Here is a 57273-nt window from a genome sequence, read left to right as displayed (position 1 = left end):
GTACGGCCGGAGCCGAGCCGTATAGCCGCAACGCCTCGTCCTGGACCCGGTACGCCTCCCCCGTGTCACCGAGCCAGGTGTACGCGCCGGAGAGGTATAACAACAGCCGCTTCGCTGGAAACCTGAAGGCGACGTCGGTGTCCTCATCGCCAGCCTGATCGAACAGCCGACGCGCCTGGTCGATGCCCGACCGTGCCTGCTCGGCGGCGCCGATTCGGGCCAGGGCACGCGCCCGCCCTGCGGCTGCCAAGGCACCCGGCGATGATGCGATCGACGTGACGGCCAGAGCAGCATCAGCCAGGGCCACGGCTTGGGTCGGATCCCCGAAGTAGTACGGCAGCATCGCCGCTTGGGCCCGCACCAGTACCCGAAGCTGAGCCTGCCCGCTGTCGTCCGCCGCGTGGATCGCCGTGCCGTACCACCGTCGAGCCTCGGCCACCTCCCCGAGCCTCATCAACGCATCAGCACACATCGTCGCCAGCACCGCCGCCACCCCTGACAGCCGGGCCTGGACCGCCGCCGGCTGCCGCCGCAGCGACAGCACCTGAACCTCCCGACAGTCGGCAGCCAACAACGACAGCATGACCTGGGGCGACGCCGAGGGATACACCCTCATGTGCTCGCTGGCGGACTCCTCGATCAACTCAAGTTGCCGAGGAGCGACACTCGCCGACGCCAGGGCCTCATCCATGCCCAGCCGAAGGCTCGCCAGGCTGTTGACCGCCATGCTGGCAAGCGATCGGTCCGCGCCACCCTCCGCCACCCGATGACCGGGGGCACGAGACACATCAGCGTCCTCGTCTCGACCGAGACCCATAGCCAGACGCGGAATGTTCAGACCAGCAGCGATCCGCTCCAACACCTCGTAGGCCGTGACCTGCCGAACGCCCTTGGCTATCTCAGCAGCCCGGTTGGGCGAGACACCGACCAGAGCGGCGATCCTGCCGTACGACACGCCTCGCGCGTGCAGGAAGCGGAAGACAGCAGTGACATCGCGCCGCCGCAGAACCTCACCGATCGGTCGGCCGTTCCAACGTCCCGAGCTCCACCACTCGGGATCCACCTGCGCGGCCACGATCACCCCCGATCGAACGACGACCACTGCCAGCACAGCGCACCCGCGTCGCCACATCAAGCCAATGGCGGTCTAGCGGGGCACCACCACCTCAGAGTCGGTGCATGCAGCAGCATCCGGAACACCCACGATGGGGCCTCACCATGTCTCGGCAAGGGGGGCCTTGCCCAAACGCCGCTCGCGCAACCGGGGCCGCCAGCAGCGGGCAGACGCCCCGGAGGGCTAACGTCGCACGAGTCCTGCTTCGTCGCCGCGAAGACGGATTCACGAGCACCGACATGACCCAAGTACTGAGATCCGCACCCCACACGAAGGGCAGAATGCCGTTAGCATGGCAGGGTTGGGCGGTGTCCGGCGTATGACTGCTGGCGTCGTCGCACCGGGTTCCACCTGAAGCGGAGCGGCCGCCAACTGTGGCGTTTTACGCGTTTTCGGAGCCACGCGCGACTTCTTGCGTTTGGGGCGTTTTCGTTTGCCGGCCGAGCCTAATGTAGACATGCCAGGTGGAGGAAGAATTCTTTTCACCAGGTCGGTCGATACGTTCGACCATCCCTTGCTGCGAAGGTAACGCGATATCTCCCAGGTAGCCCACAGAGGTCGGAGGGCATGAATCTGAATAACTGCTCGACGAACTTCGCCCATAGGTATGATCACCGCTTCGAGCGCAGGCACAGGCGCAGGAAGCGCTCTCTTGGGCGACTTCGGAGTACGCTTGATCCTGGGCTGGACGCGGCGTACGGCGACAGAGATTTCTTTCGGCGTCAGACGAGCCCAGCCGCCGCCCTTGCGATGAAGGATGTCCGCACGGAAGCCTGTGCCTTCGAGCGCAGAATTGCGAGAATCTCACTCTCGAGTTCGCGAACCGACGGCTTGGGTGCATTGCGGGCCACCGCCGACGTGGGGGTTGTCTTCGCCTTGCTTCCTCGTGCGGCAGAAGGCTTGGGTTTGCTGACAGAAGGCTTGGAAGGGCGGCCGGATCTGGCGGCAGCCGAGTCGAGCCACGTGTCAGGACTCCGATCCATAACATCATCATCGGTCCTGTCGTCCGCCGATGAAGAGCCACGATTGAGGTACCATTCATCGATTGTGCGACCCACCACCAATGTGCCCCCTCCGACCGCACCCATTGAATACCGATGATGCCAGTTGCAGGGCGCGACGTCGATGCGCAGGCCGTTCACGGCCATCCAGGCCAGTGCGGGAGCTGATCCGAGGTCGCTCCGCCACGCCCTCGACGGCGCGAGCGTTGGCGCGCTGCAACCGCATCAACGACGCCCTCCACCCGCTCTTGAACGCGGAGGCCATCGGCCCAGACCAGGTGCGCTACCACCGGCTCTCCCGGGACCTCGTCCGGGACATCCTCATACGCCCTCGGCCGCCCCGCCTGGCTGTCGAACTCAGCGAACGGATGAGCGTCCGGTCGGGTGGGCCGCGCTGGTAGCCGTGATCAGATCAACCGGCTCGTGTAACCGGCTGCCACCAGTCGCTCGAAAGCCGCCCGCACCTCGTCCGTCATCTCCTGTGGGATCGCGAACCCGCGCTCGGCGTACACCTCGATCCGCTGGGTGTCGCCGACCAGCATCTCCACCACCCGCCGCGAGTCGCCGATGCTGCGTACGTAATCGTCGAGATTTAGCGGGTTCGACGTGCACACCACATCGATCTCTGGCCACATCAGCTTGCAGGTGGCGTACGCACGGCGCTGCTGGTACGGCCGCGACATGATCACCGCTGACCGCACCGGGATACCCCGTTCGGCCAGGAGTTGCCGGGTGTACTCCATGTTCTGGGCGGTGTTCGTCGCCCGTGGTTCCACGAGAATCGAGTCCGCCGGCACACCCTGCTCCATCGCGTACTCGCGGTAGTGCACCGCCTCGCCACGAGGGAACCGCTCCACCGTCGTCGGCGCATTCGCACCCGTGAACACGATCCAAGGAAACAACCCCTCGTGAAACAGACGCGTCCCGATCACTGCAACACCAAGGTCATGGCTACCCAGCCCGATCCCCACGTCACACTGACGTAGCTCATGGCCCATGTCGTGGTAACGCCACAGCGTGTCCACATCGCCACGGATCTCGTCGGGAATCAAAACGCTCGACGCCGCCGCGTGCTCATTCATCAACAGGTACCAGGCAGAACGTCACCACGGCCCCTCGCCGGGTCTTCCCAACGCCGCCAGGCCCATCCTCGCCACCTTCACCGGCACGACAGCGGCGACCGGTTCATCCTTCTCGCTGAGGTAGACGACCTGCCCCTCACGACCACTCCTCAGCAGCTCAGACAGCACGGCCAAGACCGGGACATCATCCGGCGTGGCGTAGGTCCGCACCAGGTTCCCTCATGCTGCCAGCGTACGGGGTTACGCGGCGGCACGGCGGGTGCCCGCGCCCGCCCGGGTGAAACGGCGGTTCGCCCCGCAGCCGGGGGGTGGCGGAGCGCGATCCCGACGAGGGCTCCGAGCCGCTCGACGGGGAACGCCCCGTCCCTGACCTGCTCCTTCAGCAGGTCAGGGCTGGCGGGCTAGGTAGACAAGACGCGCACAGCAACGCGCCGATCAGCCGGTAGAAGGCAACGGCCAAACGCTGGTCCCATGTTGGCGTGCTTCTGCAGGGCGTCCGGCCCGACGATGGTCGGAAGCGGCAGCAGCGCCGTGGTGAACAGCACGAACAGGTCGGTCCATTACAGGCCGCGATCGATTGCTGGATGCAGTCGAACGCCGCCTTGAGGTTGAGCCATACGACGGGCACGTACGAGTAAGAGGGCAAGGTAAGCGACGTGCTCGGGCACGAGAATGCCGAAGGTTTTACGGCGGTGGGTGACGACGGCGACCATCCCACCTGCCCCGCAGCGAGTACAAGCCCTGACCTCCCTCGCAAACCAACAAACCGCAAAAGCCGCCTTGGCTGGCGAAAGGTGCGTAGCGTTCAGGTGGGGCCTGTGCCGAGGACCCCCACCCATCCGGCAGGAAGGTATGAGATGTCGCTCGACGCGTTCCGCATCCCTGGCGGCTCCTTGGATGACCTGGTGAGTCGGTTCTTCGGAGGGGATCCGTTCGCGGGACGTCCGGTGGAGCGGGTCGACCTGTCCCGGCTGCTCTCCACCGAATCGCGGCAACTCCTGCAACGGGCAGCCGAGCAGGCTACAGAGTGGGGCAGCCCGTACCTCAACGTCGAGCACCTGCTGTGGGCCGCTGCCCAGTCCGACCCCACCCGCCGGATCCTCGACGCGAGCGGCGCCGACTCCGACGACCTGGCTCGCCAGATAGAGTCGGCCGTCCCCAGGGGCAGGCCACGCGAGGACACGCCTCCGCTCGCGCCGGCGGCGAAGCGCGCCCTGCTCGACGCGCACCGCGAGTCGCGACGGTCCGGCGCGACATACATCGGCCCCGAACACCTCCTACTCGGCATCGCCGCGAACCCGGAGACGACCGCGGGCCGGGCGTTGCGGGCCCTCGGTGAGGCCGTCACCGGGCCCACGCCGCCGGCTGGCGGCGCCGGTGGGCGCGGGGCCAGCAGCACCCCCACCCTTGACCAGTACGGGCGGGACCTCACCGAGGACGCCCGGGCCGGTCGGCTCGATCCGGTCGTCGGGCGTGACGACGAGATTGACGACACGATCGAGGTGCTCTCCCGGCGTACGAAGAACAATCCGGTGCTCACCGGCGAGCCGGGCGTCGGCAAGACGGCGATCGTCGAGGGCATCGCACAGCGCATCATCAACGACGACGTGCCCGAAACCCTGGCCAACCGGCGTGTGGTCGCACTCGATTTGTCCGGGATGGTGGCGGGCACCAAGTACCGCGGTGAGTTCGAAGAGCGACTGAAGAACGTGATCCAGGAGGTGACGGCCGCCGAGGACGAGCTGATCCTCTTCATCGACGAACTGCACACAGTTGTCGGCGCGGGCGGCGGTGGCGAGGGGGCGATGGATGCCGGCAACATGCTCAAGCCCGCCCTGGCCCGCGGCGAACTGCACGTGGTCGGCGCGACGACACTGAACGAGTACCGTCGCTACATCGAGAAGGACCCGGCGCTGGAGCGCCGGTTCCAGCCGATCCTGGTGTCGGAGCCGAGCGTGGAGGACAGCGTCGCAATCCTCAAGGGCGTACGCGACCGGTACGAGGCGCACCATCAGGTGCGCTACACGGACGAAGCGCTGGACGCCGCGGCTGAACTGTCCCATCGCTACATCACCGACCGGTTCCTGCCGGACAAGGCCATCGACCTGCTCGACCAGGCGGGGGCACGGGTCCGGCTGCGTTCCCGCACCCCGGCTCCGGACAAAAAGGAGATCGAAAAGCGGCTGTCCCAGCTGCGCCGGGAGAAGGACAGCGCGGTGGCGAACGAGGACTACCAGCGCGCGGGTGCGCTGAAAGCCGAGATCGGTGCGGCCGAGCGGGACCTGGCGGCGGCGCAGGAGGGCACGCCTCCGGTGCCCGAGGTGCACATGAGCGACATCGCCGAAGTGGTCAGCCGCCGTACCGGTGTTCCCGTCACCCAGCTCACGGAGGTGGAGAAGCAGAGGTTGAGGCGCATCGAGGAGCAACTGCACGAGCGCGTGGTCGGCCAGCACGAGGCCGTACGGGCTGTGGCGGCCGCCGTACGCCGATCGCGCTCCGGGCTGAGTGACCCCCAGCGACCCGACGGGTCGTTCCTCTTCCTCGGCCCCACCGGCGTCGGCAAGACCGAGCTGGCCCGAGCCCTCGCCGCGGCGCTCTTCGGCGACGAGTCCAGCATGATCCGCTTCGACATGAGCGAGTTCCAGGAGCAGCACACAGTCAGCCGACTGGTCGGAGCGCCCCCGGGCTACGTCGGGTACGAGGAGGCCGGCCAACTCACCGAGGCGGTTCGGCGCCGGCCATACTCGGTGCTGCTCTTCGACGAGGTAGAGAAGGCGCATGCGGATGTGTTCAACGCGCTGCTGCAGGTGCTCGACGACGGTCGCCTCACCGACGCGCAGGGTCGCACCGTCGATTTCAGCAACACCATCCTGATCATGACAAGCAACATCGGCGCGGACCGCATTCTGGCCGCCCAGACGGCAGGGCGTCCGGTCAGCGACCAGCGCGAGGAACTGATGGGGCTGCTGGGGCAGCGGTTCCGGCCGGAATTCCTCAACCGGATCGACGAGATCATAATCTTTACCGGCCTAGACCGGGACCAACTCCTCGAGATCACCGGCCTACTGCTGGACCGCACCCGCCGCCGGTTGCACGCACAGGACATCAACCTTGAGGTCAGCCCGGACGCCACCCAGTGGCTGGCCAACCGGGGCTACCAGCCCGAGTACGGGGCGCGGCCACTGCGGCGCAGCATCCAGCGTGAGCTGGAAGACCGGCTATCGACCCTGCTGCTCGAGGACGGGGCGAATCCCGGCGACACCATCGAGGTCAATGTCGTCGGCGGCGAACTCGACCTCTCGGTCCGGCCCGCCGCCGCGTCGGCCGGCACATGATGCCCGTCCCACCATCGTCATCGAAAGCCTGAGGAACAGCTCACGAATGACCTGCTCCTTCGGGCGTCGTGTCCACCATCTGCAGCACCCTCTATCTAATGCCGATCCCACAGCGGTGACGCTTTGACGAGCCGCCTCGCCTCGGCGCGGAGGTCGTCCGGGTCGGCGGTCTGATCGACGTGGAGCCTGGTCTCGCCGATCACCCGCGTCTCGTGCCGGATCCAGTTCTGCAAGAAGTGCTCGGTGAACCAGGTGGTGAGCAGGTTGAGCATCCGGTCGTCCCAGGGCCGGATCAGAAACGTTGGTCAGCTTCATCTCCTCGACGCGCCCCACTGCCCGAGGGGTCCCGGCCGGGGTACGCGCGGATCCGTTCCAGCAGCGGGCGCATGCCATGCCACGTGGATCACGACTGGCCCAGGTTGGTGACCAGGTTGACGGCGACGGCCAGGATGCCAGTTCCGAAGGTGTACGAGAGCAGTGCGTGCCCGAGCGCGATCCGGCGCATGTGGTTACTCGTCGGTTCGTTCTCGCCCGGGGCGTAGGACATGCCGACCGTGAAGGCGATGTACGCGAAGTCGGCGTACGCCGGTGGATCGTTCCGCTTGAAGTCGATGCCACCGCTGTTGTCGCGGTAGTACAGCCGGGCGTACTTCAACGCGAAGACCGTGTTCACCAGCGCCCACGCCAAGACCACCCCGATGACGCTGAGGATCACCAGCGTGACAGCGACCATGTCCTGCTGGTTCGAGGCGCGCACGAGCGCCTCGCCCACGACGGCGAGACTGACAACGGACGCGATCAGGATCGCCGAGTCAGTGGAACGGGAGTGCCGCTCCGCCTCGGCAAGCTGCTCGGTACGCTTCGGGCTCGCCGACCAGCAGGCCCGCCACACCCAAACGAGGATCGTGCCCGCCGCGATCGTCCAGACCACCAGCGGCGTCAATTCCGGCGCCCCGACCAGCGCGGCGGCCGCCCCGGCGACGACACCGACGGCCAACGACCACAGCGCACGCCTGACCGACAGCAGGCGTCCCAGCGCCGGTCGTCCCGATCGCTGCTCCACCCATTCAGCGTTCCGGATCAACCGGGTCGAGCAGCGGAAACCCGGAGCCATCACCGGATCGGGCTGCGCGAAGGTGGCGAGTCGACGGCGATCCACGCTCGAAGGCGGCTCGCGGCTGGTCCCGCATACGATGCTCGATAGAGCCAGACTGTCGCCGTCCGGGGCGCCGATGAGACGGCCGGCAGCCGGACAAAGTCATCCGGCGGTTGCGCTCACGGGAGAAGTGCCGAGCAGGAGGCTGGCCGGCCAGTAACAGCCTGCGTCAGGGCAGTGGAGCCTGCGGCGAATCCCGGAATGGCCATCGGACCAGTCCGGTTTCGCGGAGAATGTGCTGGCGAACGAGTAGGCCCGGATCAAAAGCAGGGAGTCGACGTAGCGTCGGTGACGGCGGCGCTGCGTGGCGAAGATCCGATGATCCGCGACCCGCGAGCCGGATGAAAATGGGTGTTCAGCGGCACGACTGCCGGTGACAGGCCAGGACAGCACGAAGGACTCCACTTGGTACGCCCGGACGAAACGAAGGCGCCGCGCGACCGCAGCGCCAGAGGCGGAAGAGCGGCAGTGCGGTACGAGGACGACCTGCCAGCTCAACGGCGTGTTTCAGTGAGCCGGCACGGCCGTCGCTGCCAATCGGAACGGTTCCAACAGCATGGACACGTCGCATCGTCGGGCCGCAGGCTCCGGTGCGGATTGGGAGTCACGGATGTGGGCTGTCGCCGCCGGCGTTGACACACTACGCCTGATCACGGTCGTTGAGGCCGCCGCAGGCTTCGGACTGATGCCCGCAGCCATCACCTACGTTCTGTCGATCTACCCACTCACCTCACAGCTCAGTAACGCGGCCCGTAAGGTGCAGACCCAAGCCGACGAACCAGCGCTTCCCGTTCCTTTACTACTTCCGGGCGAGGGAACTGTCGGCCACACTCCACACGTTCATCCGTGGCACCGCCATGGTATGTCTGCAGGCACGGTGGTGCATCTCCACGGACGCCGCCCATATGCCCGTGTGCAGGGGCGCGAACTGCAGCTTCGTCTTCAGCACTCCATCGACCAATACGCCATCGGCTTCCTGATGCGCGACCCCCGGTGCCTGCGCCGTCCGCTGGACGCCGACGACGCGCGTCGCCGCTGGCAGAGCTTGACTGACGCAGCCGGCAACTGGGGCGTGGACCGCCCTGGGGAGGACGAGACGGATCTCGACGAGTTCGCCCGGATCGTCGGATACTGCCAGACCTTCCTGGATAACCTGGCCGAGCAACATCTTTACCCGCCCGCGCAGCCTCCAGGGTGCGGGTGGCTTAACGTTAGTAGTCGATGGGTGAGCGCCAGTCGCCGACGAAGTGCCGGCGGCATTGACCCTCGCACGCTCCGGTGACACTGACCCCGGCGGGCAGCCTGTGGGCGACGCTGGTGATGGCGTTCGTTCTGGGGGCACTTCACCTGCTCGCACCGTACATCCGCCGGAGGCTGCCGGTGCCCACCCACGCGGTGGCCTCGCTCGGTGGCGGCATCGCCGCAGCGTACGTCTTCCTATACCTGCTGCCGCGCCTCGCCGAGGGCAACCAGGCCGTGGCCCACGTGCTAGAGGAAAAGGTCGACGTCACCCCGGCGCGCGGATTCATCCTGTTCTTCGTGGCGCTGATCGGCTTTTTCACGTTCTACGTGCTGGAACGCGCCACCCATCGCTCAAGCGGCCACAAGCAGGAGCCAACCCGGGTGGTCTTCGCGTTCCAACTCGGCTTCTTCGCCCTCTACAGCGGGCTGATCACGTACACCCTGGCGACCAAGCTGCACGCCGGGCTCGGGCCGGCGGTGCTGTTCGCCGTCGCCATGGGGCTGCACGTGCTGGCCACCGACGGCGTGCTGGCCCAGCACTTTCCGGTCAGCCTCACCACCCGGTGGCGCCTCGTCCTCGTCGCCGGTGCCGGCACCGGCTGGCTGGCCGCTGTCGTCGCCCAGCCGACCGGCCTGCTGATGAACCTGCTCACCGCGTTCCTGGGCGGCGGGATCCTGCTCAACGTCTTCGTCGACGAACTAACACCCGAGCGTCACTCCAGCCTCACCTGGTTCACCGCCGGCCTGGCCGCCTACTCCGGCCTTCTCGCGATCGCAACCTTCACCGGTACGGGCGCCGCCTGAGGGCGGCGACTCACATCGCCGCACGCCCGCCCCCAGTGCCTCGACCCCACCAGCGAGGTATCGCGCCCGCCATGCCCGCACCTTCCGCCGGGCTTACACCAACCCCGGCGGCCGAGCCTGGCGATCTACCACGTGACTTTCGCCGTCAGCAGGCCGCCGGCGCCTTCGTCTGGGGCTGGTGGCCGACGCCGCGGTGCTGGTGACGGTGGCCTCGGCGTGCCTCCTCCCGAGCGGCAGCCGGAGTTCATGAAAGCGATGGAGCTGGTCCGCAGCTACCGGCAACGCCCCGGGATTGTGCGCTGGGGACTGTTCCGCGAGAGGGAGTCCCGGGAACTGACCGACGAACGCGCGGAAGAGAGGTAACAGCGGGTCAGGCCGTACCCTGGCGGTTAACCCGCCCCTCCCCGGCCGCCTTCGACCGACCATGGTCGCGCTCGGTGCCGGCCGATCCGGTTGCGGTGTGCTCGTGCCGCTGGTCCGGCGAGTGCTCCACGGTGGCCCCTTGCCGGCCCCGCGCTCCGCTGCCCGGGTGCCGGCGGCCCCGCGCCGACACGCCGCCGCTGTCATGCTTGTTGCGCTTGTGGCTACCCATGCCCGGTGGGTACCCGGCACCCGGGCCGCCCATGCTTTCGAGCGGACGGCTCCGACGAAAAATGCCGAACTTGCTCGGTTCGCCGAGCTCCTCAAGACGGACACGGACGGCGGGCCTTCCATCATCTGCACCGCTATCGGGCCCGCGGGCACCGCCGCCGGAGTCGATAAACCCTGACCCCACCCACACTCGGGCAAGCCCTCCCTGGTCCAGAATAGGGGTGAACCGCCCTGAAAGCGATACACCGAACAAACCTAACAAAGTGCTACTACGCACCACGACAGATTTCGATCAGCTCTGCTGATGTTGCCCCTGTGGCCCTACCAGCCGCGCCGTGACCTGCCTCAGCGGCGGGCTGCTGGACAATCTTCTTCATCCTTTGCCAGGCCGCTCGGGCCGGAGATCCGCCCAGACCCCACCGCCACCAGCTGCTGCCACCCGGCTCTGCGGCCGAGATGCCGACCCGCGTCCAGTCCGTCACGCTCACGGAAGACGAATCCGAAAGAGCGGCACCCGCGTTCGACAACGCCGCCGAACTCGCAGCAGCACTGCGGTGACTCACCACACGAACGCCTCCCTCATCTCGGCCAGAAGCGTGCAGTTCCCAGTGGCAGCACCGACGACCTCAACGTTTCACACACCGTTACTCAACGCGGGCAAGATCAGCACAGGTAGGGCCAGTATGGCCGTCCTCGTGGAGCCCTGTTCGTCCGTCATAGCCAGCCGAGCGGGGCTCCGGCCGCACTGCACCCCGTGAGGTCGCCCTACTGGGAGGACGCCGTACCGCCACCATGGAACTGTCGTCACCGTCACCGGTGCCCGCCAAGGCACAGGATTGGGGTCCGAGGAACTTGCCAAGATCGGACATCCGCTATTCGGCACGTCCGGACGCTGGGTGGCCTCGGGAGCAGTCACCGTCCGCGGCACGCGGTCGGCGGCAGATCGGTGCGTCTGTCACGGCCAGGGATGAGGCCGCAGAGACCGCTCGGCGGACCGAACACAACCGTGCCCGTCTATATCTTGCATGTGGGCCGCGTTCACCTTGCCCGCGTCCTGCACCCGGCCCGACAGCACCCGGCCGCAGTAATGCGAGTCGGCGATTAGCCAACGCTCGTCGTGCGGTGCCTCGGCGGGCGCGGGCTCGCCCGCGAAGTACGCCGCCAGCGCCGCGTCCCCTGCCCCGGACAGCCAGCGCTCGGCCGCGCGCAGCCCCTGGGGGAGGGCACCGCATGGTCCGGCACGCCCAAGAGCAGCTGATAGCGCTGGCATGAGGCGCCACGGCAGGTCGGCGACCGGCCATAGGGTGCCGAATCACGCATCCTGCGCCGGCTCGTAGGAAGCCTGCGGGCAGGCCGAACATTCGGCAGCCGCCGGACGTCGGTGACGGCCGTCCGGCATTCCCGATATCCGCCGCTTTGCCGCCGAATCTGATGACACCCTGAACGCGGGCACGCCTGCGGGGTACACAGGGAGTGCGGTCGCGAGCCAGGAGAGGCGGCATCAAGATCACGGTGAACGGCTTCTGATGCGTACCGCGCTGATCGTGTTGGCCGCGCTGGCGGCGGCCGTGGTCGTGGACCTGGTCTCCGCCGTGCTGATCCGTTGGGGTGCCCTTGGCCGCTACAAGTGGCTGCTGGAGCCGCTGCGGCAGGCCTGCCGCCGCCCGGCGGCCGCGGTCCTGCTGGTCGGGGCACTGCACTACGCGCTGCCGCCCGGACCGGCCGAGTGGCAGCGTTATCTGCGGCACGCCATCCTGCTGATCCTGATAGGCGTCAGTGCGTGGCTGGCGATCAGGGCAGTGAACGTTTCCGAAGCGGTCGCGTTCAGCCTGCTGCCGAGCGATTTGGCCACGAGCCGCCGGGTCCGGCGGGCCCGGACCCAGATTCGCCCGATGCGGCGGCTCACGGTGGCCGTTGTCACGGTCCTCGCAGTCGGCCTGATCCTGATCACCTTCCGGCCGATACGCCTCGTCGGCATCTCCATTCTGACCTCGGCCGGGGTGGTCGGCGCGGTGATCGGCCTCTCCGCCCGAACTGCGCTCGGCAACGCGTTCGCCGGCATCCAGGTCGCCTTCGCCGACGGGCTGCACGTCGGCGACGTGCTGGTGGTGAACGGCGAATGGGGCCGGGTCGAGGAGGTGAAGCTGACCAACGTGGTGATCCGACTCTGGGACGAACGGATGCTCATCCTGCCGACCACGTACTTCACCGAGCGGCCGTTCCAGAACTGGACCCGGAACGAGTCGCGGGTCATCGGCAAGATCCAGCTACATGTCGACCACACCGCCGACCTGGACGACCTGCGCCGAGAGGCACGCCGACTGGTCGAGTCCTCACCGCTGTGGGATCGAGACCGGTGGGTGCTCCAGATGGTCGACGCCACCCCGCAAACCGTGGTCATCCAGGTGCAGGCCTCGGCCGCGGACGGCGCCAGCGCCTGGGACCTGCGCTGCGACCTACGCGAGGGACTGATCCGCTACCTGCGCGACCAGCACCCCCAGTGGCTACCCCGCACCCGCAGCCAGTACCAGCCCTGACCGGCAGGTCGGGCGTGGTCGTCCCGGGCGCCGATGAATGAGTTGGCGCCTACCGGGGACTAGGGACCAGCCGACGGGGACGGGAGGCGGCGATGGGCGTCGACCTGAGCCACATCTTCCCCAGAACCGGGCACTCGCCGCCAGGAACCTTCTGACCGCACTGTACGTGAAGATCGATGACTGGCTCGGGCGGCCTCGAAGGACCGGTAGGCCACCGAAGCTTTCCGATGCCGAGTTGCTCACTCTGACTGTCGCGCAGGTGCTGCTCGGCGTGCATTCCGAGGCCGGGTGGCTGCGGTTCGTTCCCGGGCATCTGCCCGAGGCGTTTCCGTACCTGCCCGGACAGTCCGGCTACAACAAGCGCCACAGGCGGCGTTGCCGCTGCTCAAGAGCGCTATCCGGGCGGTCGCCGCAGACACCGACATGTGGTCGGACACGACGTGGGTGGTCGACTCCACGCCGGTGGAATGCGCTCGGTCGAGGCCGACGGTGAAACGGTCGGCTCTGGCGGGGCGGGCCGGGTGCGTGCGGCTACTGCGCTTCGCACTCGCGGTTCTCTTGGGGTCTGCGTCTGCGGCAGGTAACGCCTGCCACACGCCTTCGAGGAGATCATCAAGACATGCGGCGCGCAGACCGCAAGGTTGTCAGGGTTGAGGTTCCCCCGGTTTGCCGGAGGGTTGGTTACCTGGCGCCGGTGGGCTCAGGCTGAACGATAGCCGTCTGGTCCTGTCGTGCCTGGTGGGTGTGCCAGGCGGTTTCGTACTCGTCTGGGGATCGCCAGCCGAGGTCCTTCTGGATGCGGCGGGTGTTGTACCAGCCATCGATGTAGGTGAAGATCGCGTTCTCCGCTTCGTCGCGGGTTCGCCAGGAGTTGCGGTAGACCAGTTCGATCTTCAACGTCGACCAGAAGTTCTCCATCAGGGCGTTGATGCCCCTATGTCAAGTCACGGGTGTGGTTGATCTTCGGTGGGGTGAGGGCGCGGCGGATCTCGGTGAAGACTTGGCGGGCGATGTAGCGCTTGAGCAGGCGCAGGATCTCTTTGCGGCTGGAACCGAGCGCCGTGCGGCGTGCTGCGTACTCGCGGATGCGCGGATCATGCATGAGGCGGTTGTTGGCGATCGTCCATAGTGCGCTGTTGGCGGCGCGGTCACCACCGAGGTTGAGTCGGTGGCGTTGGGTTTTGCCGCTGGAGTGCTCGACCGGGCTGACGCCGCAGAGCGCGGCGAATGCGGCCTCGCTGCTCAGCCGGTCGGGGTTGTCGCCAGCGGTCGCGAGGAGTTGGGCTGCGGTGATCGGCCCGATGCCGGGCTGGTTTTGCAGCCGGGGAGCGGTCTGGCGGACGATCGCCTCGACCTGGGCGGTGTTCGCGCGGACCTCGGTGTCGAGGAACTGCCAGCGGCGGGCCAGCGAGGCCAGGGCGAGGCTGATGCCGTCGGCGCCGGTCAGCGTGGCGCAGGCGGCGGCGAGGTGGTCGGTGCGCCGGCGGTCCAGCTGGGCGCGCTGGTCATCGTCGAGTTCGAGGATGAGGCTGCGTAGCTGCAGTTCGGCTTGGGTGCGTGATTTGGTCGCGCTGCGCCGGGCAACCAGTAGAGCCCGCAGTTGTCCGGCTGGTCCGGTGCGAGTCTTGGGGGTGGCGGTTGCGTCGCCGGAGAGAACCGCGCGGGCGGCGTTCTCGGCGTCGACGGGGTCGGACTTGCCTCGGCGACGCCGGGCAGCGCGGTCGGGTCGGTTGACCTCGAACACGGTGATGCCGCGGCCGGTCAGGAACTGGGCAAGCCGGTAGCCGTAGCTGCCGGTGCCCTCCACGCCAGCTTGGGCGAGCTGCCCGAACCCGGCGACCCACTGCCACAGGTCAGCGTGGTGGGCGTCGTCGGTGGGAAAGCTGGCTATGCCGAGGCGCCGGCCGAGTGCGTCGAGGGTGACCGCGACGTGCAGATCCTTGTGGGTGTCGACGCCGAGGGTGATCACGGATGCTGCTGCCATGGGGGTCCTTCCACACGAGCTGACCGGGGGATTGCGACCGTCGGCCAGTCCGTGGACAGGACACTCAACATGCAGGTCAACGCCCCTATCGGGTCACAGCGGGCGTGGCCGCGATCGCGGCGAGGAACGCCGCCCCAAGGCCGACAGATCAACGCGTCGGCACCCGAAGGGCCACTCGTAACTCGGGTCAAGCCCCGAGGCGACGCCCACGACCATCATGGCCGCACGACCGATCCGGGGCCACTCGTATGACGGGTCAGGCCACCGGGACGACGTTCCTCCCCACCATGCTGGACTGAGTGTCGTAGCAGTCGGCGACCGAGCCCATCGACGCGAGGACGCCGCAGGAACGCAGGGTTCGGCCGAACTCGAACGACGTGTACTGCGTCCCGCGATCCGAATGGTGAATGAGCTGATCGCGGGCGGGCCGACGATGCTGGATGGCCATGCCGACCGCGTCGAGGATCAGCTCGGTGCGTAGATGGTCGGCCATCGCCCACCCGACGACTCTTCGGGAGTAGGCATCGACCACCACAGCGAGGTAGAGAAAGCCTTCCCAGGTGCGCAGGTAGGAGATGTCCGCGACCCACAACCGGTTCGGTGCCGCAGCGGTGAACTGCCGCTGGACCAGGTCCGGCGCGGTTGCCGTTGACGCGGCCTTGCGGCGGGGCTTACCGCGCCGCCGGCGGTGGGCGCCCTCGATCCCGGCCAGCCGCATCAGCCGGGCCACCGCCTTGCGGTTCCACCGGTGGCCGCGCTCGTGCAACTCAGCGGTGAGCCGGCGGGCGCCGTAGACGCCGCGGTGCTCTGACCACGCCTGCCGGGTGATCTCGACGCGCTGCTGGTCGTGGCGTTTCCGCTCAACAGCGCGCTGATGTCCCTGCCGAAGCCAGTCGTAGAAACCGCTGTGCCCGACGCCGAGAAGTCGGCAGAGCAGACGGACCGGGTAGATGGTCTTCTCCGCGTCGATGAACCGGTACACGTCGGTACGATTCACCGCTCCGTCTCGCGTGCGAAGAAGACCGCGGCTTTTTTCAAGATCTCTTTCTCCAGCTCCAACTGGGCGACCTGCCGCCGCAAACGCACCAGTTCGGCCCGCTCGTCAGCGGCCAGATCGCTCGGCCGGCCGCCGTCACGTTCCTGCCGCATCCGATCGACCCAGTTGCGCAGCGTCTCGTGGTTGACGCCCAACTCCCGACCCACATCCCGAATAGTCCGACCGGAGTCGAGCACCAACGCCGCAGCCTGACGGCGGAACTCCTCGGGGTACTTGCTCTGTCGAGCCACAGCGTTTCCTCCTCCTCAGCAGGATGCCAAGTCAGGAGGTGTCCAGTCTCAGGGGGTCACTTCACTCACCGCTGCGGTGTGGTCCCGAACTTCCGCTGGGTGCCCTCTTGCCTCGACCACGATGGATTGGTAGGCGAACCAGCTACGACTGGCCCCACGTGAGGGCACTGCAGAAAGGGTGTAACACCAATTGGTGTGTCGAGCGTGTCGCAGCGCAGTGTTACTCGAGCTCGCGTCAGGTGGGCGGTGAACATGGCACCCTGTCCGGTTACCCGTTCGCGAGTGCGTCGCTATGGGAAGGGCGTCTGTGGCGGAAGATGAGGGTCGACCGCCGGAACCTGCTGTCCGCTGCCCTGCGGGCGCACACCGCAACCACCATCCTCTGCGGGCGTGATCGGCACAGGCCCAGGTGCCGATGGTGCGGCGAAGGTGACCGGGGCGTCGAACGCGGCCCGGCGGGCGGCTCGGCGCAGCGCGGCCAGGACAGCCGGTCCGACCAGGACGATGGCGACGGCGGTGGTGACCGCCCGGCCGGTGTCCCAGCCGAAGGTGGAGGTGACGGCGGTGAAGACCGCGAAGCGGTGCAGGTTCTCCAGCACCGGTGCACCGGCGACGTAGGAGAGTTGAGTGTCCGCGCCGACGCTGAACGGCCAGAACCAGAGGTTCATCAGCAGCCCGTACGCGTAGGCGGCGACCGCGCCGTACCCGGCCAGCACGGCGATCTCGGCCCGCCCCCGCAGCCGGGACGGCAGCAACCCCGCGCCGAGCCCCAGCCAGGCCGCGGCCAGCATCTGGAACGGCAGCCAGGGTCCGACCCCGGCGGTGAGCAGCGCGGAGGCGAACAGCGAGATGGCACCCAGCAGGAAACCGAACCCGGGTCCGAAGACCCGGCCGGCGAGCACGAGCAGGAAGAACACCGTTTCGATGCCGGCGGTGCCGGCGCCGAGCGGGCGTAGGGCGGCGTTGACGGCGGCGAGTACGCCGAGCATCGCCAGGGCTTTGCTGTCGATGCCGCCGGAGCTGAGTTCGGCCAGAACGAGCGCGAGCAGGATCGGTAGGACGACAATGAAGACCAGCGGCGCCTCGGTGGTGCGGGCCATGCTCTCAGGTTGGGCGGGGACGAAGAACGGCCAGGTGAAGGTGGCGAGCGCGGCGACGGAGGCCAGGGTCAGGATGACGGCGGTGCGCGGGGCGACCCGCAGCACGCTCATCGCGGCACCTCGGTTCGGGTCAGCGCCGTGGTGACCTGGTCCACCGTCAGCCAGGACTGCGGGGCCAGGACCTTGGCGACCTGGGGCGCGAACGCCGGTGAGGCGAGCATGACCTCGGCGGCAGTACCGTCGGCGACGATCTCGCCCTGAGCCATCACCACGACCCGGTCGGCGAGGATGGCGACGAGTTCGACGTCATGGGTGGCGACCACGACCGCCCGACCCTGCGCGGCCAACCGGCGGACCACGGTGGCGAACTGCCGCTTGGCCCGGTAGTCCAGCCCCCGAGTCGGCTCGTCGAGCAGGACCACCGGCGGGGCGGCGGTGAGCTGGACCGCGAGCGCGAGGGCCAGCCGCTGCCCCTCCGACAGGTCCCGTGGGTGCCGGTCGGCCGGCAGCCCGGGGGTGAGGTGGTCCAGCAACTCCCGGCAGGTCCCGTCGGGCACCTCGGACTCCCGGTCGGCCTGGGCGCACTCGGCCGCCACCGTCTCCAGATAGAGCAGGTCGCCGGGGGTCTGCGGGACCAGTCCGACCCGGCGTCGGGCCTGCGCGGCGGGCAGCGCCTTCGGATCGGTGTCGCCGTCCGGGCCGGGCACGGTCACCGTGCCGCTCTGGCGTGGGCCGCTGCCCTGCACTGCCCAGAGCAGGCTCGACTTCCCGGAGCCGTTGCGGCCCATCAGCGCGACGACCTGTCCCGGGTGTAGGTCGAGGTCGACGCCGCGCACCGCCACCGTGCCCGGGTACCGCACCACGACGCCCCGCGCGGTCAGCGCCGGTACGCCGTCCGGCACCGGCGCGGCCGGTGGGGGCGACGCGTCGGCGAGCCGCTGCCGGAGGTCGCCCGCACGACGCCGGGCGTCGCGGACGGAGAGCGGCAGGGGTGTCCAGCCGGCGACGCGGCCCAACTCGATCAACGGCGGGGCCAGCTCGATGCCGGCGAGCACGGCGTCCGGTGGCCCGTCGACGACAGTGCCGTCACCGGGCAGGTAGAGCAGCCGGTCGGCGTACTGCACGACGCGTTCGAGTCGGTGCTCGGCCACCACCACGGTGACGCCGAGGTCGTGGACCAGGCGGGTGACGGCGGCCAGGACGTCCTCGGCGGCGGTCGGGTCCAGCGCCGAGGTCGGTTCGTCGAGCACCAGCACCTGCGGATGGCTGGTGAGGACCGCGCCGATGGCGACCCGCTGCTGCTGCCCGCCGGAGAGCGTCCGCAGCGGACGGTCCCGCAGCTCGGCGATGCCGAGCAGGTCGAGGGTCTCCTCGACGCGCTTGCGCATGACCGGCGCGGGCAGCGCGAGTTGTTCCATGCCGTAGGCGAGTTCCTCCTCGACGGTGTCGGTGACGAAGCCGGCGAGCGGGTCCTGACCGACCACGCCGACGACGTCGGCCAGGTCACGCGGCGGATGTGCCCGGGTGTCCCGGCCGTGCACGGTGACGGTGCCGTACAGGGTGCCGCCGGTGAAGTGCGGCACCAGGCCGTTGATGGCCCGCAGCAGCGTCGACTTGCCGGCTCCGGTGCGCCCGGCGACCAGGCACAGCTCGCCCTCCGGGATGTGCAGGCGGACGTCGCGCAGCATCGGCTCGGGGCTCTCGGCGTACCGGACGGTGACCCGGTCGAAGTCGATCATCGGTGCGCCTCCGGCTGGGCGGTGTCGCGAGGCGACGTGTGGTCGGTACGGCCGCTCGCCGCCGGTGGCACGGGCAGCGGTCGCGGGGCGGGGTTCGCCGTCGGCGCCGGTGGGGCCAGCCAGGCCGGTGCCACCGCCACCAGCACCGCGAGCACCACCAGGGGCGTCAACTCCGGCCAGGTGAGCGGGCTGACCGGCGGGTAGAGCCGCTCCGGATCCACCGTGCCGGCCATCGTCATCACCGCAGCAGTGGCCAGGCCGCACCCGGCGACGGCCAGCTCGGCCAGCCGCCACCGGTCGGGGCGGTAGCGGCTACGCCGCACCTGACGCCCGGCCAGCAGCATTCCGGCCACTGCCGTGGCCAGGCCGGCGACCAGCATCGGCAGACCGAGGTAGCCGGGCACGGTCGCGTCGAGCAGGCCGTACGTGCCGACGCAGACACCGACCAGCCCGGCGAGCACCAGGGCGCCGGTGAGTGCACGCTGACCGGCCGGTACGGCGGCGGTGCGTCCGTAACCCCGCGAGTCCATCGCCGCCGCCAGGGCGAGGGACCGGTCCAGGGCGTCGGCCAGCACCGGCAGGGCGATGCCCCGCAGGGCGCGCAGGCCGTGCCCGGCAGCACCGCGCAGTCGGCGGGCGCGGCGTACCCGCAGCACGCTCTCGACCAGTTGCGGGGCGACCGACAGGGCGACCACCACCGCCGTGCTGACCGCGTACAGGGCGCCGGGTACGGCCTTGAGTAGCCGCTTCGGGTTGGCCAGGGCGTTGGCGGCACCGAGGCAGATCAGCATCGTGGCCAGCCGCAGCCCGTCGTAGAAGCCGCCGAGGAGTTGTTCGGCGGCGACGGGACCGAACAGCCGGATACCGGCCGCCCAGGCGGGCAGCGGGATCTCCGGCAGGTGGAGCAGGACGTGGTCGCCCTGACCACCGCCGAAGACGAGGCGGAACAGCACCCGCATCGCCACGATCACCGCACCGAGCACCAGGTACATCCGGAACGCCAGCGCCCAGGGGGCGTCGCCGCGACGACGGACCACCACCAGCGCGGCCGCGGCGACGATCATCGCCAGCGGCAGCGGGTTCGTGGTGTGGCTGGCGGCGGTGGCCAGCCCCAGCGCCCAGCACCACCACGCGCCCGGGTGCAGGCTGCGCGGTAGCCGGCCGGCCCGGACGGACCGGGCCCCGGACCACGCCGACACCCGGGCGGGCGGTCCGCTGTCGACGACGGCCCGGTCAGTCATCCGGGGTACGCCGACGACGGGCCGCGAGGACACCGCCGCCGACCAGTGCCACCAGCAGGAACAGCCCGGCCAGGGTGCCCAGCGGCAGACCGTCGCCGTCCCGGGCCCCGGTCACCTCGACCGGCGGGAGCGAGCCCGTCGGGTCGGTCGACGGCACGGGGGCGGCGCCCAGGGGCGGAACGACGCTCGCCGTCGGCGGCACCTGCGGCGCAGGGCCCGACGGGTCGCCGGTCGGCGCGACCGGGACCGAGGCGGCGGGCGTACCACCTGCACCGGTCGGGGTGCCGACGCCGGGTGCCACGGGTGCGTCCGCGGTCGGTGGCGGGAGGGCGGGTGGCGGGTTGCCCGGTGCTGGTGGGGTAGGTGCGGGTGGTGGCGGGGCCGGTGCCGAGGTGCGGGGCGGCGGCGGTGCCGGTGGTGTGGTGCGCGGCGGTGCCGGCCGGTTCGGTGCCACCGCGGGTCGCGGCGCATTGTCGGCGCTGCGGTTCAGCGAGAACGACCAGCCTTCGAAGCTGCCCGCCGGGGGCTTGCGGTTGAGGACCCCCTTGTCGCTGTACGTCCAGGCACCGCCGTCCGGCGCGTGCCAGTACGACCAGTAGGCGCTGGCCGGCGGGGTGTCCACGCACTTCTCCGTCGCGGCCGAGGGTTTACCCTCGATCCGGCAGATGAAGCCCTCGCCCCAGCGCAGGGTGCCGGTGATCTGGAAGCCGGCGCTCTTCAGCGCGGCAAGGCCGGTGGCCTGGTCGCCCGGGGCGCAGCGGACCACCACCCCACCGCCGAGCTCCTTGAAGTCGACCACCACGGTCACCCCGTCGGCGTCCGGACAATGACCGGCGCGGCCGGCGGCCTGGGCCGGAGCCGCCCCGACGGCCGTGCTCGCGGCGGTCACCGCGAGCACCACTGCCGCACGGACCGCCCGGCTGCTCATGTGGCCCGCCGGCGGCCCAGCACCAGCAGCACCGCTCCCCCGCCGACGAGCAGCAGCGCGGTGAGCACGTACCCGCCGATGGCCACGCCGGTGGTCGGCAGGCGTCCCGGTCCGCCCGCGACCGGGCTGGTGCTCACGGTCGGCGTGGCGACAGGCGTGGACGGCGTGTCACTCGGCGTCGGGCCGGCGGTCGGCGTGTCGCTCGGCGACGCGCTCGGCGTCGGGCTGGCGGTCGGCGCGTCGGTCGGCGTCGGTGACGCGGACGGTGCGGGCGAGCCGGTGGGCGTGGGCGACGCGCTGGTCGACGGGGTAGGGCCGCCGGTGGGCGGCGGATCGAGACCGATCCGGCCGAGCGGCACCTGGGCCAGGCCGAGCAGCGCCTGGGCGGTAGCGCGACGCCACTGGTCCCGAAGGTTGCCGGCGATGCCCTCGTCGACCGCCTCGGTCAGCGCGCCGGTGTCGTAGGCGATGGCTCCTGCGTCAGCCGTAGCGGCACCACCGTTGGCTCCGGTGAGCTGCAGCGCTGCCAGGGCCTGGGCGGCCCGGGTGGCCTCGGTGTCGCGACCGGCCGCGGCGAGTGCCTGACCGGCGAGGCCGGTACTGTTGGAGTTCGCGCCGCTGGTCGGCCCGGACCCACCGAAGGACCCGTCGGCGCGTTGCTGTGCCACCAGCCAGTCCGCGCCGCGTCCCGCCGCGTCGTCGGCACCCGCGGCCAGCAGCGCCTGGACGGCCATCGCGGTCGAATCGACATCGAGCGTGGCGTTGCTCTCGGCGTCGCAGGACGGCGACGGTGCGCCCGCAGCATCCGGGTACAGCCGAAACCCACCGGCCGCGCACTGCTGCCGGACCAGGAAGTCGACCGTCTCCTGCGGTGCGCCGCCGCTGCGGGCCAGACCGAGGACCGCGAAGCTCTGATCGAAGGTGTTGGACGGGTCCTGGCCGGACTCGTCGGTGGTGCGGCTGGTGATCCGACCGTGCTGGTGACCGGTGTGCGCCCCGGAGACCAGCGCCAGGGTTTCCGCCCGTAGGTCCCAGCCACCGAAGTCGGTCGGATCGGCGCCGGCGGCGGAGGCCGCATAGAGCAACTTCGCGGTGGCGCCACCGTCGGTGAAGCCCTCGATGCCCCAGTCGTCGTAGCTGTTGTAGGAGCGCACGTTCGCGGCGATCTGCGCGGTCGCCGCCTGCCGGGTCGACGGGTCGACGCCGGTGGCGGCCAGGGCGAGCATGCCGTCGATGGTGAGGCCCCAGTCGGCACCACCGAACGGCCCGGGCAGGACACCGTCGGCGTACTCGCCGGCGAGCCAGGCTGCGGCGTCACGCGCGGCAGCGCTGTGGGCCGCAGAGGAGGCGGCCACCCCAGAAGGGGGTGTGGCGACGACGATGGCGAGCGCCGTGACGACGGCGACGCCGAGACCGGCGCCGACGCGCCGGAGCGGGGATGTGGGCATCAGGGGTGCCTTTCGCAGAGCGGTCGGTGAAAGCTCCGGAAGGCACCGGCAACGCCGTCGCGACGACGTGCCGAAAGTCGGCTGCCCGGACTTCACCCTGTAGACCTCGACAGTGGAAGCCGCTCGTCCGATTCGGGGCATTCCGGCTCGCGAGACAGGGCTCGCTCACGGTTGCGGGTCAGCGCCGGCTTTTACCGGCTTCCCCCCGAACGGGACGCATTCAGTTGTGTGCCCGGCACACCGGGTGTCGACACCGTACCGTGCGGTCACCCTACGGTGCCAGACGGCGTCGACACCCGGCAGGCGTCAGCGGCTCATCAGCCCGATCTGCAGGTCAGGGGGCGGTGATGCTGGGTGCCACACCGGCACCGAAGGACCATCCCTCGACCGTGCCCGGCGCCGGGTTGTAACTCGTCGCCCCCAGCGTGCTGTACGTCCAGGCGGCGCCGCTGCCCGAGGCGTGCCAGTACGACCAATACGCGCTGGCCGGCGGGGTGTTGACGCAGGGCTCAGTCGCGGCGGTCGGTTGACCGTTGATCCGACAGACGAACCCCAGGCCCCACCGCTGCGTTCCGGTCACCGTGAAGCCGGCGCCCTGCAGCGCGGCAAGCCCGGTGGCCGGGTCACCGAGAGCACACGCCACCTGGACGCCGCCACCGAGCGGACCGTAGTCGACCACCACGGTGACACCGGACGTCCCGGTGCACGCGGCGGCCTGCGCAGCCCGCGGGGACGGTTCGACAGCGATCAGTCCGAGAGCGACTACGGCGGTGGCCAGCACACCGGCGAGCCACCTACGGACGGGAATCTGGACAAAGGACATGGACACTCCTTCGAGGGGACGGGCGCTGTCTGGACCGTCAGCGGCAGCGCAGGATGGGGGCACCGGGAGACGCGGTGGCCGTGGTGAGCCGGGCATATCCGGTGCCGGTCAGGCCGAGCACGGCCTGGGCGGTGGCGCGGGTGGCGGTCGCCGGGTCGAAGACCCCACCGTCGAAATCAACCGCTCCCCGGTCGGCCACCGGCGCGGCGCAGCCGACCTGTAGTCCGGCCAGGAAGAGCCGGGCCCGCAGCCAGGCCACCGGCCGACCCCCGTCGCGCAGCGCCTGCGCCGCCAACCCGGTGCTGTTCGCATTCGCGACCCCGCCCGCGCTGGCGAAACCGCCGTCGACGCGCTGCACGGAAACCAGCCAGCGCAGCCCCGCAGCGGCGTCGGCCGACCGGCCGGCGGCACGCAACGCCTGCACCACGACGGCGGTGGCATCCACATCGGAGACACAGACCGGCTGCGCCGCCAGCAGCGGATAGCCGCCGTCGGGGCACCGCGTGCCGGCCAGCCACCCGGCGGCGGCCGCCGGCACGCCCTGCGTGGTCCGGTCCAACGCGAGGATGGCGAACGACTGGCTGAACGCGTTGCTGAAATCACCCCACGCCGACAGGTCGGTGAAACGGCCACTGGGCGACTGGAGCGAGCGCAGCCGGGCGATGAGATCCACACCGCCGACGTCAGTCGGGTCACCGCCGCGCACCGCGACCGCGAGGGCAAGCTTGGCGGTCGCACCCGCGTACGCCTCGGTGACTCCGTCGCCGATGTACCCGTCGCGAACGCCCGGTCGGGTGACCCAGGCCAGGGCCTGGGCGCCGAAGTCGTCGGCGGCACCGGCGGCAGCGAACGCGAAGACCGCGTCGAGGGTCAGCCCCTGGTCCGGGTACGCGACGCCGTCGAAGACGGTCTCGAAACGTTCCCCGTCAACGAGTTGGCGGGCCAGCCAACCAGCGGCCGCATCCGGCCGGACGGCACCCACCTGAGTGGGCGCGGCGACCGCCGGGGTGGCCAGGGTGAGAGCGGCGAGTACGCCGCAGAACAGGGCGAGCAGGCGGTGCCGGCTCAGGCGGACGACCATCGGAAGCGCCTTTCCGGCCCGGCGGTCATCAGAACCCGGCCCGCCCGGCGAGGGCGCGACTGGCCGGCCTCCGACCCGTGGGCCACGACGGGTGAGGAGCAGGACTCGCGGGCACGGCAGGTATTCGGGCTCGCCACCAGGGATACCCCTGGCGGCCCACCGTTGCGGGCCAGCGCCGGACTTCGACCGGACTTCCCCCGCACGCACACGCGGCTGTTCAATTGTCGCGCCAGTCTCGTCCACCCCACAGCCGCTGTCAATCCGCGACCAGACACGCACCGTATGTCACCGTGACGGGTGGGGACCCCCTCCAGCCGGATCAGCCATCCGACGTGACCGCCACAAGGGATTAAGAACAACCATCGATCCCCGGAGCATACCGGTCGGTGAGCAGGTCTGCGTAAAGGTCGGCCTCGTCCGGGTGCGGATGGGGAAGCTCAGTCCGGATCGGGCTCGGCTCCCGATTACCTGGGTCGCCACACTCGGTAAAGCTCCTCATTCCACCGGCTGCGCCGTGACCATCGACCGGCTTCCCTGGGCAGTGGTCAGGGCTGGGTGGCGCGGTGTCTGGCGCGGTGGGCGCGGACGTGGTGGCGGGTGGCGCACCGGTCGGAGCAGAACCGGCGGCATCGGTTGCTGCTGTCGTCGAGGAACGCGGTCGGGCACCGTGGTTCCGCGAGACGCCGAGCCGGTCGATACCCCGTTCACACAGCCACACGGCGAGTCCCCACACGGCGGCGGCGACGTACTCGACCGAGCGCGGTGTGCCAGGTGTGGCGACGTGCACGGCCAGTCGACCGCCGAGGTGCCGGAGATCATTGGCCGGAATCGGTACCGGGCCAGCAGGGCTTTGAGCTCGTCCACCGCCTCCCGCTCGCCGCCTGCCGTCACGCTCTGGAACACCTGACGCAGGCGATGTCCGACCACCTGCAGCCTGTGCAGGTCGGTGTCCACGACGGCGGACAGTGGGGGATGGTCGGCCAGCAGCGTCCGCGCGTCGGTGAGATCGTCGAGCCGTGCGTTGGCCAGTGCCATCGCCCGCAGGGCGAGTCGATAGCTGTCGGCCAGCCCGCTGCGGTTGCCCGTGCCGGCGCCGCGGGCACGGGGTGGGCGCTCTGATCCCACCGTCGTCGGGGCCGACCGTACGCCGACGGGTTGTGCCCTTATCGGGTCGCTGTCCGGCACCCCGCGCACCGTCCGTAGACGACGACACCGCCGGGCTGGGCGGGCAGATCTGGCCCGACGGCGCGTGCGGTGGCGAGGCTCGCGTCGACCGCTTCGGGCGACTGCCGCATGTCGCCGCAGGCGCCACAGACGGCGTGGTGGTGCGCGTCGTCGGCGAGACCGAGCGTGGTCGTTCGGCCGACCGGCACGGTGTGCGCGGTGCCCCACTCGACCAGTTGCCGCAGCACCGGATGCACTGTCGACAGTTCCACGGCCACACCATGGGCGAGCAGCGCGTGGTGCAACTCGGTCACGGTGAGGTGCCCGCGGCCGCCTACCGCATGGGCGAGTTGGTCGAGCACTCCTCGTCGGGCGGCGGTGTTACGTAGGCCGGCGCGACGCAGCCGCCGCACCGCGGCGTTCACGCGGTCGGTCTTCGATGTGGTCAACCGCCCTCCTCGCCGCGCCATCACCGCTTCTATTGCAAGATAGTGGCAAGAGCATCATCTTGGCAGCAACCCTGGAGGAACTCTGATGGCTGTCTACACCCTGCCCGACCTGCCCTACGACTACGGCGCGCTGGAGCCGGCGATGTCGGGACAGATCCTGGAACTGCACCACGACAAGCACCACGCCGCGTACGTCAAGGGCGCCAACGACGGTCTGGAGCAGCTCGCCGAAGCCCGCGCCAAGGGCGACTTCGGCACGCTGGTCGGCCTGGAGAAGACGTTCGCGTTCAACCTCTCGGGTCACGTGCTGCACTCGATCTTCTGGGGCAACCTGTCCCCAGACGGCGGTGACCGCCCCGACGGCGAGTTGGCAGCGGCGCTCGACGAGCACTTCGGCTCGTTCGAGGCGTTCGCCGGCCAGTTGTCGGCGGCGACCAAGGGTGTGCAGGGTTCCGGCTGGGGCGTGCTGGCCTGGGAGCCGCTCGGGCAGCGACTGATCGTGGAACAGGTCTACGACCACCACGGCAACGTAGGCCAGGGCACCACGCCGCTGCTGGTCTTCGACGCCTGGGAGCATGCCTACTACCTGCAGTACAAGAACGTGCGACCGGACTACGTGGACCGGTTGTGGAGCCTGGTGAACTGGTCGGACGTGATCGCCCGGTTCGATGCCGCCCGCGCCGCCGCGCCGAAGATCTGACCGGCGTGACCGGCCTCACCCCGGCCGCGGCGGAACTGGTGCAGCGCGCTGCCGGGGTCATCGCGGCCAAGCATCGCGGTGACCTCGGCGGTGCCGAGGAACTCCTCGCCGCGTTCAGTTCCGAGCAGGCCAAGACCCTCGGTTTCTACCTCTTGGCGGACCTGAGCCTCGGACTGCTCCGCGCGCAGAGTGGCCAGTCCTTGGACAACCTCGTCCGAGAGCTGTCCCTGCTCGTCGCCGCCACCGCGACACCGCCGGACAACTGACCGGGGTGGTGATCCGGTCGGGTGTCGCCGGCGGCACCGACCGGATCACCGCCTGTCACGCCTGCCCTCCCGCCGCACCGGCAGCGCCCGGGCGAGGCGCTCGGGTCGAGGTCGCCGGAACCAACCTGACCCGCCTGCGGGGACGGCGACTGCGCGCCGTACGACACCGGCTCGGCTTCGTCGCCCAGGACCCATACGGTGCCCTGCACCCGGCGATGACGGTCGCGGACCTCGTCGCGGAGCCGTTGCGGATCGCCGGTACCCCCCGCCACCTGCACCCGACCCGGATCAGCCGAGCCCTCGACCTGGCCGGACTCCCTACCGACCTGGTCGACAAACGTCCCGATCAGCTGTCGGGTGGACAGCGGCAACGAGTCGCCATCGCCCGCGCCCTTGCCGGTGATCCGGTGCTGTTGATCGCCGACGAGGCCACCTCCATGCTGGATGTCTCCACCCGGGCCGGCATCGCCGCGACCCTGCGCCACCTCGCCGACGGCATCGGCCTGGCCGTCCTGTTCATCACCCACGACCTCGGTGAGGCCGTGCAGAACTGCGACCAGATCATCGTGCTGCACGAAGGGGTGCCGGTCCAGCAGGGCACCCCCGGCGAAATCATCGCCCGCCCGAACCCGGCTACCCGGCGGACCTGATTGCCGCCGCGCGTCAGCACGCGGGGCCATCAGCCGTGCCGAGCGGATAGGCCCATTCCCTCTTCGCGGGATCAGTCGCTGATCAGGCGGCGCTGGTGGGTGAGCGGATGAGCTTTGAGTAACTCGGTCCGCCGTCGGCATGCTCATGGCCCGCAAACTGCCGCCGCGGACACCCCACACACCTTCCGCAAACCGTCGCCACCCTCATCAACGAAAGAGCGCCGCCGCACAACTTGGCCACTCCAGCGAAGAGGTCACCACCACCTACTACATCCGCCAAACCCGTCCAAGTCCCAGACGTCTCCGACGTCCTGCAACGCCTCGCCGCCCACCCCAACCGGCAACACACATCCCCACACCCAACGATGCACACCGATGACAAACTTGAATGCCGCACCCGGTAAACGGGGGGTTTTCGGGGGACGGTTCAAAACATCATAGAAGAAAGTCGAAGCCCTGACCGCGTTTCCGCTGGTCAGGGCTTCCTCTTTGTCGGGACGGCCGGATTCGAACCGACGACCGCTTGCCCAGGCCAGTATTGCTTCATCCTCCGGCAACGCCGCAAGCAGCGGCCCAACCACTGCGAACCAGCGCAGATCCCCCTCGGCGACGAGCGCACCCATCACTGCAGACGCGATGCCCACCACTCGCCCGGTCCGAGGAAGGTCCGGCAGGAGCAGGAAAACGCCGAAATGCGAGGGCAACCGCGCACGCGGCCTCGGCCCAGCAGTCCGGTCTGACCCCGGAGACGTCGAGCGTGGTCAGCTCCTCGACCAGCTCGCCGGCTTGGTCCTCGGCGCCGCGGTCGATGGCATCCATGAGCAGCAGCGCGACGAGCCGGATATGGGCCACCTTGATCATGTCGAGCAGCTGGACGCTCTCGGTCGCATATATGACCTTGCGACCATCGAACTCGGTTCGCAGGTTGGCCAGACCGTGTTCGGCGAAGTCGACAGCCTCATCGCGGTGACCGGTCTGCCGGAGCAGCCACGCGATGTCGGCCGTCGTGCCGTCGATCGGGGGATTGTCCCGGCCAGCGAGCAACCGCGCGGTCCCGATGTAGCGGGCCACCGCGGCCGTCCCGCCGGGATCGGGGTCCGTCATCCGCAGGGCCTGCAGGAGCATGTCGGCGCGGCGCAGCAACTCGGCCGTCGCGTCCGGATCCCCGTCGACCGGGAGTTGTATCTGCCCCGCGGCTGGTGCGACGACCCCGCTCGCCGCGCTGAAGCCGGCATCGCCACGAGCGTCGAGTTCGCCACAAAGCCCACGCTGGGCCTGCGGATGATTGAACGTGCCATCGCCGCCGGCCTGTTAGCGAAGTGGGTCACCGCGGACGAGGCATACGGGCAGGACTCGAAATTCCGGACGTGGTTGCAGCAACAGCGCATCGGCTACGTCCTGGCCGTGCCCCGCAACCAGCGGGTCCCCACCACGGTCGGCAACTCCCGCCTGGACGTCCTCGCCGCCAACGCGCCCACCCTGGCATGGAAGCGCCGCAGCTGCGGCGACGGCGCCAAAGGACCACGACTCTACGACTAGTACTCCAACGTCACTTGGGTTCGGCGTTGGGCGTGGCGCGGGTATGAAGACGGCCACCGCGTTGATCATCGATGGTTTGTGAGGACAATCGAAGATCGTGCGGTGGCCGCGTGCCACAGCGTAGACCCTGCCGGATGGCGGGTGATCCTGGACGAGGCGGTAACGCGTGTCGCTGACCGGTTCGTGCGGGCTGAGCCCCGTCGAACCGTCGGGCAGTTCGTGGAAGGACTGCTGTCGGGCGTGGAACGCAAGACGTGCTGGTCCCTGGCGGAGCGGGCGGGTCACGACGATCCGCAGGCGATGCAGCGGCTGCTGCGCACGGCGGTGTGGGACGCCGACTCCGTCCGCGACGACGTTCGGGCCTGGCTGATCGAACAGCTCGGGCACCCTGACGCGGTGCTGGCCTGCGACGAGACCGGCTTCCTGAAGAAGGGCCTGTCCTCGGTCGGGGTGCAGCGGCAGTACACCGGCACCGCCGGTCGGATCGAGAACAGCCAGGTCGGGGTGTTCCTGGCCTACATCGCCCCGCACGGGCGGGCGATGATCGACCGTCGGCTCTACCTACCCGAGACGACCTGGTGTCAGCAGCCCGACCGCCTCACCGCCGCCGGCGTCCCCGACCAGGTCGGGTTCGCCACGAAGCCTGCGCTGGCCCGGCAGATGATCGCCGCCGCCCTGGACGCCGGAGTCCCGTTCGGGTGGGTTACCGGCGACGAGGTCTACGGCGCCGACCCCGGACTGCGCGCTGACCTCGAACACCGCGGGATCGGCTACGTCCTGGCCGTCGGCTGCGACCGACGCGTGGACGTCAACGACGGCCGCACCCTCATCCGCGTCGACGACCTCGCCGACCGGATCCCCAGCCGCGAGTGGCAGCAGCACAGCTGCGGACCCGGGGCGAAAGGACCACGCGAGTACCTGTGGGCCTGGATCACCACCGCCACCAGCCCCGGTGAGCATCGATGTCTGCTGATCCGCCGCAACCGCAGTACCGGTGAGCTGGCCTTCTATCTGTGCTGGTCACCCCGCCCGGCGCCGCTACACACCCTCGTCACCGTCGCTGGTTCCCGCTGGAGCATTGAGGAGCTGTTCCAGACCGGCAAAGGCCAAGTCGGCCTGGACCACTACCAGGTCCGAGGCTGGACCGGCTGGCACCGCCACATCACCTTGGCCATGCTCGCCCTCGCCGTCCTGACCATTCTCGCCGCGCGGCAGCCCGACACCGACCCAGAGATCATTCCGCTGACCGTCGCCGAGATCCGCCACCTCTTCAACGCCTTCGTCCTCGCCGTGACGCTCCCACCAGAGCACATCCTGCACTGGTCGGTCTGGCGACGAACATCCCAAGCCCGAGCCCGCCGATCCCACTACCAGCGCAGACAGGCGAAGTGACGTTGGAGTACTAGCCGGTTAGCCATGCCCGTCACGTCTACGGCGGTAGTACCCACACCGTGGGTCGCCTCAGCCCGACCCCTGCCGTCCGCTGCTCGGGCGTCGCTCGACTGCCCACCCCACCGGTTGCCGTCCTCGCAGGAACGTCTCGTCCTGGCTGCAGCTGTCACCGCGCACCCCGGGTCCGTACGCAATTTCTCTGATGTCCCCGGCAACGGTGAGCGGCCAGAATACGGTGGCCGCCGACCTGCGGAGGAAACCATGCGCTACCAGTTGCTCGGAGCATTGCGGATCGCCGATCCCGCACCTCGCACGATTACCGCGCCGAAGGTGGAAACGCTGTTCGCCACGCTCCTCATCCGGGCCAACCACACCGTCACCACCGACGAACTCATCGCTGAGCTGTGGGGCGAGAACCCTCCCCGCCACGCCCGCACCGCGCTGCACGTCTACGTTTCGCAGATCCGCAAGCAGATCCCGAGCCCGCGCCCCGGCGCAGCGGTGCTGCACACGAAGCCGCAGGGCTACCAGATGGAGGTCGACGAGAACCTCGTCGATGCTGTCGAGTTGCAGCGGATGCACGCGCTGGGCAGGTCGTTGCTGGAAACCGACCCGGAGGCGGCCCTGGTCCCGCTGCGCCACGCGGTCGGGCTGTTCCGGGGTCCCGTGCTCGCCGGCATCCGCAACGGCCTCGTGGTCGGTAACTTCGCCGAATGGGCCGAGGATTCCCTGGCCCGCACCGTCCTGCGCGGCGAGGCCGACCTGCGCACGGCGGCGACCCACTCCTGGCACGGCCGGGCGCTCGGTGACGCCTTCACCGCGTCACTGACCGAACGCGCAACCATTCCGGCGGATCAGCGCGCCGAATGGGAGCGGCAGGCGCAGCTGCTCCGCGACGCGGGTGCGGCGCTGACCGTCGAACCGATGCCTCCGGACGGGGCTGCCGGCGACGGCCGGGAGGAACGGCGGTGAACGCCGGCACACGGTGGAAGCTCGCCGTCCCGTTGATCGGCTTGAGCCTGCTGATGGTGGTCCCGGCCGTCGGCGGCACCTGGGTGTTCTGGTCGGAGTTCGGCACCACCTACCGGGCACTGAGCGTGGTCATCTGCCTGGCTCTGCTGGCACAGCTGGCGTTGGCGGTGTCGATCGGCGTACGGCCGACCCGGGACGTGCCCTGGCTACGGATCGGACTGATGGCGGTCACCTTCCTGGTGGCCTGCGGTGTCGCAGCGGTACGGAGATCGGTCTGACCGGTTTCGCGCCGCAGCGGATCGTTGCTGTCACCGTTGCGGCCCTGCGGCTGCCGTGACCTGCCGGGCGGCTTCGGCCGTTGCTCTGCGCCCAGGGGTGATTCGGGTTTGCGGGCGAGGGTGGAGGTGAACTGGTAGCCGCGCAGCGCCACACCGGGGTCGGTCATCAGCTCACCGAACCGGGTCAGGTCGGCATCCTCCAGGTCGGTGGCGGGTAGGAGCCGGTCGTGCAGTTGGTGGGCGTTGTCGGCCAACAGCAGGCATCCGGGGCCGCCGCCGGTCCACGTGTCGGCGCGGGTGAGGCTGTGCACGTGTGTCATGCCCGCGTCGAGCAGGTGGGCATGGACGCGGTTGCCCCAGTCCAGGTCGGTGCCGCCGTCGGAAAGGATGTCGAGGATGGCGTGGATGACCCGGTGGATCAGGTCCCCGTCGTCGTCGGCGGGTGCCCGGTGGATCACGGGCCGGCTGTAGACGATCTCGCCGACCGCCAGCCACCCACCTGGTCGTAGGAGCGCGGTCATCTGCCTCAGCAGGTCGGTGCGGTTGTCGAGGTGCTCCAGCACGCAGCGGGCGTGGATGAGGTCCAGGCTGCCGGGTGCGATCGGCAGGTCGAGCCCGTGGCGGAGGTCTCGGCGGTAGACGTCGATGATGTTGGTGGGGTCGAGTAGGCCGGTGTCGAGGTCGACGGCGATGACCGCGCCGGTGGGGCCGACGGTGTCGGCGAGGTGTCTGGTGATCGAGCCCGCGCCCGCGCCGACGTCCAGGGCCCGCCAGCCGGGTCGGATGGGGATCTTGGCGAGGTCGTGGCGGGTGATGGGGTCGAGGACCTGTTGCAGGGGGCCGAGCTGGGCCGGGGCATTGCGGAACTGGTAGGCCGTGGTGGTCACCGGGCATCTCCTTCGGGCATGGGTAGGCAGGGTGTGGCGGGCAGATGCGGTTCGTTTCGTGTTCGCCGTCGATGTTGCGGGCCTGACGGTGGTGGGCCGGGTGGCTCCCACCAGCGGGCGTCGACGCGGCTGTGGCCGAGGAAGAGCCGGTAGCTGATGGCCCGCCAGCCGCCGGCCGGGTCGGGGCGGGCGGTTTCGTAGGCGAGGATGTCGCCGGTGATCGGATGCACGACGAGCAGGCCACGCCGTCCTTCGTTGTCGGTGGCGGTGATGCCGACGCCGACGCGGCCGGCGCGGTGGGATACCCGCCGGTAGCCGACGAGTTCGTTGTATTGGGCCAGGGTGGTGAGGGCCGTGGCCCGGTCGGCGCGGCGCAGAGTGTGCCAGGAGGCGAGGTCAGCGACGGCCCGCAGGGCGTCGGCGGGGGTGTAGTAACGGCCGTCGTCGTGACGCAGGAGAGCGTGTACGACGAACGGCAGCTGCGGGTTGAGGATGAGATCGGCCGGGATGTGAGGAGGGACGTGGCCCGCGTGCCACCAGTCCTTACTCACGGGCATGGGGCCGGGCGGGTATTCGGTGGCGAGTTGCGCGTCGGAGAGGTCGTCGGCAGTCCATCGGAGGATTTCCCACACCGTTCCCGGCTCCCCTGAAGACGAGATGCCCCGCCATTGCCGGTAGCGGATGAGGTCGTAGCGGCCTGGCATGGTGTCGCACGGGCTGGTGGTGATGGTGTCGGCGAGAGCCCTCAGGGCGGGGCAGGCCGGCTGTGGGTAGGCCAGCCGGGTGGCGGGTGACCGGTCGTTGGGGGCGGCGGACGAAGCCATGTCGAGGTGCGGTGACACCGGCATCGAGCACGGCCCTGGGACGGTGGCGGGTGCCGGCCGGACAGGCGATGCGGCCACGGTGGCGGCGGTGGTCAGCAGCAGGACGGCGACCAGCATTGCCGCGTTTCGCGCCGCGATGGTGTCGGTGGTCATTGGCAGGGCTCCGCGGTCTCGTCGCCGGGGTCAGTGAGGGTGAGGTGTCGGCGCAGCAGGTGGCTGGCCGCGGTGCTGGTGTGGGTGTGGCCGAGGAGCTTCCCGGCGGCGAGGACGTGGATGGTGTCGGCGATCGTCGCCGCCACATTGGCGTGTGGAAGCGCGGCGAGGACGATCACGCCTCGTGCGGGCAGGCCCCGCAGGACGGTGGTGATCTGGTCGGCGACGGTAGGGGCGAGGCCTTCGGTGGGTTCGTCGGCCAGCAGCAGTCGGGGTGCGGTGCGCAGGGCGCGGGCGATGGTGAGCATCTGTTGTTCGCCGCCGGAGAGCTGGTGGGCGCGGTGTCCCATGCGGGCGGCCAGCGGCGGGAACATCGTCAGGAGTTCCTCGACGGTCCAGGCCTCGTCGCGTCCTGCGGTGGGCTGTGCGGCGGCGAAGTGCTCGGCGACGGTCAGCGAGGGCCACAACCGGCGGCCCTGTGGGGCGAGTGCGACACCGGCGCGGGCGGCGGCGGTGGGGTGCCAGCCGGTCACGTCTCGGCCCTCGAGATGGATGGTGCCGCCGCGGGGGTGCAGGTGGCCGGCGAGGGTGTGCAGCAGGGTGGTTTTGCCGGCTCCGTTGGGTCCCACCAGTGCGTGCACGCCGGGGTGGCGCAGGTCGAGGGTGAGGTTGTGGAGTACGGGGGCGCCGTGGGGGTAGGCGACGGTCAGGTCACGGATGTGCAGCATGGCCACCTCCGGTGCCGAGGTAGAGAGCGGCGACGCCCGGGTCGGCGCGCACGGTGTCGGCGGGGCCGTCGGTGTGCCGGCGGCCCTGGTGCAGCACGGTGATCCAGTCGGCGACCGCGGCGACCACGTCCATGTGGTGTTCGACGAGGACCACGGCGATCCAGCTGGGCATCCGGTGGATGACGTCGATCAGGCGGCCGGTTTCGGTGTCGGTGAGTCCGGCTGCGGGTTCGTCGAGCAGCAGGATCCGGGGTTGGCCGGCGATCGCGACGGCCAGGTCGAGCATCCGCCGGTGCCCGTGCGACAGAGAACCGGCGTGTTGGTGGGCGTGGTCGGCCAGACCGACCAGGTGCAGCGTCTCCATGGGGGTGCGGTCGGGGTTGCGGCGATGGTGCCAGCCGCCGATCCGCACGCAGTCGAGGCAGGTGAGGTCCGGCCAGAGGGTGGGGTGTTGGAAGGTGCGGCCGATGCCGGCACGTGCCCGCCATTCGGCGCCGTGTCGGGTGACGGTGTGGCCGTTGTAGGTGAGCTGGCCGGTCTGGGCTCGGATGGTGCCGGCGAGCACGCCCAGGAGAGTGGACTTGCCGGCGCCGTTGGGTCCGATGACCGCGTGCCGGTCGCCGGGGGCGATGGTGAACGTGTCGAGGTCCAGCACCGTGAGCGGCCCGTAGGCGTGGCGCAGACCGGAGGCGACCAGCCCGTTGCCGTGGGCGTGATCGGGATCGCGGCCGCTGCGCGGCGAGGGCGGCTGGTCCGGTTCGACGCGGTGGACGGTCCTCATGACGTCCTCCTGACGCTCGCGTTGGCGGGTGCGGGCGGCGCACTGTACGGGCCTGCGGACAGCTGGCGGCGGAGGCGGGTGGGTAGGGCGGTCAGGCCGCCGGGCAGCACGTACACGCCGATCACGAACAACGTGCCGAGCAGCAGCGGCGCGTGGCCGGGAACCTCGACGGCGACGATGTCGCGGACGATGAGCACGATCACCGCCCCGACGGCCGCGCCGATGAGGGATCGGGCGCCGCCGATGACGACGGCGAGCAGGGCCAGGGCGGCGACACCGAAGCCGACATCGGCGGGGGTGATCCACCGGTGGGTGTGGATCAGCAGGGCGCCGGCGATTCCGGCCAGTCCTCCGGCGGCGGTGTGGACCATCCACAGGTTGGCGTAGACGAGATGGCCGCTGGCGCGGGCCCGGTCCTCGTTGGTCCGGGCGGCGGTGAGCAACATCCGCCGGTCTCCGCGCAGCAGCCACACGGCCACGAAGGTGACCGCCACCGCGATCGTCGCGGCGTAGAGCAGGACCGTGCGGTCGCCGTCCAGCGGTGGTAGGCCGGGCAGGAGGCGGGGTGCGGGGATACCGGCGAGGCCGTCGGTGCCGCCGCTGACCGCCCGCCACTGCCCGGCGGTGATCGCGGTCACCTCGGCGACCGCGAGGCTCAACATGAGGAAGACCGTGCCCCGGTACCGGACCAGGACCGTCCCGATCAGGCCCGCGACGACCGCACCGCCGACAGCCGCGCAGAGCAGGTGCACGGCGGCGAGGTCGATGCCGGTCAGGGCGAGGCGGGCGGTGAGGTAGGCGCCGACGGCGTAGGGGGCGACCTGGCCCAGGGTGGGCAGGCCGGCGTGCCCGGTGACCACCGCGACGCTGACCGCCAGCAGCGCGAGGGGCAGCATCCGGGCGACGGTGGTGTGCAGGTATGAGGCCGGTGACATCGCCACCGCCGTAACCGCCCCAGCGGCGAGCGCGGCCGTGGCACCCCTCCTCAGCAGCGGCACTGTCCGGTCGGCGGCGAACGCCCGGGTGAACGCGCTCATGAGGCTGCCCCGTTCGGGACAGTGGGGCGGCGGGCCACGAGGGTCACGGTCATCGCGGCGATGAGCAGATACGGTGCTGCCGCCGGGACGGTGACCACGCCGACGGTCTGCACCACCCCGACCCCGATCGCGGCGGTGACAGCGCCGGGTACCGAACCGAGGCCACCGCAGACCACGATGATCAGCGACAGCAGCAGCGTCGTGTCGGCGGTACCGGGACCGACGCCGAGGATCGGGGTGGCAAGGGCACCGGCCAGCCCGGCCAGGGCTCCGGACGTCACCAGGACGGCGGCGTCCACGGTACGGGGGTTGACACCGATCCCGGCGACCATCGCCCGGTCGTCGACCGTGGCCCGGATCAGCCGACCCGCGCGGCTGCGGTGCAGCACCACATACCCGGCGGCGGCCACCAGCACGGCGACGGCGAGCACGGCGAGCCGGTCGACCGGATACCGGTACCCCGCCACCATGACGGCGCCTTCCAGCGCGGCGGGCATCCGGGGCCGCAGCACGTCCGAGCCGAAGATCGTGGTCAGCAGGTTCCCGCCGATCAGCGCGATACCGAAGGTCAGCAGCGCCTGATCCAGGTGCCCGCGTCCGCACAGCCTGACGGTGGCGGCGGCGAGGACTCCCCCGCCGGCCGCGCCTGCGACGGCGGCGAGGACGATGGCGGCGACAAGGCTGGCCCATGTGCCTGCGGTGGTCGTCACGGCGATGTAGCCGCCGGCGGCGATGAGGACGCCGTGCGCGAGGTTCAGTACTCCGCCGGCACCGAAGGCCACGGTCAACCCGGCAGCGGCGATGGCCAGGAGCAGCCCATAGGCGACCCCGTCAACGACGGTGATCACGAGCGTGTCCACGTGCACGGCACCTCCCTTCGTGAACCCTGGTGGCTCAGGTGGTGGGCAGGGTGGTGAGGTCCTGCAGCAGCACGTTGGACAGGACCGGTCCGTCGGGTCTGACCTCGCGCAGGTACCAGCGCTGCACCGGACGGTGCTCGGTGGGGTGGAACTGCCAGTCCCCGCGTGGGCTGTCGATCCGCCCCACCGTGGCGATCGCGGTGTTGAGTGTTTCGCCGGTGACGGGGCCGTCGACGGCGGCCAGGGCGCGGTCGAGGACGGCGGCGGCGTCGTAGGAGGCCATCGCGAACGTGGTCGGTTGTCCGGGGTAGCCGGCGGCGGACCAGGCGGCGACGAACTGCTGGTTCGCCGCGTGCGGCAGGGTCGGTGAGTAGTTGAGGACGTTGCGGATGCCGGTGGCGGCCATGCCCTGGGCGTCGAGCACGGATCCTTCGGTGAGGAATCCGGCCGCGTACAGCGGTACGTCCTTGAGGGCGGACTGCCGGTACTGCTTGACGAACGCGACAGCCGGACCACCGGCGTAGAAGGTGTACACGGCGGCCGGTCGGGTTTCGGCGGCCTTGTTCAGGTACGGCAGGAAGTTCTCCGTGGCCGGGAACGGTGTGAACACGGTCTTCCCGTCCGGGTTGGCGAGTCTCCCACCGAGGGTGGTGAACGTGTCGGTGAAGCCTCGTAGCTCGTCCCAGCCGCCCTGGTAGTCCGGGCCGATCGCGTACACCGTGCCGTCACCCACCTCGGCTTTGATGTGGGCGGCGATCGCGATGCCCGGCTCGTCGGAGTTGTAGGAGGTGTGCCAGGTGTAGGACAGGTCGCGGGGTTTACCGGCGACGGGGGCGAATTCGGGGCGGGCGTTCGCGCCGAGCAGGGGGATGCGTCGTTCGTGGGTGAGGGTTTGGACCTTGTCGACGGTGGCGCCGCCGACCAGCCCGGTCACCGCCACCACCCGGTCGCGTTCGAGGAGTTTCTGGGCGGCGGGGACGGCGGTGGCGGGGCCGTCACCCTCGTCGGCGACGACCAGGTCGATCTCACGGCCGCCGAGCCGACCGTCGTGGGTGTCGAGGTACAGCTGGAAGCCGCGCCGCATGTCCTCCCCGACGCTGGTGTAGATGCCCGACAGCGACACCAGCAGTCCGATCCGCACCCGGTCGGGATCGCCGGTGCCGCTGCCGCACGCCGCACCGGCGGCGAGAAGGCTGGTGGCGGTGACGGCGGCCAACGCGTGTCGCAGCCGTGCACGGACACGTTGCATGAAGTGCTCCTTCTTTTTGTTCAGAGGTGAAGCGGGCCGGGTGGTCAGGAGGCGACGCCGGCCGGGGCCTGTGTGGTGGCGATGACGTGCTCGACCAGGGCGATGAGCAGGTGGCGGACGCTGTCGCGGTCCCGGGCGTCGACCTCGACGATCGGCACATCACCGGCGAGCGTGAGCGCGTCACGGATCTCGCCCGGCGAGTGGACACGCGTGTCGGGGAACTGGTTGACCGCCACCACGAACGGCAGCCGCCGGTTCTCGATGTAGTCCAGGTGCCGGAACGAGTCCGCGAGCCGGCGGGTGTCGACCAGCACGACCGCGCCGACGGCACCACGCACGATCGCGTCCCACATGAACCAGAACCGTGCCTGCCCCGGCGTGCCGAACACGTACACCGTGACGTCGTTGATCGCGAGGCGACCGAAGTCCATGGCCACCGTCGTGGTCACCTTGCCCGGACGGTGCGACACATCGTCGCCACCGGCTGACATGCGGGCCTCGGTGGTCAGGGGCACGATGTCCGACACCGCCCCGACCAGGGTGGTCTTACCCACCCCGAGTGGCCCGGTCAGTACGATCTTCAACCCCGGTGGCGGGTTCGTGGACGGACGGACCGGCCTGGCGGGCATGGTCATCGTGCGCCGGCCGCCGCGGCAGCGAACGACGGGTTCAGGTAGGAGTCACCCACCTGCTCGGCGAAGCGCTCCAGTTCCCCGGTGACGAACGCGAGGTCCGCATCCCGGCGAGCCAGGACGAGCAGCGACGCCCCCCGGCTCAGGCTGGTCAGGATCAGGTAGCCCCGGTCGGTGTCGGTGATGTTGCCCCGCACTGCGCCCGCGTCGAAGTCGCGGGCGGCGCCGTTGAGCAGGCTGTTCAGCCCGGCCGCGACCGCGGCGAGGCGTTCGGCGGCATCCCGGTTGAGCCCCTCGGTCCAGGCCAGCAGCAGCCCGTCAACCGACACCGCGACGGCGTGACTGACCCCGGCGACCACGCGCACGTTGTTGTTCAGCAGGAAACTCAGGTTGTTGTCGCTCATCGTTGTTCTTCTCTCGGCTGGTGGGAGCGGCGGCCGAGGCCGCGCTGGTAGGCATCTGCGGTCTGGGCCAGGCCCGCCGTCGGACGGCAGCGCGCCGCGACAGGAGCAGACCGGAGGGCGGGCGTGAACGCGGTGGTCGGCTGCCGCTTGGGTAGCCCGTTCGAGGTGGTCGCACCGCCACCGAACGGCACGGTCTCGGCGGACACGTGCACGGTGCCGCCTTCCTCGAACCACGCCGATGGGCCGTGCCGTTCACCGGCATGCCGGTAGATAGGTGGTTCCTGCCCGCCCGGGCCGGGCCGCTGCGCGGGGATCTGCGGCAGGGCCTGGGTCGGTGCGTCCACGGGCGCCGGCCGGTCGTACCGGCGGGACGGTCCACCGGGATGAGGTGCGGCGGTGGCGGGCAACACGAGGTGGGAGGCGGGGGTGCCGCCTGGGGGGCGTCTGCCGGCGATCGGTCCTGTCGGCAGCGCCACGCGTTCAGGGATCCGGACGAGAAGCTTGTCGGCGGGGATCTCGACCTCGGCGACCGTGCCGTGCGGTGACGCGGACAGCAGCCGCACCCGCAACCCGTGCGCGGCGGCCAGCAGCGCCACCGTGGCTATGCCCTGCCGGCGGATGTGCTCCACCCCGATCGTCGGTGACGGTGCCGCTAACTCCCGGTTGAGCTGGTCGAGAAGATCGCGTGCGATGCCGTTGCCCGTGTCGGTGACCTGCAGGATCGCCCGGTTACCCATCAGGTGGCCGGAGACGAACACGTCGTCGGGGCTGTAGCGGGCGGCGTTGTCCAGCAGTGACGCCAACAGATGAACCAGATCGTCGATCAAGGCCGGCGGCACGAGCACACGGTCGTCGACCAGCCCGAAGATGATCCGCCGGTAGTCCTGGATCCGGCTCTGCGCCGCCTGCACCACCGTCACCAACTCGGCCGGCTCCTCGTACGCCATCCCGAGCGTCCGGCCCGACAGGACCAGCAGGCTCTGCGTGCCGTGCAGCAGCTGCGCCGCCAGGTTGTCCACCGCGAACAGGGTCTCCAGCGTCGCGGAGTCCTTCTCGTCGCGCTCCGCGCGGTCCAGCTCACCCAGCAGCCGGTTGGTGATCGCCTGACACCGCCGCCCGACCGCCTCCACCGCACCGACCGCCACCTGGCGATGCCGGGCGAGGTCCGTCGAGATCCGGTACGTGGTTCCCGCGAGGCTGTCGAAAGCGGCAGTGACCTCGTCCACCTCATCACGGACCGTCGCCGGAGCCAGGGCTCGCGGTGGCGCCGGTACCGAGCCCGGATCGGTGGGGTCAGCCGACTCCACCCGGCGCACCAGTGCGGGCAGCTCATCCCGGGCCATCCCGGTGACGGCGTCACGCACTCCACGCAGCCGCCGCGCCAACACCCGGCCCTGCCGCCACGCGAACACCGCCGCCGCCGCGAGCAGCACCGCCGCCACCCCGGACAGCACGCCGCTGGCCGTCCACTGCCGCGTCCGCTGCCGCCCGACCTCGGCCAGGATGTCGTCATCGATACGAGACTGCACCTGGTGCAACCGGTCCCGGCGCTCACCGCTGGCGGCCGACCAGCGGCCAGGCGCGACCCGCAGCCGCTGACCGACCTGCGTCCGCGCGATCCCGTCATCGATACGCTGCGCGGCCAGTACCTGCTCGCCGGTCAACGCCTGATCCAGCCATGCCCGCCACCGCGTCGGCGAACGCTGCGACACCACCAGCAGCGCCTCGTCGAACCCGGCCCGCGTCGCCGCCAGGTCCCGTTGCACCGCCTGCGACACCACCCGGCCACGAGCCGCCGCCACCGCCGCCTGCTGGATACCCGCGTACTCCGATGCCTGCGACAACGCCGCAGCCACCCGCAAATGGTCGGCGAGCACACCGTCCGCGCCGCCCACCTGACCCACGGCCTCCCGCACCGCCAAGCCACACGCGATCACCGCCCGGTAGCGCACCAGTACCGCCGTCAACGACGTCGACCGTGCCTTGACCTGTTCCCGCAACGCCGGCAGCAGCCGCAACTGCTCATCCAACGGGCCGACCAGCCGCCCAACCGCAGGCTGCGACATGTCGAGCTCCGCACGGCGCTGCCGGTAGGCGTCAATCGCACGGTCGGACACCGCGCTCTGCTCCAGCACCGCGTTCAACCCGCCACCGGCATCCGAGACCACCGACACCGCGACCTGACGCTCCCGATCAAGCTCGTACAGCACCTCACCGACAGCGGACGACACCGCCACCAGCACCTGGAGACGATCAGCGCTCACCGCCTGCCGCGCCGTCGACGTCACACCCCACGCGGCAAAAAGCACAGTCGCGGACAGCGGGATGGCCAGCAACAGCGCCAGCCTCCGAGCAACACGCACAACGGTCCTTTCCAGGTCTGATCCGGGTATGACGGCGCTGGCCTGCCCAGTAGTGCTGCGGTCCAGGCGGCGTCGTCCCACAAGTCACCCGGTGCCGCCAGCACAAGATCTGCGCCGTAATCGAGGGTCGTATCCGGGACCGAAAAGATCGACCACCGATGGCGGGATGCAAATTCACTCAGTCCTCCCCGGCAAACGTGGAGTACAGGCTTGACCGGCTTCCGAAAAAGCAGCGGCGATCGCTAAAGTGCTAGCCAATGTGGGCAGGACACGCCGTGGAGGTGGGAATGGCCAGAAGCGCACGCAGCTACCAACGAGAGGCCAACGAACTCCGCGCCAGCGGCTGGACCTATCGGCAGATAGCCTCACACTGGCAGCAGCGATACGGCTTCAACCCACGAGTAGCATTCCGTCTAGCTCACGGGTTGACCCAGGCGGACGTGGCGCAGCGCTGGAACGAGCAGTGGCCCGACGCTGACGCCCCGAAGACCGCGAAGCAGGTCTCTTACTGGGAGATCTGGCCGGGCCCGGCGGGCCGGACACCATCGTTGGACACGTTGAACAGGTTGGCGTTTCTCTACCGGTGCTCTGCTGGCGAACTACTCGGCGGCGAGGACTACAGCCATTTGGACGCCACGGACATGCGCCTAGGCGAATCAGGCACGCAGGTGAACGGGTTCGGTTCAGTTTCGACAGTTAACGCGCTTCCGCCTGCAGGCAAGAGCCTGAGTCGGGTTACCGAGCGGGTCGTCGAGAACTTTGAGATGCTGACGGACACCTATCGCCTTATCGATTATCGAGAGGGCTCCGGCCGGGTTAGCGCAGACATTGCCACCCACCTGCGCCGAATGCTTGAGGTCAGCAACCGAACAACCACCAGCAGGACTCACAGCCGGTTGCTGCGCGCTGTTGGGGACGCCGCCCAATTGGCTGGCTGGCTCGCCATCGACGCGCAGAGGTACGACCAGGCCGAGCGCTACTGTCGGCTGGCCGTGTCGCTTGCTGAAAAGACCAACGACCGCGCGCTACACGCCTACGGCCTTGGCGTGATGAGCTATATCCATTTGCATGCCGGTGACGGCAAGGCCGCACTCAGTGTGCTCGACACGGCCCAGAGCGTGGCTGGCCACTGCAGCCCTGCGGCTGTTAGATCGTGGCTACACGAGGCGACTGGGGAAGCACATGGGCTCCTTGGTCAACCACAGCTCGGCCTTGTAGCGCTGGCCCAGGCCGAGAGGGTCTTCGATGGTGTCGATGCGAACGCATCCCCGGTGTGGTTGGGCTTCTACAACGCCGACTGTCACGCTGCCCGGCTGAAGGGCCGGTGCCTGGCCCGTCTGCGCCAACCTCGGGAGGCCACTCGGGCGTTGTACGAGGCTCTTACGCTCCTGCCGCCCGCGTTCGTCCGGGAGCGCTCCGGAGCCCTGATCGATCTCGCCGTCGCGTACGTTCAAATGGGCCAGGTCGAGCAAGCATGCGACGCGGCGAGCCAGGCCGACACCCTTGCCCGACGCACCGGCTCAGAGCGCAACCGCAAGCGCCTCCGTGAGCTGCTGATCGATCTCATGCCGTGGACCAACATCGACTGCGTGCAGAGCCTTTACCGTCAGGTGCTGCTTAACTGAAGGCGTGTTGAGGGCATACCGCGCGAGTCACAGGTGAACCGAAGGGGCTGGGTCGAGCTCATCATCCTCGCCGCCTTGTGGGGTGCGGTCTACCCGTTGATCGAGGTGGCGCTGCGTGGCCTGTCACCCACGGTCGTTGTTCTCGGACGTGTCCTGCTCGCCTGTCTTCTTCTAGTACCACTCGCCATCCGGAGCAACGCACTACCTGATCTTTGGCGGCGGCCACGGGCGATCATCGAAACCGTCTTGGTGCAGTCGACCATCCCGCTGCTGCTGCTGACCTACGGACAGCAGTACGTCCCCGCTGGTATCGCCGGCATTCTGGTCGGCGCGCAGCCGTTGTTCGTCGCGATGCTGGCCTACCGGTACGCCCCCGACGAACGTCCCCAGGGCTGGAAGGGTGCCGTCGGCCTCGCCATCGGATTCGTCGGACTTACTCTGCTCTTCGGCATTGACCTCCGCGGTGGCCCTCTGGCTCTCCTCGGTGGCGTACTCGTTCTGGTCGCCGCGCTGTGCTACGCCGCCGGCGCCATCATGATCCACCGACGCCATGCCGCCGCTCCGCCGCTCGGCGTTGCCACCTCGGCAATGCTTGTCACGAGCGCCGCGATGATCACACCGGCCACTCTGACGCTGCCTGATCGTCTCCCCGGCTCTGACGTAGTGGCGGCTGTGATTTTCCTCGGCGTCGTCTGTACCGGTATGACCCTCGTGCTCTTCTACACCTTGATCGCCCGCACCGGTCCAGCCCGCGCAGCACTAGCGTTCTACCTATCGCCCGCCTTCGCCGTCCTGTTCGGCGTGGTGTTTCTCAGCGAGCAACTCACAGCCACTGCCGTTGTCGGCTTGGCCGCGATCGTCGCAGGCTGCCTTCTCGCAGCTCAACGCGCGGAGCCGTCACCCGCGTAGCGATCCTTCCACTGCAACTCCCCACCATGCGTGGAGTCCTATGGACGCCTATGGAACACATGCAGGGATTGGTCTACCGCAGTCGACGCATCATGCTGGTGGTTCGCCATACATCCATAGCAGCCAGGTTGAGGAATTCCGATCAGCGCCGGAGTTGATGACGACAGGCAGGCACGGAGCGGCATGAGTACCAGCCAGACAAGGTTCGCCGGGAATCGACGTGCTGCGGGTTTCTTCGCGGTCCAGGCTGATCAACAAATGGGAGGCCGCACGACCAACGGTTCTGGAGTCGAGCCGGGCAGCGTTCAACCTGTCACCCGCCCATCTCATGTGGTCGGTGCGGAGCCCGGTCTGGCGCTGTAGTTCGTGGCCATCACGCTGGCCAGGAACCCGGTGCCCTGACGGCATTCCTAGCCGCCATCGTCCGCGAGTACCACCCGATCGGTACAGGTGAGCACCGCTGTCGTCGATGCGGCAGTCGGTGGCCTCGCCATCATCTACCGCTAGCTGTAGGAGGTCCCGGATGACTACACCACTCCGCAAAGCCGTTCCCCACGTGGACCGGACTCGCTCGAACCTTGCGGCGGAAGACTCGCCTGTGGCGGGAGTTGCCCTTTTCCCTGGCGGGCTCGCAGCCGGCAGCAAGCTCGGGCCAACGGGCGACGATCTCGATTCGCGCTATGACGAGGTCGGCTACGGCGACATGATCCGAGCGCTCAACACGGTCCACTACGCAGGCGAGACGACCTTCTACGGCACGGCCTTGCTCCGTGCATGCGAAGAGAGGCTGTTCTCCCGGTATGGACACGGAAGCCGCATTCTGGATGTCGGCTGCGGAGCGGGCAGGGTAACGCGCGCCGTCACCACTCTGGGCGGCAGTATCACAGGTGTCGACATCAACGGTGCGGCCCTGGACGCGGCACGCGCATCAACCCCGTTGGCGACGTACGTCGAGGCCAGCATGGCGGGTCTCCCGTTCCCGGACGGCAACTTCGACCAGGTGTGGTGCCTACGGTTCTCGTTCAACGCTCTGCCGACCGTCGCCGAGCGGCAGGCGGCTCTCCGCGAGTTCTGGCGAGTGTGCGCACCTGGCGGGAAGGTCGTCATCGAGGTGTTCAACTGGTACTTCCCGGGACGGTTCGGGCTGCTGCGGTGGGCCAACCGGCTGGACGCGGCAGCACGACACCTGAAGTGGCTCGGCCAAGGGCGACGCGGCTCGTTGCCGCTGCCACCGCGCGACATCATCTACCTGGCCAACAAAGCGTCCGGTGCGGCACCCGGCTACGCACACCTCACCACTGTGAAGGAGCTACGCCACCTGGTAAGCGACGTCGGGCTCGCCAGGCACATGAAGGTGACCGACGAGGCGGGACTCATTGCCGGGCACCTGTCGCCGGTTCGTAACCGTCACCGCGGTTACTCGACCTGGCTGCTGCTGAGCAAACCCTCCGAGGACATGCCGTGAAGGTCTTGGAGTTCGGTGACCAGCGTCTTCACCTCGACGCAACAGCGGTACGTCAACCGCACCTGCAGCGATTCATCGACCGGATCAGCATCGATGGCGTAGCGGCGCCCGTTCGGTATCAGATGCGCATCGTCGAGGGGGAGCAGGCGGAACTGGTGGTCGATGAGCAGACGGGCAGCATGTCACTCGTTGTCCCCAGCATGACGACGGTATCCCCAACGGCCCTGGAGATTGCGATCCTGCAGGCCGGGGCGCGGTGCCTGGCCCTGCTGGGTGCCGCCGACCGATGCGTGCTGCTGCACGGCAGCGCCGTGACCGCCGCCGGTGGCTGTGGGGCTGTCGCGGTCCTCGACGGTGGGCTCGGGCAGGGCAAGACGTCACTGGCGTTGGGCTTGGCAAAGGCCGGTTGCGCCCTGCTCGTCGATGAGTTCACCTTTGTCACCTGTGACCGCAAGGAGAGCGTCGTCGCCCCGGCACCACGGTTGCCCTGGCACGTACGCGGCGACATGGCTCCCTACCTGGCACCTGAACACCCCGACCGCCGTCTCCTCTTCCCAGACCAGCTGGCACCCGCCGGTATTGCCAAGACCGCGGCGAGCCTGGCGCTCATCGTCGTGCCGGACAGCGGGATCCCCGCCGGCAAGCTGGAACAGATCGACCCCGCCCAGACGGGCGTCCTGCTGACCAGCGCGGTCACCGACCATCTCACCAAACTGATCGATCCCAGCCTCGATCATGTCAGCATCTTCAACAACCCGAGCCAGGTCCGGTACGCCTCCGGACACCCGCTACTGAACCGCAAAGCGCAACTGTGCGCGCCGCCTCGTAATGTCCTCGACAGGTTGTCCCGGGTACCGACCTTCCGGGTTGGCATCGGATCACCCGCCGATCTCGCCGCCAGCGTCAATGCCGTCACACACGTCGTGGAGTCGCTGTGACAGCCCAGACCGCACCGCCTGGGCTGATTCTGCTGGCCGGCACCAGCGAGAGCGGCAAGTCGACCGCCGGCAACCACCTGGCGCAACGCGGCGCACAACGGATCAAGATCCGTACGATCCTCCTGGCATTGACCTCGGGCACGGAAGTACGGCACGAGGGAGTCACGACTCGTGAAGGCTTCGACACGGGCGAGTTCCTGTCGGCCCTCCACGATCGTGCCCGCACCGAGGCGGCCGACGTGGCCGTGGTGGAGAGCTTCATCGACGCTCAACTCGCCCACGCGACGAAGGAATCCTGGCCCGGTCCCGCCGCCATCGTCTTCATCACCGCAGCCGAGCCACTGCGCGTGAATCGCCTGGCGGCGGCCATCAACATCGACCACACTGCGGCCCGCGCTCTCATCAAGGCCAAAGACGCTCGGAAGCGCGTGAACGAGCAACTGCCCCGCTGGCGGCAGATCGCCGATCACTGGATCGACAATCGCCACGACCTCGCCCACTTCACGGCGACGCTGGACGACGTCTACGCCGCGACCTGCCCTTCCATCACGAGAACGGAACCCTCATGACACGGCTGTACGCCTCCGCCGGCGCGATCGTCGTCTGCGCTGACCTCCAACATCCGCAGATGCTGCTGCTTGAGCAGATCCGCGCCACCGGTGAGCGTCAGGTGGTCGCCCCGAAAGGACGCATCGAGCCGGGCGAGTCGCCGCTGATCGCCGCCGCCCGGGAAGTGTCGGAAGAGGCCGGACTCCACGACATGCGCTACGTCGCCTACCTCGGACAGGAGGCGTACCACTTCACCGACCGCGACGGCACGCCAGCGCAGAAGACCGTCGACTGGTTCCTGTTCGCCACCACCGACACGAACGCCACCGCACGGCAGACCGAAGGGTTCGTCGCCGCCCAATGGCACGACCTGTCCGACGCGCTGACCGCCGCGAGTCACACCGGCTTCCATGAGTACGTCCGACGGGCCGACGAGATCATCGCCTGGCGCCGCGGCGGCTCGCTCGACTACAGCGACACCCTCAGCCAAACGGTATGGAGCTTCAGCCGCCAGGCCAACGCCCTGTTAGCCAAGAGCCCCGGTGCCGGTGTCGCCCTCTGCGGCTCCGCCGCACGCGGAGACTTCATCGAAGGCTGGAGCGACCTCGACCTCGTCGCCTGGGGACTCGAACCCGCATCCCCGCCCGCCATCGCCCTGCGCCAGCTCGCCGACGAAATCAGCCACCAAGCCGGCATACGCATCTCACTTCACCTCGCCCATCCCGACGGAGACGGTGCCAATGGACTCGAACGGCTGCACACCATGAAGCTGCACGCTGTCCTGCGCCGAACCCACATCGACGTCCCGATCGTGGCCGGCACCCGTGCAGCGTCCCTGCCGGAACTGCCCCACACCGCCAACCTGGCCGCCGATATCGGTCACCTACGCGACTTCGCCTACCAACGCCAAGCGGCAACACCCACCAGCGGCACCGACCGCATCGATCGCGCCCGCCGCACCCTGGCAGTGCTATCCAGCGCCGCCCGCCAAACCGCCCTCACCGTTGACGCACACGGATTGCTCCGCTTGCCCGACGTCGTGGCCACCCTCGACCACCACTGGCCCGACACTGAGGCTGCACGGCTCCTCGACGACTACGACGCCTACCGCCGTACGGGTGCGGACGACCTCATTCGAGCCGAGCAACTCGCCAATCAGGTGCCTTCAGCGTTGGAGGAACTACACCACCTCACAGCCGCCCGCGACGGTCGACGCACCACGATCCAGGCCACCTGAGCAGCGACAATGATCGTCTTCATCGACGGCCCCGACGGCAGCGGCAAGTCCACCCTCATCGCCAGCCTCGGCCCGGCACTGCTCGCGCACGGTTGCCCCGTTACACACGCGCCGCCGCTGTGGACCTACCTGAACAACCTGTCCGCACCAGAGGACTTCGCTCCCTGGGTACGGACAACACCAGGCATTCAGATCGCCCAGGCGCTACTCAAAGCCAAGACACGCCGAATCAAATCGCTGATCACGACAGCCGGAACCCGCCACGCTCACGGCGTCATGCTCGTCGACCGTGGCCCCAAGACGGTGATCTGCTCCGCCCTGGCCCACCACAAGACCGGAATCCCCGCGCCAGACAGCCCCCAACTACCCGATCCAACCACCGACCAGCACCGTACGCGACTCGAACAGCACGTACGCCACCTCTCAACTGTCGAAGCATTCATGTCCATAGAGCTTCGGCCACCGAAGCGACCAAACGGACTAGACGTCATCCTCACCCGGCTGTCGAAGCGTGAAGAACTGTCGTCGCCCTACGTCCGATACCTAAATGCGCTGTGCACCGAATTAGCCGCATACTCGTCGAGCGAACTACTGCTACCACTCGATGCCACGGCGAGTATCGCGACCATCACCGAATTGTCCCTCACACAGGTACTGAAACAACCCAGCGTTGTCCACACGCCGGTCATGCAGGGCACTCAGATTCGGCCGTCCAGGAGCTCAGGAACAACGTGACCGGCGTGACCGCATGACTGACCCCACCTTCGGACGGTTCACCGCCGAGGCCATGACCGCCGCCCTGCACCGCATCGCCGACCACCTGCGTGTGACCTCAGACGACGCCCGCCTGCTGCACCTCGCCAACAACGCTGTCTTCGCTCTGCCCACCGCAGGCATCGTTGTTCGCATCAGCCGCACCCGACGACTCCTCGACCGCGCGACCAAGGTCGCGGCTCTCGGCGCCTGGTTCGCCGACACCAACGCACCGACCATTCGTCTTGTCCCCGGCGTCGATCAGCCCCTCATCGTCGACGGGCTCGCCGCCACCGTGTTGACTTACCTACCCCAAAAACCACCCCCACCGACCGTCGACGACCTCGGCCCCGTCCTGCGGCAGTTTCACCGCCTGCCCCCTCCACCGATCGACCTGCCGCTGTGGGACCCGATTGGCGACGCCCAGCACCGCATTACCGACGCCGAAGGACTCACGGCCCACCACCGGGACCTCCTGCTGGCCTGGTGCGACAGACTCGCCCCACGTATCAATGCCCTCCGCGACACCATCAGCCCAGGGCTCATCCACGGCGACGCCCACCCCAGCAACCTCCTACGCGACGCCACCGGCAACACCGTGCTATGCGACTTCGACGCCACCAGCCTCGGCCCCTGGCAAGTCGACCTCGTCGCCGTCCCCGTCGGCGAAGCCCGCTTCCACCGCGCCGGACAACACCAACGCCTCGCCACCGCCTACGGCTACGACATCACCACCGACCCGCACTGGCCACTGCTCCGCGAAGCACGCGAACTCAAAATGATCACCGCAGCCGTACCACTCCTTAACAGCAGCCCCGGCATCGCCGACGAATTCGCCCTACGCCTCCACACAATCACTACCGGCGACGACCACACCCGATGGACGCCCTTCGCTGACCTGCCCGCCACTGATCAGCACAGACGCCCACTACCAGCACAAGAGACGTCCTAATACTCCAGCCGGATGCCGGTACTCTCTCGGACGAGGCCGTTTGCCAGACGGAGGACACGACGTGCTCGGTGAGTCATCTTCGACAGCGCCCGCGCAGCCCGTAGCCTTCCGAAGCCTCGACGGGCTCCGGCTGGCGGGGACATATGTAGCGCCAGCGACGCCATCGACTTCGGTCGCAGTGCTCGTACATGGCGGCGGTGTCACCCGGGAAGAGGGCGGTTTCTTCGCCCGCTTGGCGGACGGACTGGCCGCGGGCGGTATCGCGTCCTTGCGGTTCGACTTGCGGGGCCACGGTGAGAGCGAAGGTCGTCAGGAGGATCTGACCATCTCCGGCGTGCTCAACGACATCCGCGCCGCGCTGGCACATGCCAGGACCCTCGCCGGCTCGACGCCGGTGCATCTGCTCGGTGCCAGCTTCGGCGGTGGCATCTGCGGCTTCTACGCCGCGCGGTATCCGGAGTCGCTGGCGAAGCTGGTTCTGATCAATCCTCTGATCAACTACAAGAAGCGTTTCATTGACGACAAGCCGTACTGGACCGACGACCGGATCGACGACGATGCTGGACGCCAGCTGTTGCAACAGGGTTTCTGCCGCACTCGCCGACGTTCAAGCTCGGTCGTCCGCTCTTGAACGAGGTGTTCTACCTGCGACCCGATCAAGCGGTCGATCAGATCAAGGTTCCGACGCTGGTGCTGCACGGCACCGGTGACACGTTCATCCCCGTGCAGAGTTCCCGCGACCTCATCGAGAAACTGGCTGGCCCGGCCGAGTTGATCGAGATCGAAGGAGCGCAGCACGGGATCGCGGCGCACGACGATCCCCAGTACCTGGAACCACGAACCCAGGCTTGGCAGGCCGCAGCGATCCAGTCGATCACTGAGTGGTTGTCCTGACTACACCGCATCCATCAACCGCAAAAACTCGTGTACGGCTGGGCGGGCGTGCCACGGTTGGAGGCGACGGCGCAGGCGGAACAGCTCTCGGAGCGTACGGGCGGATCCCGCAGCCGATGCCGCGCCGATCGCCGCTGTAGCGGCAAGCGCCGCATCGTCGAGACGATGTACGGCCACCAGGGTTTGAGCCTTCAGCGTGGAGAAGTAGGCGAGATCGCGGGCGGAGAACACGGTAGGCGTCAACGTCGACCCGTAGATTTCGACGGCTTGCTCCGGGCGTCCGGATTCCCCATAACAGATCGCCGTCTGCACCTTGAATAGAACGGTGTCGTAGTGAGCCGCCAACGATGTTCGGTCCTCGGCGGCGAGGTCGAGGAAGTCGCGGGCCTCCTTCAGCATGTCGTCGACTTGCCGCTGACCGGTGCCGAGCATCGCCAGACCGCGAGCCTGCTGCTGCACGGCCTCCGCCATGACCCGCGCCGGGAGTCGCCATGGCCCTTCCCGCGCTGCCCGAGCCAGTCCGAGCATCCTGGGCGCGTCACGGTCGTCCCATGCTGACTGGCTCTTCTTGATCAGCACGTAGCCCGGCATCGCGAAGTCGGCGGCCTCCATGGCCCACTCCGCTGCCCGGTCGCGCCAGTAGTCCGCTGGGGACGGCTGACCGCAGTCTCGGTACAGCCAGCCGGCGAACTCGGCCGCCCGGGCACCGAGGGCGAGCAGCGGCTGCCTCACCTGCGGCTTCGCATCGCGTGCGCAGTGCTGGACCAGGGCCACAATGCCCAGCACTCCCGGTAGCGCGTGCCGTGGACCGTGGACCCCGTCGTCGGTGGCGCATCGGTCCAGTCCGTTGTCGAGGTATCGGACCAAGTCGGCATCCAGGTAGCGGGGGGCATCGCGTCCCACGGCATGGATCCGGTCGAGGTCATCGAGAGCAAGCCCCGCTGGGCCGAGCGTATGCGCTGCCGCGAGCAGACCACCTTCCGGCCGCGAAGCGTCCGGCCTGCGGCCCGAAGAGGCGATCGCCCGTCGACGTCTTCACCGTCGGCGTGGTCCGGACCAGAGGGCCACGGCAGACCACGAAGGGCGGACAAGCGATCCAGCTGTCGGGCGCGGGCCTGCATCCGGTCGTAGTCGGCGGCGAGCGCACCACCGGTGTCGAGTATCTGGTCGCAGCGGACCCAGAAGTCCCGGCCCACGCTTTGTCGGCCCAGCTCGACGTTGGCGACGGTGCTGCGTCCGTACAGGGTCAACGGTGCCAGGCTGTTCTGGGTGTAGCCGGCGGCCTTACGCAACCCTGCCAGCTTGCGCCCAAGCGCGAGGCGGGCTTCGCGGACCTCTTGCGGCGCGCTGGACATAGGGCTGGCTTCCTACAGGCGCGGGTACGGGGTGTTGTCACAGTAGCCGGATCCTGTAGGGACCGGGAGCCCCGCCACCCCGCCGGAGCCGGCCGACTCGGCTCGGGCGGCGCGCCTGCCAACCGGCGGGTTGGCGGCGACTAGGCTGCTGCGGCGTGACCGCTGTCCCGGAAGCAGTGCATGAAGTCGAGGTTAAATATCGCGTGAGCGACGAGACGGCGCTGCTGGCGGCTCTGACAGCTCACGGAGTTGTGTTGTCCGACGCGGTACGTCAGGACGATCAGGCATACGCGCCTTCGGCGTGGCGGTACGGCATGAGCAAGATCGGGGTGCCGTTCGCGCGGCTGCGCACCCAGGACGGCCGGCACCTGTTCACCGTCAAGCGGCCGGTGGACAACGAGATGGCCTGCCTGGAACACGAGACCGTGGTAGCCGACCGGGAGCAGATGCACGGCGCGCTGGTGACAATGGGCTTCACACCGACGGTACAGATCGTCAAGAGGCGCCGCACCGGCCGGTGGGGTGAGGTGTCGCTATGTCTGGACGCCGTCGAAGGGCTGGGCACGTTCGTAGAGGTAGAGGCGTTGATCGGCACCGAGGAGTCCGGCCGGGCCGCGCAGGAACGTCTAGACGGCCTGGTCCGGTCGCTCGGAGTGACGGTGACGCGCATAACGGACACGTACGACTCGTTGCTGCGGAGTACGGCAGCAGCTGGCTGAGGCAGGACGGTCTGTGGGCCGTCAAGACAAGCCGATGTCACTCGGCCGAGGGCACCGTCGCGACTGTCGTCCATCGGTAGGTGTGGTTCTCCCGTCGGAGCGCGATCAACGGCACCTGTCTGATTGTCACCTGCACCGGGGGCCGGTGACGGAGTTCGGCCAGCCGGGCACGTATCGGTTCGATTGGTGCCGGTGAGCCGCTGTAGGCAATCGTGACGTGCGGCCGGAACCTTTGCGCGGGCTCGGGGACAGTGGGCCACACCGCGCCGATGGCGTCCCGGATGGTGGCGCGGAGGTGTTCGACGCGGTCCCAGGGGCGGACGAGCAGGCCGATTCCTTCGGCGTCGGGGTCTACCGGGCCGAATGACAGATCCAAAGGTGGTAGGCCGGCGCAGCGATGCCGGGCTTCGGCGACGATGGCGTCGATGTCGGCGTCGCTGATCTCGTCGGTGAAGCCGATTCCTTACATGGTCAGTTGTGCAGGCCGTCGAGCGGCACCAGGTCCAGGCCGGGCAGCGCCAGTTGGGGGACTGGAAATAACGGCACTCCCGCCTGGAGAGAGCGCTGGCGACTGCGGAGGTCTCCCAGTTGTCGTCTTCGGCCAGTTCGAGGAGCCACTGCTCGTTGAGTGGCAGGTCGCCGATGCCGGCCTCGATCAGCTCACCGGTGACGCTTTGCTTCTGCTTCGACTCCCGTTGGTGGCGCTTGAACCCTTCCAGCGGCAGAGGTTGGTGGATTACGGCTGGGTGTCTCTAGGATTCTACCGAGGGAGGCGGGCCGGAGGTGCCGTTCACGGGGAGTCACGTCGCGGCTGTGCTGCCGTTGACACGGTCAGCATGGCTGGTGCCATCGGCCCTGGCGATTGGGAGCATGGCTCCTGATGTCCCCTACTATCTTCCGCTGCCGGTGAAGGCGACCCTGACCCACTCACTCGTCGGCGTCCTCAGCGTCGACGTGGTGCTGGGTCTTGGGGCGTTGATCCTCTGGCATGGGCTGCTGGCCCGCTTCCTGACCGCCATCTCGCCGGCTCGACTGCGCGAACGCCTACCTTCGCCCGGGTCTCAGCGTCGATGGTCGGTTGGCTACGCGGCGATGCTGGTCGGTTCCCTGGTGATCGGTGCGCTGACGCACGTGCTGTGGGATTCGTTCACGCACGACGGGATGTGGGGTGCTGCTCACATCGGCTGGCTGGCTGAATCGCACCTCGGCACGCCGGGCTATCGCTGGATACAGCGCGTGAGCACCATCGTCGGCGCCGTCGTGGTCGTGGTCTGGCTGCTCCGATGGTGGCGCAGGCAGTCGCCGGTACCTGAGCAACGGCCGACCGCCAATCGGGTACTCGTGGTGGCCGCCTGGCTGGTCATCGGGCTCGCCGCCACCGGCGGTGCCGCCCTGGCCGCCGTCGAGGACGTGGCCCCCCAGCGAATGGTATTCCTAGCCGTCACCCAGGCATGCGGTGCCGGTCTAACGGTCGCGATCGTCCTTGCCGCCGGCTACGCTGTCCTGCTCCGGCACGACCAACCAACCCCGCAATGAGCGACCAGAAGCTCAGCCGCCGAACCAGAACGGGCACCCAGTAGGGCAAACGGCCGGCCGCCACGGACCTGGTCAAGCGTCAGTTCACCGCGCCCGCGCCGGACGTGGCCTGGTGCGGCGACATGACGGAGATCGCCACGCAGGAGGGCAAGCTCTACCTCGCCACCGTCATCGACCTGCACTCCCGACGGATCCTCGGCTACGCCATGGGCGAACGCCACGACGCCGGCCTGGTCGTCGCCGCATTGAAAATGGCCGCGGTCACCCGCGGCGGTGACGTCGCAGGGGTGATCTTTCACAGCGACAGGGGCAGCCGAATACTGCTCGGCCGACTTCGCCCGGGCGTGCGCCCGCTGGAAGGTACGCCAGTCGATGGGCCGGGTCGGGTCGTGTTTCGACAACGCCGTGGCCGAGGCTACCTTCTCCACCATCAAGGTCGAGTACGTCCACCGTCACCAGTTCCGCACCCGTACCGAGGCCCGGCTGAAGATCGCCACCTGGATCACCGACTTCTACAACCGCCGACGCCGCCATTCCGTCTGCAACGGACGCTCACCGATCGACTACGAACGATCAACTACATACGTCCTGGAGAACCAGGCCGCATAACCGAGTCCTCCACGGTTCCAGGGGATTGACAGAACCTGAGAGCAACGCGTTAACGATCTCCCGTAGCTCGTTACGGCCCTGATGCCCCGACACCGACGGACGCCGGTCCTTCCATGCCTGCAGGAACGGCCCGACCACCGCCCACTGCTCATCGGTCAGATCATTCGGAAACGCTGCACTTCCACTCACGAGCGTGCTAACGCGACATCACCCCATCGGGGTATGGGCCCAGATCAGCCAACCGCAAAGGGATAGAAGGTCACACCACCCTCTGGGGAATAGAGGTTCATGACTGAGAGACTGTCGGGTAAACGGTATGGGCGTTGCGTTACGGCGAGACATGTCGATGGCGGGTGCTCGACAAATGGATCATCCCCGCCATGATCGCGTTGTGTGCGCAACTTCAACTGCGGCGGGGATGACGCCCGTTCATGCTATCCGTCGAGCTTGACCGATGCGATGCGGACGATCTTCGCACCCTTGATGCCGGTACGAGACCTGCGTAAAGGCAGCCAGCTCCGCAAGTACGGCGATCGGTTGATCCTGGATTCGGTCTTCTGTGTGCTGCAGTCGGGCTGTCCGTGGCGGATGATGCCTCGCGATCTGGCGCCGCCGGATGCGGCGCATCGCTGGTTCACGACGTGGCGGAAGAGCGGGACGGGGGACGCGATCGATGACGAGTTTCGCCGACGGGTGCGGGTGGCGGCTGGTCGTGAGCATTACTTATTGACAGGAAGCGACCCAAACCTCAGGCGGCCAAGGTCCTCGACGTAGACGAAATCCTTGCCATCGGGTGAGAAATTGGGATGATAGGCCTCTTCGCCATCCACGACTTGCAACATCTTGCCACTGGCGGCGTCGATGGACCACACCCCATTTCCCTTGCCCCGAGAATGGACCGCCACAATAATTTCTTGACCGCTCGCTGCAAGGTCGGCGATGCCAGGGATTTCGGCGACAAACTGCGTTGACCCACTTTTTGGATCCCACTGCACGAGCTGCCAGGTGAACCCCTCCAACACATCCGATGTCGTCACCGGCAGTTTGCCGAACGAGTTCGACGCGACCAAGAAGAACAATTTTCCGCGAGCAACCGCCGGCGACTGCACCCAGACGACTGAGCTACAGTCATCGCCCCCGCCGCCAATATTGAGCGACTTTCCATCCACCGTGATGAGTGCGTCAAGGTCCCCCAGCTTGCCGTCGACGAGAGATTGGATAGCCATGCCACACTCGCGTGGCACCTCCGCATAGCCGGTCGCCTCACCCTCTACGAGGGCAACATCTCCAAGGAACGAAACCGATGCATGCGGCTCAAGCTGGTGCCTCCCGTCGGAGTAGGCAACCAACTCGGTACGAGTGCCGGAGTCGCACTCCACCGCCACTCTCAGCCCACCAGCGGGCGACCGATGGAGAAAACTGAACGCACCGTCGAGGCAGACGGATTTGGCGGCAGCCTGGTCCAAAACAAGCTCCCCGGATCGCTGCGCCGGCCGCTGCCGCCACAGCTGCCTGCCGTCGGAAGCCTCCTCCCGCAGGTAATACACCCAGCCGTCGTTCGACCAGACCGGGTCCGAGATCGTGACATGTACGACCGAGAGCGAAGACCATTGGCATCCACCTGCCAGCGCCACGAGCAGCAAGGCCAGCGGAACAGCCACCAAGCCCGACCAGCTCCGGACGGACACCTTTCGCCGTCGCCGCCCAGTGCGTCGCACGTCTCACTTCCCCGGTTCGATCATGATAAGCCAGCCATCGCGGGTGCACACCGAGATGTAGGAGGCAGGGCCCTTCTCAGGTGCCGCGGGGCCACGGCCGGGAACACCTCCGCCAACCATCAGCATCAGCCTATCCTCTAGCCTGGGTGATTCACGGTGATCGCCGAGATGCGCTGTTCGTCGGCGTGTAGAT

Annotated in this window: 54 protein-coding genes and 6 pseudogenes (1 of these 60 only partly in view); 26 read left to right on the top strand and 34 right to left on the bottom strand. The window is 68.8% G+C overall.

All coding sequences use genetic code 11. From position 1 onward, the window contains the following. From C1A38_RS05230 to C1A38_RS05215, 3 genes are all read right to left on the bottom strand, one after another. Positions 1-1132 carry the 5' portion of an NsdA family TPR-like regulatory protein gene (locus tag C1A38_RS05230; RefSeq protein ID WP_199180084.1) on the bottom strand. 269 nt of this gene lie to the left of the window's left edge, so the window shows 1132 of its 1401 coding nt (coding positions 1-1132); its start codon is at positions 1130-1132; the stop codon falls past the left edge of the window. Positions 1133-2522: 1390 nt separating this feature from the next. Next, positions 2523-3203, bottom strand: a complete 681-nt coding sequence (locus tag C1A38_RS05220) for a YdcF family protein (protein ID WP_199180089.1) — start codon at positions 3201-3203, stop codon at positions 2523-2525. Between the two features lie 15 nt (positions 3204-3218). Continuing rightward, complete coding sequence (locus C1A38_RS05215; RefSeq protein ID WP_102656688.1) at positions 3219-3407, bottom strand: hypothetical protein; 189 nt, start codon at positions 3405-3407, stop codon at positions 3219-3221. Positions 3408-4054: 647 nt separating this feature from the next. Between C1A38_RS05215 and C1A38_RS05210 the strand changes: the two genes are divergently transcribed. After that, positions 4055-6532 (top strand): ATP-dependent Clp protease ATP-binding subunit, encoded by a 2478-nt coding sequence (locus C1A38_RS05210; protein ID WP_013732893.1) that lies wholly within the window; start codon positions 4055-4057, stop codon positions 6530-6532. Between the two features lie 95 nt (positions 6533-6627). On the opposite strand, the gene C1A38_RS31095 is transcribed toward C1A38_RS05210, so the two are convergent. Next, the gene (locus C1A38_RS31095) at positions 6628-6804 is read right to left on the bottom strand and encodes a hypothetical protein (RefSeq protein ID WP_158244849.1); all 177 of its coding nucleotides are present in this window, start codon (positions 6802-6804) and stop codon (positions 6628-6630) included. Between the two features lie 131 nt (positions 6805-6935). Continuing rightward, positions 6936-7691, bottom strand: coding sequence for a DUF1345 domain-containing protein (locus C1A38_RS05205; RefSeq protein WP_102656687.1), 756 nt, complete (start codon positions 7689-7691; stop codon positions 6936-6938). Between the two features lie 607 nt (positions 7692-8298). Between C1A38_RS05205 and C1A38_RS30670 the strand changes: the two genes are divergently transcribed. From C1A38_RS30670 to C1A38_RS32550, 4 genes and pseudogenes are all read left to right on the top strand, one after another. Further along, positions 8299-8970: a hypothetical protein gene (locus C1A38_RS30670; RefSeq protein ID WP_146017439.1), complete on the top strand. Its 672-nt coding sequence runs from the start codon at positions 8299-8301 to the stop codon at positions 8968-8970. Beyond that, positions 8967-9734, top strand: a complete 768-nt coding sequence (locus C1A38_RS05195; RefSeq protein ID WP_102656685.1) for a hypothetical protein — start codon at positions 8967-8969, stop codon at positions 9732-9734. The genes C1A38_RS30670 and C1A38_RS05195 overlap by 4 nt, the downstream gene beginning before the upstream one ends. A 2117-nt stretch (positions 9735-11851) precedes the next feature. Further along, positions 11852-12862: a mechanosensitive ion channel family protein gene (locus C1A38_RS05190; RefSeq protein ID WP_102656684.1), complete on the top strand. Its 1011-nt coding sequence runs from the start codon at positions 11852-11854 to the stop codon at positions 12860-12862. Between the two features lie 151 nt (positions 12863-13013). Next, positions 13014-13454 (top strand): annotated as a pseudogene (locus C1A38_RS32550) (IS982 family transposase); the annotation flags it as partial. A gap of 89 nt (positions 13455-13543) precedes the next feature. On the opposite strand, the gene C1A38_RS05180 reads toward C1A38_RS32550, so the two are convergent. From C1A38_RS05180 to C1A38_RS05120, 13 genes and pseudogenes are all read right to left on the bottom strand, one after another. Further along, a complete protein-coding gene (locus C1A38_RS05180) occupies positions 13544-13780 on the bottom strand; it encodes an IS3 family transposase (RefSeq protein WP_033663699.1) in 237 nt (78 codons plus the stop codon). Between the two features lie 16 nt (positions 13781-13796). Then, positions 13797-14846 (bottom strand): IS110 family RNA-guided transposase, encoded by a 1050-nt coding sequence (locus C1A38_RS05175; RefSeq protein WP_102656683.1) that lies wholly within the window; start codon positions 14844-14846, stop codon positions 13797-13799. Positions 14847-15102: 256 nt separating this feature from the next. Next, positions 15103-15843, bottom strand: coding sequence for an IS3 family transposase (locus C1A38_RS05170; RefSeq protein ID WP_102656682.1), 741 nt, complete (start codon positions 15841-15843; stop codon positions 15103-15105). Beyond that, positions 15840-16133 carry a transposase gene (locus C1A38_RS05165; RefSeq protein WP_013289120.1) on the bottom strand — a complete coding sequence of 98 codons (294 nt, stop codon included), beginning with the start codon at positions 16131-16133 and terminating at the stop codon, positions 15840-15842. The genes C1A38_RS05170 and C1A38_RS05165 overlap by 4 nt, the downstream gene beginning before the upstream one ends. Before the next feature lie 290 nt (positions 16134-16423). After that, on the bottom strand, positions 16424-17344 hold the full coding sequence (locus C1A38_RS05160) for an ECF transporter S component (protein ID WP_102656681.1): 921 nt from the start codon (positions 17342-17344) through the stop codon (positions 16424-16426). Continuing rightward, positions 17341-18972: an ABC transporter ATP-binding protein gene (locus C1A38_RS05155; RefSeq protein WP_102656680.1), complete on the bottom strand. Its 1632-nt coding sequence runs from the start codon at positions 18970-18972 to the stop codon at positions 17341-17343. The genes C1A38_RS05160 and C1A38_RS05155 overlap by 4 nt, the downstream gene beginning before the upstream one ends. Then, entirely contained in the window at positions 18969-20213 is a 1245-nt protein-coding gene (locus C1A38_RS05150) for a CbiQ family ECF transporter T component (protein WP_102656679.1), read from the bottom strand. Before C1A38_RS05150 ends, C1A38_RS05155 begins: the two co-directional genes overlap by 4 nt. Beyond that, on the bottom strand, positions 20206-21141 hold the full coding sequence (locus C1A38_RS31090) for an SCO2322-related protein (RefSeq protein WP_102656678.1): 936 nt from the start codon (positions 21139-21141) through the stop codon (positions 20206-20208). Before C1A38_RS31090 ends, C1A38_RS05150 begins: the two co-directional genes overlap by 8 nt. Beyond that, positions 21138-22589 (bottom strand): prenyltransferase/squalene oxidase repeat-containing protein, encoded by a 1452-nt coding sequence (locus C1A38_RS05140; RefSeq protein WP_102656677.1) that lies wholly within the window; start codon positions 22587-22589, stop codon positions 21138-21140. The genes C1A38_RS31090 and C1A38_RS05140 overlap by 4 nt, the downstream gene beginning before the upstream one ends. Before the next feature lie 334 nt (positions 22590-22923). Then, complete coding sequence (locus tag C1A38_RS05135; protein WP_199180083.1) at positions 22924-23418, bottom strand: SCO2322-related protein; 495 nt, start codon at positions 23416-23418, stop codon at positions 22924-22926. A gap of 31 nt (positions 23419-23449) precedes the next feature. Continuing rightward, positions 23450-24493: a prenyltransferase/squalene oxidase repeat-containing protein gene (locus C1A38_RS05130; RefSeq protein ID WP_102656675.1), complete on the bottom strand. Its 1044-nt coding sequence runs from the start codon at positions 24491-24493 to the stop codon at positions 23450-23452. 545 nt (positions 24494-25038) lie between these two features. Continuing rightward, a pseudogene (locus C1A38_RS31645) lies at positions 25039-25116 on the bottom strand (CGNR zinc finger domain-containing protein); the annotation flags it as partial. Positions 25117-25656: 540 nt separating this feature from the next. Beyond that, positions 25657-26106 carry a Fur family transcriptional regulator gene (locus C1A38_RS05120; protein WP_158244848.1) on the bottom strand — a complete coding sequence of 150 codons (450 nt, stop codon included), beginning with the start codon at positions 26104-26106 and terminating at the stop codon, positions 25657-25659. 85 nt (positions 26107-26191) lie between these two features. On the opposite strand from C1A38_RS05120, the gene C1A38_RS05115 reads away from it, so the two are divergent. The 3 genes from C1A38_RS05115 to C1A38_RS05105 are packed head-to-tail and all read left to right on the top strand — an operon-like array spanning position 26192 to position 27722. Continuing rightward, positions 26192-26806: a superoxide dismutase gene (locus tag C1A38_RS05115; RefSeq protein ID WP_102656673.1), complete on the top strand. Its 615-nt coding sequence runs from the start codon at positions 26192-26194 to the stop codon at positions 26804-26806. Positions 26807-26811: 5 nt separating this feature from the next. After that, positions 26812-27072 (top strand): superoxide dismutase, encoded by a 261-nt coding sequence (locus tag C1A38_RS05110; RefSeq protein ID WP_102656672.1) that lies wholly within the window; start codon positions 26812-26814, stop codon positions 27070-27072. A gap of 5 nt (positions 27073-27077) precedes the next feature. After that, complete coding sequence (locus tag C1A38_RS05105; protein ID WP_158244847.1) at positions 27078-27722, top strand: ABC transporter ATP-binding protein; 645 nt, start codon at positions 27078-27080, stop codon at positions 27720-27722. 254 nt (positions 27723-27976) lie between these two features. Here C1A38_RS05105 and C1A38_RS32355 read toward each other — a convergent pair whose 3' ends face one another. Then, positions 27977-28369: a hypothetical protein gene (locus C1A38_RS32355; protein WP_158244846.1), complete on the bottom strand. Its 393-nt coding sequence runs from the start codon at positions 28367-28369 to the stop codon at positions 27977-27979. A gap of 139 nt (positions 28370-28508) precedes the next feature. Between C1A38_RS32355 and C1A38_RS31635 the strand changes: the two genes are divergently transcribed. From C1A38_RS31635 to C1A38_RS31630, 3 genes are all read left to right on the top strand, one after another. After that, positions 28509-29261 carry a transposase gene (locus tag C1A38_RS31635; protein ID WP_233196635.1) on the top strand — a complete coding sequence of 251 codons (753 nt, stop codon included), beginning with the start codon at positions 28509-28511 and terminating at the stop codon, positions 29259-29261. Between the two features lie 144 nt (positions 29262-29405). After that, positions 29406-30653, top strand: coding sequence for an IS701 family transposase (locus C1A38_RS05090; RefSeq protein ID WP_425559838.1), 1248 nt, complete (start codon positions 29406-29408; stop codon positions 30651-30653). A gap of 261 nt (positions 30654-30914) precedes the next feature. After that, complete coding sequence (locus C1A38_RS31630) at positions 30915-31625, top strand: AfsR/SARP family transcriptional regulator (RefSeq protein WP_233196634.1); 711 nt, start codon at positions 30915-30917, stop codon at positions 31623-31625. Positions 31626-31734: 109 nt separating this feature from the next. Here C1A38_RS31630 and C1A38_RS05075 read toward each other — a convergent pair whose 3' ends face one another. From C1A38_RS05075 to C1A38_RS05035, 10 genes are read right to left on the bottom strand one after another with little or no spacing between them, the layout of a single operon-like run. Continuing rightward, positions 31735-32790, bottom strand: a complete 1056-nt coding sequence (locus tag C1A38_RS05075; RefSeq protein ID WP_146017436.1) for a class I SAM-dependent methyltransferase — start codon at positions 32788-32790, stop codon at positions 31735-31737. Next, positions 32787-33767 carry a hypothetical protein gene (locus tag C1A38_RS30645; protein ID WP_146017435.1) on the bottom strand — a complete coding sequence of 327 codons (981 nt, stop codon included), beginning with the start codon at positions 33765-33767 and terminating at the stop codon, positions 32787-32789. The genes C1A38_RS05075 and C1A38_RS30645 overlap by 4 nt, the downstream gene beginning before the upstream one ends. Further along, positions 33764-34495 carry an ABC transporter ATP-binding protein gene (locus tag C1A38_RS05070; protein WP_146017434.1) on the bottom strand — a complete coding sequence of 244 codons (732 nt, stop codon included), beginning with the start codon at positions 34493-34495 and terminating at the stop codon, positions 33764-33766. Before C1A38_RS05070 ends, C1A38_RS30645 begins: the two co-directional genes overlap by 4 nt. Continuing rightward, positions 34479-35276, bottom strand: coding sequence for an ABC transporter ATP-binding protein (locus tag C1A38_RS05065; RefSeq protein ID WP_102656666.1), 798 nt, complete (start codon positions 35274-35276; stop codon positions 34479-34481). Before C1A38_RS05065 ends, C1A38_RS05070 begins: the two co-directional genes overlap by 17 nt. Further along, positions 35273-36313 carry a branched-chain amino acid ABC transporter permease gene (locus tag C1A38_RS05060; protein ID WP_102656665.1) on the bottom strand — a complete coding sequence of 347 codons (1041 nt, stop codon included), beginning with the start codon at positions 36311-36313 and terminating at the stop codon, positions 35273-35275. Before C1A38_RS05060 ends, C1A38_RS05065 begins: the two co-directional genes overlap by 4 nt. After that, complete coding sequence (locus C1A38_RS05055) at positions 36310-37173, bottom strand: branched-chain amino acid ABC transporter permease (RefSeq protein WP_233196633.1); 864 nt, start codon at positions 37171-37173, stop codon at positions 36310-36312. Before C1A38_RS05055 ends, C1A38_RS05060 begins: the two co-directional genes overlap by 4 nt. Positions 37174-37207: 34 nt before the next feature. Continuing rightward, a complete protein-coding gene (locus tag C1A38_RS05050) occupies positions 37208-38422 on the bottom strand; it encodes an ABC transporter substrate-binding protein (protein ID WP_102656663.1) in 1215 nt (404 codons plus the stop codon). 44 nt (positions 38423-38466) lie between these two features. Then, positions 38467-39051: a GTP-binding protein gene (locus C1A38_RS05045; RefSeq protein WP_102656662.1), complete on the bottom strand. Its 585-nt coding sequence runs from the start codon at positions 39049-39051 to the stop codon at positions 38467-38469. A 2-nt stretch (positions 39052-39053) separates the two neighbouring features. Next, on the bottom strand, positions 39054-39458 hold the full coding sequence (locus C1A38_RS05040) for a roadblock/LC7 domain-containing protein (RefSeq protein ID WP_102656661.1): 405 nt from the start codon (positions 39456-39458) through the stop codon (positions 39054-39056). Continuing rightward, positions 39455-41722, bottom strand: coding sequence for a sensor histidine kinase (locus tag C1A38_RS05035; protein WP_158244845.1), 2268 nt, complete (start codon positions 41720-41722; stop codon positions 39455-39457). The genes C1A38_RS05040 and C1A38_RS05035 overlap by 4 nt, the downstream gene beginning before the upstream one ends. A 386-nt stretch (positions 41723-42108) precedes the next feature. Here C1A38_RS05035 and C1A38_RS05030 point away from each other — a divergent pair, with 386 nt between their 5' ends. The 10 genes from C1A38_RS05030 to C1A38_RS31290 all read left to right on the top strand — a co-directional run bounded on the left by C1A38_RS05030 (position 42109) and on the right by C1A38_RS31290 (position 51143). Next, positions 42109-43446 (top strand): helix-turn-helix domain-containing protein, encoded by a 1338-nt coding sequence (locus C1A38_RS05030; protein WP_158244844.1) that lies wholly within the window; start codon positions 42109-42111, stop codon positions 43444-43446. Between the two features lie 33 nt (positions 43447-43479). Further along, entirely contained in the window at positions 43480-44355 is an 876-nt protein-coding gene (locus tag C1A38_RS05025; RefSeq protein WP_102656658.1) for a DMT family transporter, read from the top strand. Between the two features lie 523 nt (positions 44356-44878). After that, positions 44879-45820 (top strand): class I SAM-dependent methyltransferase, encoded by a 942-nt coding sequence (locus C1A38_RS05020; protein WP_233196631.1) that lies wholly within the window; start codon positions 44879-44881, stop codon positions 45818-45820. After that, a complete protein-coding gene (locus C1A38_RS05015) occupies positions 45817-46758 on the top strand; it encodes a hypothetical protein (RefSeq protein ID WP_102656656.1) in 942 nt (313 codons plus the stop codon). Before C1A38_RS05020 ends, C1A38_RS05015 begins: the two co-directional genes overlap by 4 nt. Beyond that, positions 46755-47327: a P-loop NTPase family protein gene (locus tag C1A38_RS05010; protein ID WP_233196630.1), complete on the top strand. Its 573-nt coding sequence runs from the start codon at positions 46755-46757 to the stop codon at positions 47325-47327. Before C1A38_RS05015 ends, C1A38_RS05010 begins: the two co-directional genes overlap by 4 nt. After that, positions 47324-48544, top strand: coding sequence for an NUDIX domain-containing protein (locus C1A38_RS05005; RefSeq protein WP_102656655.1), 1221 nt, complete (start codon positions 47324-47326; stop codon positions 48542-48544). The genes C1A38_RS05010 and C1A38_RS05005 overlap by 4 nt, the downstream gene beginning before the upstream one ends. A 9-nt stretch (positions 48545-48553) precedes the next feature. Then, on the top strand, positions 48554-49279 hold the full coding sequence (locus tag C1A38_RS30640) for a DEAD/DEAH box helicase family protein (protein ID WP_146017432.1): 726 nt from the start codon (positions 48554-48556) through the stop codon (positions 49277-49279). 13 nt (positions 49280-49292) lie between these two features. Beyond that, complete coding sequence (locus C1A38_RS05000) at positions 49293-50249, top strand: phosphotransferase (RefSeq protein WP_102656654.1); 957 nt, start codon at positions 49293-49295, stop codon at positions 50247-50249. A 178-nt stretch (positions 50250-50427) separates the two neighbouring features. After that, the gene (locus C1A38_RS31295) at positions 50428-50880 is read left to right on the top strand and encodes an alpha/beta hydrolase (protein WP_199180082.1); all 453 of its coding nucleotides are present in this window, start codon (positions 50428-50430) and stop codon (positions 50878-50880) included. 5 nt (positions 50881-50885) lie between these two features. Then, the gene (locus C1A38_RS31290) at positions 50886-51143 is read left to right on the top strand and encodes an alpha/beta hydrolase family protein (RefSeq protein WP_233196647.1); all 258 of its coding nucleotides are present in this window, start codon (positions 50886-50888) and stop codon (positions 51141-51143) included. Here C1A38_RS31290 and C1A38_RS04990 read toward each other — a convergent pair whose 3' ends face one another. After that, positions 51144-52055 (bottom strand): NsdA family TPR-like regulatory protein, encoded by a 912-nt coding sequence (locus C1A38_RS04990; RefSeq protein ID WP_502696918.1) that lies wholly within the window; start codon positions 52053-52055, stop codon positions 51144-51146. Positions 52056-52288: 233 nt separating this feature from the next. Continuing rightward, positions 52289-52498 (bottom strand): annotated as a pseudogene (locus C1A38_RS32545) (helix-turn-helix domain-containing protein); the annotation flags it as partial. A 155-nt stretch (positions 52499-52653) separates the two neighbouring features. On the opposite strand from C1A38_RS32545, the gene C1A38_RS04980 reads away from it, so the two are divergent. Then, complete coding sequence (locus C1A38_RS04980) at positions 52654-53217, top strand: class IV adenylate cyclase (protein WP_233196629.1); 564 nt, start codon at positions 52654-52656, stop codon at positions 53215-53217. A 37-nt stretch (positions 53218-53254) separates the two neighbouring features. On the opposite strand, the gene C1A38_RS31625 is transcribed toward C1A38_RS04980, so the two are convergent. Continuing rightward, a complete protein-coding gene (locus tag C1A38_RS31625) occupies positions 53255-53635 on the bottom strand; it encodes a 2'-5' RNA ligase family protein (protein ID WP_327039739.1) in 381 nt (126 codons plus the stop codon). A 365-nt stretch (positions 53636-54000) separates the two neighbouring features. Here C1A38_RS31625 and C1A38_RS04970 point away from each other — a divergent pair, with 365 nt between their 5' ends. The 3 genes and pseudogenes from C1A38_RS04970 to C1A38_RS31075 form a co-directional block, all read left to right on the top strand. Further along, positions 54001-54753 carry a DUF4184 family protein gene (locus tag C1A38_RS04970; RefSeq protein WP_102656651.1) on the top strand — a complete coding sequence of 251 codons (753 nt, stop codon included), beginning with the start codon at positions 54001-54003 and terminating at the stop codon, positions 54751-54753. Between the two features lie 104 nt (positions 54754-54857). Further along, positions 54858-55061 (top strand): annotated as a pseudogene (locus C1A38_RS32350) (DDE-type integrase/transposase/recombinase); the annotation flags it as partial. A 61-nt stretch (positions 55062-55122) separates the two neighbouring features. Beyond that, positions 55123-55362 (top strand): annotated as a pseudogene (locus C1A38_RS31075) (integrase core domain-containing protein); the annotation flags it as partial. Between the two features lie 42 nt (positions 55363-55404). Here C1A38_RS31075 and C1A38_RS32345 read toward each other — a convergent pair. After that, positions 55405-55551: pseudogene (locus C1A38_RS32345) on the bottom strand (IS5 family transposase); the annotation flags it as partial. 270 nt (positions 55552-55821) lie between these two features. Here C1A38_RS32345 and C1A38_RS32340 point away from each other — a divergent pair. Next, positions 55822-56136 carry a transposase gene (locus C1A38_RS32340; protein ID WP_102656649.1) on the top strand — a complete coding sequence of 105 codons (315 nt, stop codon included), beginning with the start codon at positions 55822-55824 and terminating at the stop codon, positions 56134-56136. Here the strand turns inward: C1A38_RS32340 and C1A38_RS04945 are convergent. After that, the gene (locus tag C1A38_RS04945) at positions 56082-57023 is read right to left on the bottom strand and encodes a TolB-like translocation protein (RefSeq protein WP_146017428.1); all 942 of its coding nucleotides are present in this window, start codon (positions 57021-57023) and stop codon (positions 56082-56084) included. The genes C1A38_RS32340 and C1A38_RS04945 overlap by 55 nt on opposite strands. Between the last annotated feature and the right edge of the window lie 250 nt (positions 57024-57273).

Source organism: Verrucosispora sp. ts21, assembly GCF_002879555.1.
Lineage (GTDB): Bacteria > Actinomycetota > Actinomycetes > Mycobacteriales > Micromonosporaceae > Micromonospora > Micromonospora gifhornensis.
This window is presented reverse-complemented; position numbering and strand designations above follow the sequence as displayed.

Excerpts from the sequence above, each read along its gene's own strand:
- C1A38_RS05210 (WP_013732893.1), top strand. The coding sequence starts at position 4,055 with ATGTCGCTCGACGCGTTCCGCATCCCTGGCGGCTCCTTGGATGACCTG.
- C1A38_RS31095 (WP_158244849.1), bottom strand. The coding sequence starts at position 6,804 with ATGCTCAACCTGCTCACCACCTGGTTCACCGAGCACTTCTTGCAGAAC.
- C1A38_RS30670 (WP_146017439.1), top strand. The coding sequence starts at position 8,299 with ATGTGGGCTGTCGCCGCCGGCGTTGACACACTACGCCTGATCACGGTC.
- C1A38_RS05190 (WP_102656684.1), top strand. The coding sequence starts at position 11,852 with ATGCGTACCGCGCTGATCGTGTTGGCCGCGCTGGCGGCGGCCGTGGTC.
- C1A38_RS05180 (WP_033663699.1), bottom strand. The coding sequence starts at position 13,780 with ATGGAGAACTTCTGGTCGACGTTGAAGATCGAACTGGTCTACCGCAAC.
- C1A38_RS05175 (WP_102656683.1), bottom strand. The coding sequence starts at position 14,846 with ATGGCAGCAGCATCCGTGATCACCCTCGGCGTCGACACCCACAAGGAT.
- C1A38_RS05160 (WP_102656681.1), bottom strand. The coding sequence starts at position 17,344 with ATGAGCGTGCTGCGGGTCGCCCCGCGCACCGCCGTCATCCTGACCCTG.
- C1A38_RS05155 (WP_102656680.1), bottom strand. The coding sequence starts at position 18,972 with ATGATCGACTTCGACCGGGTCACCGTCCGGTACGCCGAGAGCCCCGAG.
- C1A38_RS05150 (WP_102656679.1), bottom strand. The coding sequence starts at position 20,213 with ATGACTGACCGGGCCGTCGTCGACAGCGGACCGCCCGCCCGGGTGTCG.
- C1A38_RS31090 (WP_102656678.1), bottom strand. The coding sequence starts at position 21,141 with ATGAGCAGCCGGGCGGTCCGTGCGGCAGTGGTGCTCGCGGTGACCGCC.
- C1A38_RS05140 (WP_102656677.1), bottom strand. The coding sequence starts at position 22,589 with ATGCCCACATCCCCGCTCCGGCGCGTCGGCGCCGGTCTCGGCGTCGCC.
- C1A38_RS05130 (WP_102656675.1), bottom strand. The coding sequence starts at position 24,493 with ATGGTCGTCCGCCTGAGCCGGCACCGCCTGCTCGCCCTGTTCTGCGGC.
- C1A38_RS05115 (WP_102656673.1), top strand. The coding sequence starts at position 26,192 with ATGGCTGTCTACACCCTGCCCGACCTGCCCTACGACTACGGCGCGCTG.
- C1A38_RS31630 (WP_233196634.1), top strand. The coding sequence starts at position 30,915 with ATGCGCTACCAGTTGCTCGGAGCATTGCGGATCGCCGATCCCGCACCT.
- C1A38_RS30645 (WP_146017435.1), bottom strand. The coding sequence starts at position 33,767 with ATGACCACCGACACCATCGCGGCGCGAAACGCGGCAATGCTGGTCGCC.
- C1A38_RS05070 (WP_146017434.1), bottom strand. The coding sequence starts at position 34,495 with ATGCTGCACATCCGTGACCTGACCGTCGCCTACCCCCACGGCGCCCCC.
- C1A38_RS05065 (WP_102656666.1), bottom strand. The coding sequence starts at position 35,276 with ATGAGGACCGTCCACCGCGTCGAACCGGACCAGCCGCCCTCGCCGCGC.
- C1A38_RS05060 (WP_102656665.1), bottom strand. The coding sequence starts at position 36,313 with ATGAGCGCGTTCACCCGGGCGTTCGCCGCCGACCGGACAGTGCCGCTG.
- C1A38_RS05050 (WP_102656663.1), bottom strand. The coding sequence starts at position 38,422 with ATGCAACGTGTCCGTGCACGGCTGCGACACGCGTTGGCCGCCGTCACC.
- C1A38_RS05045 (WP_102656662.1), bottom strand. The coding sequence starts at position 39,051 with ATGCCCGCCAGGCCGGTCCGTCCGTCCACGAACCCGCCACCGGGGTTG.
- C1A38_RS05040 (WP_102656661.1), bottom strand. The coding sequence starts at position 39,458 with ATGAGCGACAACAACCTGAGTTTCCTGCTGAACAACAACGTGCGCGTG.
- C1A38_RS05030 (WP_158244844.1), top strand. The coding sequence starts at position 42,109 with ATGGCCAGAAGCGCACGCAGCTACCAACGAGAGGCCAACGAACTCCGC.
- C1A38_RS05020 (WP_233196631.1), top strand. The coding sequence starts at position 44,879 with ATGACTACACCACTCCGCAAAGCCGTTCCCCACGTGGACCGGACTCGC.
- C1A38_RS05005 (WP_102656655.1), top strand. The coding sequence starts at position 47,324 with ATGACACGGCTGTACGCCTCCGCCGGCGCGATCGTCGTCTGCGCTGAC.
- C1A38_RS30640 (WP_146017432.1), top strand. The coding sequence starts at position 48,554 with ATGATCGTCTTCATCGACGGCCCCGACGGCAGCGGCAAGTCCACCCTC.
- C1A38_RS05000 (WP_102656654.1), top strand. The coding sequence starts at position 49,293 with ATGACTGACCCCACCTTCGGACGGTTCACCGCCGAGGCCATGACCGCC.
- C1A38_RS32340 (WP_102656649.1), top strand. The coding sequence starts at position 55,822 with ATGCGGACGATCTTCGCACCCTTGATGCCGGTACGAGACCTGCGTAAA.